Source organism: Ensifer sp. GW101-20A05 (genome assembly GCF_059424735.1).
In genome coordinates, this window is sequence record NZ_JBWKZT010000012.1 from 108,196 (window position 1) to 164,843 (window position 56,648).

Annotated in this window: 52 protein-coding genes (2 of these 52 only partly in view); 38 read left to right on the top strand and 14 right to left on the bottom strand. The window is 61.3% G+C overall.

The features are described from left to right. From AC070A_RS25355 to hflX, 3 genes are all read left to right on the top strand, one after another. Positions 1–717: the 3' portion of a D-amino-acid transaminase gene (locus tag AC070A_RS25355; protein ID WP_057255686.1), read on the top strand. The gene continues 147 nt to the left of window position 1, outside the view; only the last 717 of its 864 coding nucleotides appear in the window; its start codon lies off the left edge, out of view; the stop codon is at positions 715–717. A gap of 109 nt (positions 718–826) precedes the next feature. Further along, positions 827–1,069 carry an RNA chaperone Hfq gene (hfq, locus tag AC070A_RS25360; RefSeq protein WP_003535434.1) on the top strand — a complete coding sequence of 81 codons (243 nt, stop codon included), beginning with the start codon at positions 827–829 and terminating at the stop codon, positions 1,067–1,069. Between the two features lie 78 nt (positions 1,070–1,147). Further along, entirely contained in the window at positions 1,148–2,473 is a 1,326-nt protein-coding gene (hflX, locus tag AC070A_RS25365; RefSeq protein WP_057255688.1) for a GTPase HflX, read from the top strand. Between the two features lie 80 nt (positions 2,474–2,553). Here the strand turns inward: hflX and mazG are convergent, their stop codons facing one another. Then, positions 2,554–3,387: a nucleoside triphosphate pyrophosphohydrolase gene (gene mazG, locus AC070A_RS25370; RefSeq protein WP_113736716.1), complete on the bottom strand. Its 834-nt coding sequence runs from the start codon at positions 3,385–3,387 to the stop codon at positions 2,554–2,556. Positions 3,388–3,392: 5 nt separating this feature from the next. Then, positions 3,393–3,980, bottom strand: coding sequence for a deaminase (locus AC070A_RS25375; protein WP_492384530.1), 588 nt, complete (start codon positions 3,978–3,980; stop codon positions 3,393–3,395). Positions 3,981–4,211: 231 nt separating this feature from the next. Between AC070A_RS25375 and cysG the strand changes: the two genes are divergently transcribed. The 6 genes from cysG (at position 4,212) to scpC (ending at position 10,933) form a co-directional block, all read left to right on the top strand. Further along, positions 4,212–5,672 carry a siroheme synthase CysG gene (gene cysG, locus AC070A_RS25380; protein ID WP_057255694.1) on the top strand — a complete coding sequence of 487 codons (1,461 nt, stop codon included), beginning with the start codon at positions 4,212–4,214 and terminating at the stop codon, positions 5,670–5,672. 10 nt (positions 5,673–5,682) lie between these two features. After that, positions 5,683–5,997 (top strand): DUF2849 domain-containing protein, encoded by a 315-nt coding sequence (locus tag AC070A_RS25385; protein WP_057255696.1) that lies wholly within the window; start codon positions 5,683–5,685, stop codon positions 5,995–5,997. Positions 5,998–6,011: 14 nt separating this feature from the next. Next, on the top strand, positions 6,012–7,682 hold the full coding sequence (locus tag AC070A_RS25390) for a nitrite/sulfite reductase (RefSeq protein ID WP_058320589.1): 1,671 nt from the start codon (positions 6,012–6,014) through the stop codon (positions 7,680–7,682). Between the two features lie 16 nt (positions 7,683–7,698). Then, entirely contained in the window at positions 7,699–8,199 is a 501-nt protein-coding gene (locus tag AC070A_RS25395) for a DUF934 domain-containing protein (protein ID WP_113736718.1), read from the top strand. 144 nt (positions 8,200–8,343) lie between these two features. Then, the gene (locus tag AC070A_RS25400; RefSeq protein ID WP_113736719.1) at positions 8,344–9,156 is read left to right on the top strand and encodes a ferredoxin--NADP reductase; all 813 of its coding nucleotides are present in this window, start codon (positions 8,344–8,346) and stop codon (positions 9,154–9,156) included. Between the two features lie 256 nt (positions 9,157–9,412). Then, complete coding sequence (scpC, locus tag AC070A_RS25405; RefSeq protein ID WP_113736720.1) at positions 9,413–10,933, top strand: succinyl-CoA:acetate CoA-transferase ScpC; 1,521 nt, start codon at positions 9,413–9,415, stop codon at positions 10,931–10,933. A gap of 77 nt (positions 10,934–11,010) precedes the next feature. On the opposite strand, the gene AC070A_RS25410 is transcribed toward scpC, so the two are convergent. After that, on the bottom strand, positions 11,011–11,628 hold the full coding sequence (locus AC070A_RS25410) for a GntR family transcriptional regulator (protein WP_113513027.1): 618 nt from the start codon (positions 11,626–11,628) through the stop codon (positions 11,011–11,013). Between the two features lie 272 nt (positions 11,629–11,900). Here AC070A_RS25410 and AC070A_RS25415 point away from each other — a divergent pair, with 272 nt between their 5' ends. The 5 genes from AC070A_RS25415 to AC070A_RS25435 are packed head-to-tail and all read left to right on the top strand — an operon-like array spanning position 11,901 to position 20,426. Next, positions 11,901–13,160, top strand: a complete 1,260-nt coding sequence (locus AC070A_RS25415) for a ferredoxin reductase family protein (protein ID WP_113736721.1) — start codon at positions 11,901–11,903, stop codon at positions 13,158–13,160. A gap of 46 nt (positions 13,161–13,206) precedes the next feature. Beyond that, entirely contained in the window at positions 13,207–16,437 is a 3,231-nt protein-coding gene (locus AC070A_RS25420) for a c-type cytochrome (RefSeq protein ID WP_113736722.1), read from the top strand. 10 nt (positions 16,438–16,447) lie between these two features. Then, on the top strand, positions 16,448–17,350 hold the full coding sequence (locus AC070A_RS25425; RefSeq protein ID WP_113736723.1) for an OmpA family protein: 903 nt from the start codon (positions 16,448–16,450) through the stop codon (positions 17,348–17,350). A 2-nt stretch (positions 17,351–17,352) separates the two neighbouring features. Then, positions 17,353–18,897, top strand: a complete 1,545-nt coding sequence (locus tag AC070A_RS25430; protein ID WP_113736724.1) for a caspase family protein — start codon at positions 17,353–17,355, stop codon at positions 18,895–18,897. After that, the gene (locus AC070A_RS25435; protein WP_113736725.1) at positions 18,894–20,426 is read left to right on the top strand and encodes a caspase family protein; all 1,533 of its coding nucleotides are present in this window, start codon (positions 18,894–18,896) and stop codon (positions 20,424–20,426) included. Before AC070A_RS25430 ends, AC070A_RS25435 begins: the two co-directional genes overlap by 4 nt. A gap of 70 nt (positions 20,427–20,496) precedes the next feature. Here AC070A_RS25435 and AC070A_RS25440 read toward each other — a convergent pair whose 3' ends face one another. The 4 genes from AC070A_RS25440 to AC070A_RS25455 form a co-directional block, all read right to left on the bottom strand. Beyond that, a complete protein-coding gene (locus AC070A_RS25440) occupies positions 20,497–21,273 on the bottom strand; it encodes an amino acid ABC transporter ATP-binding protein (RefSeq protein WP_057255718.1) in 777 nt (258 codons plus the stop codon). Positions 21,274–21,290: 17 nt separating this feature from the next. Further along, a complete protein-coding gene (locus AC070A_RS25445) occupies positions 21,291–22,448 on the bottom strand; it encodes an amino acid ABC transporter permease (protein WP_057255720.1) in 1,158 nt (385 codons plus the stop codon). A gap of 4 nt (positions 22,449–22,452) precedes the next feature. Beyond that, complete coding sequence (locus AC070A_RS25450) at positions 22,453–23,646, bottom strand: amino acid ABC transporter permease (RefSeq protein ID WP_057255722.1); 1,194 nt, start codon at positions 23,644–23,646, stop codon at positions 22,453–22,455. Between the two features lie 90 nt (positions 23,647–23,736). Beyond that, positions 23,737–24,762 (bottom strand): amino acid ABC transporter substrate-binding protein, encoded by a 1,026-nt coding sequence (locus AC070A_RS25455; protein WP_058320595.1) that lies wholly within the window; start codon positions 24,760–24,762, stop codon positions 23,737–23,739. A 339-nt stretch (positions 24,763–25,101) separates the two neighbouring features. On the opposite strand from AC070A_RS25455, the gene AC070A_RS25460 reads away from it, so the two are divergent. Next, the gene (locus AC070A_RS25460; protein WP_093232402.1) at positions 25,102–26,292 is read left to right on the top strand and encodes a cystathionine beta-lyase; all 1,191 of its coding nucleotides are present in this window, start codon (positions 25,102–25,104) and stop codon (positions 26,290–26,292) included. Between the two features lie 83 nt (positions 26,293–26,375). Here the strand turns inward: AC070A_RS25460 and AC070A_RS25465 are convergent, their stop codons facing one another. Together AC070A_RS25465 and AC070A_RS25470 are read right to left on the bottom strand one after the other, a co-directional pair. Further along, positions 26,376–27,539 (bottom strand): FAD-dependent monooxygenase, encoded by a 1,164-nt coding sequence (locus AC070A_RS25465; RefSeq protein WP_113736726.1) that lies wholly within the window; start codon positions 27,537–27,539, stop codon positions 26,376–26,378. A 9-nt stretch (positions 27,540–27,548) separates the two neighbouring features. Next, positions 27,549–27,794 (bottom strand): zinc-finger domain-containing protein, encoded by a 246-nt coding sequence (locus AC070A_RS25470; protein ID WP_113736727.1) that lies wholly within the window; start codon positions 27,792–27,794, stop codon positions 27,549–27,551. 170 nt (positions 27,795–27,964) lie between these two features. On the opposite strand from AC070A_RS25470, the gene AC070A_RS25475 reads away from it, so the two are divergent. The 8 genes from AC070A_RS25475 (at position 27,965) to AC070A_RS25510 (ending at position 35,062) form a co-directional block, all read left to right on the top strand. After that, positions 27,965–28,750 carry an alpha/beta fold hydrolase gene (locus AC070A_RS25475; RefSeq protein ID WP_113736728.1) on the top strand — a complete coding sequence of 262 codons (786 nt, stop codon included), beginning with the start codon at positions 27,965–27,967 and terminating at the stop codon, positions 28,748–28,750. Positions 28,751–28,897: 147 nt separating this feature from the next. After that, a complete protein-coding gene (gene cysE, locus AC070A_RS25480; RefSeq protein WP_058320598.1) occupies positions 28,898–29,725 on the top strand; it encodes a serine O-acetyltransferase in 828 nt (275 codons plus the stop codon). A 100-nt stretch (positions 29,726–29,825) separates the two neighbouring features. Then, on the top strand, positions 29,826–30,029 hold the full coding sequence (locus AC070A_RS25485; RefSeq protein ID WP_034796738.1) for a DUF3126 family protein: 204 nt from the start codon (positions 29,826–29,828) through the stop codon (positions 30,027–30,029). Positions 30,030–30,309: 280 nt separating this feature from the next. Continuing rightward, positions 30,310–30,666 carry a phasin family protein gene (locus tag AC070A_RS25490; RefSeq protein WP_057255742.1) on the top strand — a complete coding sequence of 119 codons (357 nt, stop codon included), beginning with the start codon at positions 30,310–30,312 and terminating at the stop codon, positions 30,664–30,666. Between the two features lie 242 nt (positions 30,667–30,908). Beyond that, positions 30,909–31,262 (top strand): ATP-dependent Clp protease adapter ClpS, encoded by a 354-nt coding sequence (gene clpS, locus AC070A_RS25495; protein ID WP_043622145.1) that lies wholly within the window; start codon positions 30,909–30,911, stop codon positions 31,260–31,262. Positions 31,263–31,271: 9 nt separating this feature from the next. Beyond that, positions 31,272–33,788 carry an ATP-dependent Clp protease ATP-binding subunit ClpA gene (gene clpA, locus AC070A_RS25500; RefSeq protein ID WP_110878336.1) on the top strand — a complete coding sequence of 839 codons (2,517 nt, stop codon included), beginning with the start codon at positions 31,272–31,274 and terminating at the stop codon, positions 33,786–33,788. A gap of 195 nt (positions 33,789–33,983) precedes the next feature. Then, a complete protein-coding gene (locus AC070A_RS25505) occupies positions 33,984–34,721 on the top strand; it encodes an AzlC family ABC transporter permease (RefSeq protein ID WP_112995902.1) in 738 nt (245 codons plus the stop codon). Continuing rightward, positions 34,718–35,062, top strand: coding sequence for an AzlD domain-containing protein (locus AC070A_RS25510; protein ID WP_057255746.1), 345 nt, complete (start codon positions 34,718–34,720; stop codon positions 35,060–35,062). Before AC070A_RS25505 ends, AC070A_RS25510 begins: the two co-directional genes overlap by 4 nt. Positions 35,063–35,139: 77 nt before the next feature. On the opposite strand, the gene AC070A_RS25515 is transcribed toward AC070A_RS25510, so the two are convergent. From AC070A_RS25515 to AC070A_RS25530, 4 genes are read right to left on the bottom strand one after another with little or no spacing between them, the layout of a single operon-like run. Continuing rightward, positions 35,140–35,556 carry an HIT family protein gene (locus tag AC070A_RS25515; RefSeq protein ID WP_057255748.1) on the bottom strand — a complete coding sequence of 139 codons (417 nt, stop codon included), beginning with the start codon at positions 35,554–35,556 and terminating at the stop codon, positions 35,140–35,142. A gap of 47 nt (positions 35,557–35,603) precedes the next feature. Next, positions 35,604–36,791, bottom strand: a complete 1,188-nt coding sequence (locus AC070A_RS25520; protein ID WP_113736729.1) for a GNAT family N-acetyltransferase — start codon at positions 36,789–36,791, stop codon at positions 35,604–35,606. 4 nt (positions 36,792–36,795) lie between these two features. Then, positions 36,796–37,521 carry a glycerophosphodiester phosphodiesterase gene (locus AC070A_RS25525; protein WP_113736737.1) on the bottom strand — a complete coding sequence of 242 codons (726 nt, stop codon included), beginning with the start codon at positions 37,519–37,521 and terminating at the stop codon, positions 36,796–36,798. Between the two features lie 14 nt (positions 37,522–37,535). Then, positions 37,536–38,003 carry a RidA family protein gene (locus tag AC070A_RS25530; protein ID WP_113736738.1) on the bottom strand — a complete coding sequence of 156 codons (468 nt, stop codon included), beginning with the start codon at positions 38,001–38,003 and terminating at the stop codon, positions 37,536–37,538. A 145-nt stretch (positions 38,004–38,148) separates the two neighbouring features. On the opposite strand from AC070A_RS25530, the gene AC070A_RS25535 reads away from it, so the two are divergent. From AC070A_RS25535 to lpxB, 14 genes are all read left to right on the top strand, one after another. Next, the gene (locus AC070A_RS25535; protein WP_057255753.1) at positions 38,149–38,976 is read left to right on the top strand and encodes a cell envelope integrity EipB family protein; all 828 of its coding nucleotides are present in this window, start codon (positions 38,149–38,151) and stop codon (positions 38,974–38,976) included. 183 nt (positions 38,977–39,159) lie between these two features. Further along, positions 39,160–39,927: a 30S ribosomal protein S2 gene (rpsB, locus tag AC070A_RS25540; RefSeq protein ID WP_057255755.1), complete on the top strand. Its 768-nt coding sequence runs from the start codon at positions 39,160–39,162 to the stop codon at positions 39,925–39,927. Positions 39,928–40,179: 252 nt separating this feature from the next. Then, positions 40,180–41,103, top strand: coding sequence for a translation elongation factor Ts (tsf, locus tag AC070A_RS25545; RefSeq protein WP_057255757.1), 924 nt, complete (start codon positions 40,180–40,182; stop codon positions 41,101–41,103). A gap of 192 nt (positions 41,104–41,295) precedes the next feature. Beyond that, the gene (pyrH, locus tag AC070A_RS25550; protein WP_057256069.1) at positions 41,296–42,018 is read left to right on the top strand and encodes a UMP kinase; all 723 of its coding nucleotides are present in this window, start codon (positions 41,296–41,298) and stop codon (positions 42,016–42,018) included. A 55-nt stretch (positions 42,019–42,073) separates the two neighbouring features. Continuing rightward, a complete protein-coding gene (gene frr, locus AC070A_RS25555; protein ID WP_057255760.1) occupies positions 42,074–42,634 on the top strand; it encodes a ribosome recycling factor in 561 nt (186 codons plus the stop codon). A 37-nt stretch (positions 42,635–42,671) separates the two neighbouring features. Continuing rightward, on the top strand, positions 42,672–43,415 hold the full coding sequence (locus tag AC070A_RS25560; protein ID WP_057255761.1) for an isoprenyl transferase: 744 nt from the start codon (positions 42,672–42,674) through the stop codon (positions 43,413–43,415). Continuing rightward, positions 43,415–44,248: a phosphatidate cytidylyltransferase gene (locus AC070A_RS25565; RefSeq protein ID WP_058326633.1), complete on the top strand. Its 834-nt coding sequence runs from the start codon at positions 43,415–43,417 to the stop codon at positions 44,246–44,248. Before AC070A_RS25560 ends, AC070A_RS25565 begins: the two co-directional genes overlap by 1 nt. 29 nt (positions 44,249–44,277) lie before the next feature. Continuing rightward, positions 44,278–45,411, top strand: a complete 1,134-nt coding sequence (rseP, locus tag AC070A_RS25570; protein ID WP_110878339.1) for an RIP metalloprotease RseP — start codon at positions 44,278–44,280, stop codon at positions 45,409–45,411. A gap of 249 nt (positions 45,412–45,660) precedes the next feature. Next, a complete protein-coding gene (bamA, locus tag AC070A_RS25575; RefSeq protein WP_058326632.1) occupies positions 45,661–47,994 on the top strand; it encodes an outer membrane protein assembly factor BamA in 2,334 nt (777 codons plus the stop codon). 47 nt (positions 47,995–48,041) lie between these two features. After that, positions 48,042–49,109, top strand: a complete 1,068-nt coding sequence (lpxD, locus tag AC070A_RS25580) for a UDP-3-O-(3-hydroxymyristoyl)glucosamine N-acyltransferase (protein ID WP_057255769.1) — start codon at positions 48,042–48,044, stop codon at positions 49,107–49,109. Next, positions 49,102–49,566, top strand: coding sequence for a 3-hydroxyacyl-ACP dehydratase FabZ (gene fabZ / locus AC070A_RS25585; protein ID WP_057255771.1), 465 nt, complete (start codon positions 49,102–49,104; stop codon positions 49,564–49,566). The genes lpxD and fabZ overlap by 8 nt, the downstream gene beginning before the upstream one ends. 2 nt (positions 49,567–49,568) lie before the next feature. Next, complete coding sequence (gene lpxA, locus AC070A_RS25590; protein ID WP_093232411.1) at positions 49,569–50,378, top strand: acyl-ACP--UDP-N-acetylglucosamine O-acyltransferase; 810 nt, start codon at positions 49,569–49,571, stop codon at positions 50,376–50,378. Between the two features lie 5 nt (positions 50,379–50,383). Next, complete coding sequence (locus tag AC070A_RS25595; protein WP_057255775.1) at positions 50,384–51,271, top strand: LpxI family protein; 888 nt, start codon at positions 50,384–50,386, stop codon at positions 51,269–51,271. Continuing rightward, positions 51,268–52,443 carry a lipid-A-disaccharide synthase gene (gene lpxB, locus AC070A_RS25600; protein WP_113736731.1) on the top strand — a complete coding sequence of 392 codons (1,176 nt, stop codon included), beginning with the start codon at positions 51,268–51,270 and terminating at the stop codon, positions 52,441–52,443. Before AC070A_RS25595 ends, lpxB begins: the two co-directional genes overlap by 4 nt. Positions 52,444–52,654: 211 nt before the next feature. Here the strand turns inward: lpxB and gltA are convergent, their stop codons facing one another. Continuing rightward, positions 52,655–53,944: a citrate synthase gene (gene gltA / locus AC070A_RS25605; protein WP_057255779.1), complete on the bottom strand. Its 1,290-nt coding sequence runs from the start codon at positions 53,942–53,944 to the stop codon at positions 52,655–52,657. 315 nt (positions 53,945–54,259) lie between these two features. On the opposite strand from gltA, the gene AC070A_RS25610 reads away from it, so the two are divergent. Further along, a protein-coding gene (locus AC070A_RS25610; RefSeq protein ID WP_375374139.1) for a ComEC/Rec2 family competence protein crosses the window boundary here: on the top strand, positions 54,260–56,648 show its 5' portion. The gene runs 92 nt beyond the window's last position; 2,389 of the gene's 2,481 nt are visible here — the first part of the coding sequence; its start codon is at positions 54,260–54,262; its stop codon lies off the right edge, out of view.

The window sequence follows — 56,648 nt, forward strand, 5'->3', positions numbered from 1 at the left end:
CTCGATCGCCTCGACCGTTCGCTTCGTGAACTGCGCATCGACCGGCCGATGAGCCGGGCGGCGCTCGTGCATGTGATTCGAGAGGTGGTTCGGCGCAACCGGGTCCGGAATGGTCTGTTCTATATCCAGGTCACGCGCGGCGTGGCGCGCCGTGACCATGTGTTTCCGGCCAAGGAGACGATGCCGACGATCGTGGTGACGGCGAAGCGCATCGATGCCGAGGCCATCGCCAAAAAAGCGACGCATGGGATCGCCGCGATCACCGTACCGGAAAACCGCTGGGACCGGGTGGACATCAAGTCCGTCGGGCTCCTTCCCAACGTGCTCGCCCGCCAGAAGGCGAAGGAGGAGGGTGCCCAGGAGGCAATTTTCGTCGATGCCGATGGCACGGTGAAGGAGGGCGCCGCGACCAATGTCTGGATCGTCGATGGCGACGGAACCCTGCGCACGCGTCCGGCCGAGCACGGAATCCTGAAGGGTATCACCCGCACCACCCTGATGGATGTGGCGGGGCCACTTGGGCTCAAGGTCGAGGAGAGAGCGTTCTCGGTCGAGGAAATGCTCGCGGCGCGCGAGGTCTTCATTACCGCTGCCACCAGCATCTGCTTTCCGGTGATTTCGGTGGACGGCAGGCCGATCGGCAATGGGCATCCGGGAAGCATAGCACAGAATATTCGTGAAGCCTTTTTCGGCGTTGCGGAAAAGACATTGATTTGATACCAAACTTAAAGAGGTGTCGGGGAAGGTACTTGTGGCGTCTCTGATTGCAGATATCGACAAAAATGCACCGGCGCGAAACGCCGGCAAATAAGAAAGAAGCGGCGCGATGGCGGAACGTTCTCAAAACTTGCAGGATCTCTTTCTCAACACGGTCCGCAAGCAAAAGATTTCATTGACAATTTTTCTTATCAACGGTGTCAAGCTCACCGGCGTCGTGACGTCTTTTGATAATTTCTGCGTCCTGTTGCGTCGCGATGGCCACTCGCAACTGGTCTACAAGCACGCAATCTCGACCATCATGCCCGGCCAGCCGCTGCAGATGTTCGAGAACGAAGAAGCTGCATCCTGACGGGACGTTAGGCACATTACCAAGCGGGATTCAAAGTCGTCGTCGATCATTCCGGAGCTCGAGAAGCTCCGCGACGACATGCGCGCGGTTGTCATCGTTCCGGTCTTGAAGAAGACCGGAAGGCAGTCCGCAGACATCCTCTCGACGACAACGACGCGTACCGACGAAAGTCGCCTTGAAGAGGCGACCGGTCTGGCGATGGCGATCGATCTGGAAGTCGTGCATGGCGCCATCGTTCCGGTGTCGCAGCCCAAGCCAGGCACGCTGCTCGGCAGCGGCAAGATCGAGGAAATCGGTCACATCCTCGTCGAGCTCGATGCTGGCCTGGTGATCGTCGACCATCCCTTGACGCCGGTGCAGCAACGCAACCTCGAAAAGGAATGGAACGCCAAGGTCATCGACCGGACCGGCCTCATTCTGGAGATTTTCGGTCGCCGCGCCTCCACCAAGGAAGGCACGCTGCAGGTCGATCTCGCCCATCTCAATTACCAGAAAGGCCGCCTGGTTCGAAGCTGGACCCACCTTGAGCGTCAGCGCGGTGGTGGCGGCTTCATGGGCGGTCCGGGTGAAACCCAGATCGAGGCGGACCGGCGCTTGCTGCAGGACCGCATCGTCAAGCTCGAGCGCGAGCTGGAGCAGGTCCGCCGCACCCGGCAGTTGCACCGTTCCAAGCGCAAGAAGGTGCCGCATCCGATCGTCGCTCTCGTCGGCTATACCAACGCCGGCAAGTCCACGCTTTTCAATCGCATGACCGGGGCGGGCGTTCTGGCCGAGGACATGCTGTTTGCGACGCTCGATCCGACACTTCGGCGCTTGAAGCTGCCGCATGGCCGCATGGTCATCCTCTCCGACACGGTCGGGTTCATTTCCGATCTGCCGACGCACTTGGTCGCCGCCTTCCGTGCGACGCTTGAAGAGGTGCTGGAAGCGGACCTGATCCTGCATGTGCGCGATCTCTCCGACCCGGACAACCAGGCGCAGGCAAGTGATGTACTTCGCATTCTCGCCGATCTCGGCATCGACGAGAAGGAAGCCTCCGAACGGCTCATCGAGGTCTGGAACAAGATCGACCGGCTCGATACCGAATCGCGTGAGGCGCTGCAGAGCAAGGCGGCAACCTCGGGCAATACGGTCGCCGTTTCCGCCATCACCGGTGAGGGCGTCGATGAGCTGCTAGGCGAAATTGGTCGCCGCCTGTCAGGCGTGCTGACCGAATGCACCGTCGTGCTCGGCATCGATCAGCTGCAGCTTCTGCCCTGGGTCTATCAGCACGCCATCGTCGATGGCCGTGAGGACCTGGAGGACGGGCGTGTGAGCCTTGAACTCAGGCTGACCGAAAACGAGGCCGCCGATCTGGAACGCCGCCTCGGAAACGGGCCAAAGCCGGTTGAGGAAGACTGGTAAGCCTGCGCTTCCGATTCGCTCACTGTTGACCTCAGCTTTCGCGCGAGGGAACGCATAGGATATATGCGTTCCCGATTGCCTTAGCCGAGTTGCCGCTCGATCGCCTTCGCCGCCTGCCAAAGCTCTTCCATCCGCTCGAGCGTCGCGCCATCCAGCGTCTCGCCGGCGTCGCCGAGTTCGCGCTCGATATGGGCGAAGCGGCGGCGGAACTTGGTGTTGGTTCCGCGAAGGGCCATTTCCGGATCGGTCCCGACATGACGGCCGATATTAACCACCGCAAAAATCAGGTCGCCCAGTTCATCGCTGACCTTGGCGCGGTCCTTTTCGCGCAGCGCCTGGCGCAATTCGCCGATCTCTTCCTCGATCTTATCGAGAATAGGCTCGGGCTCCGACCAATCGAAACCGACCTTGGCAGCCCGTTCCTGCAGCTTTAGGGCCTCGACCAGTGCCGGAAACGAGCGCTGGACCGAGCCGAGATGGCTGGCGGCGGCGTCTGGAGCAAGGCCCCGCTTGGCGCGCTTTTCCTGCCGCTCAGCCTTTTCGGCCTGCTTGATCTCGTCCCACTGCAACTTGACCGCCTCGGGCGTGTCGGCATCGGAACGCGCAAAGACATGCGGATGGCGGCGGATCATCTTGCGGGTGACCGCTTCGACGACATCGCCGAAGGCGAAGTCACCAGCTTCCTCCGCCATCCGGGCATGGAACACCACCTGCAGCAGCAGATCGCCGAGTTCGTCGCAGAGGTCGTGCATGTCGCCGCGCTCGATGGCATCGGCAACCTCATAGGCTTCTTCGATCGTGTAGGGTTTGATCGTCTCGAAAGTCTGGACGATGTCCCAGGGGCAACCGGTTTCCGGCTGCCGGAGTGCTGCCATAATATCGAGCAGGCGTTTTATATCGCGTGAAGGTTCCATGGATCTCAGTTCAGCGGAATGGCGTTGTCGTCCTTGCCCGACTGGTAGTTGTCGGAAAGGCTCTGGTAGCGGGCGCGGATGCGCAAATCTTGTTCGGCGAGCCGCGCCTTGGTCACAGGGTCGGCATCCCTGACGAGCGCGGCGATCGAGGCCGAATGCCAGAAGGCGTTGTCCTGCGCATAGCCGCCCGGCTCCAGCCGAAAGACTTCCTTCAGGATCTTGAGGTCATGCGGGATCGCGAAGCTGTCACGCGAATCCTCGTGGCTGAAGAAGTAATAGAAATTGTCGAAGCCGGCCCAGGTGATGGCCGAAAGGCACATGGAGCAGGGCTCGTGCGTCGAAAGAAAGATGAGGTCGCGGGTATCAGGCGTGTCCGCCATCTCGTAGAAACGCTTCAGCGTGTGAACCTCGCCATGCCAGAGCGGATTTTCCGTCTCGTTGTTGGTTTCGGCCAGCACCAGCGACAGATCGGACTTGCGCAGGATTGCGGCGCCAAACACCTTGTTTCCGGCGGCCACACCCTTTTCGGTGAGCGGCAGGATATCCTGCTCGATGACGGTCAAAAGCCGTTCGGCGAGGTCCGATTGGGTCATGTCTTGCATCTCCGCCAGGTCAGTGCCCGCATTTAACGGAGGATGCCCCCGCGGCGCAATGGCTGCGGACGGGCCGGCGCTTTAGCAGGCCCGGAGATATTTGCTCAAAATGATGCGCCGCCGAGCAAAACAATACGTGCCCGGAAAGGCAATGAAATTTCTGTTCCTTCAAATGTGGTGCCCTATGCGGGATATTCGGCGCAGCCTGTAGAAGGAACCGTTTGCCAGACCATGACGCAGCAGCTCGCCGTTTTCCCCGCATTCTTTCGCGTCGCGCAGAAGCGCGTGGCGGTGTTCGGCAATGGCGACGAGGCCTTCGCGAAGGTGCGGCTGCTGTTGAACACGGAAGCGTCTCTCGTCGTCTTTGCCGATGAGCCTGAAGCGGATTTTGCACAGTATCTGCGCGACCGCGGCGTTGAACATGTTCGGGCTGCCTTCGCAGCCGAGCAGCTTGACGGCGCCATCCTCGTCTTCGCTGCAACCGGCGACGCCGCGGAGGATCGCCGTATTGTCACTGCCGCGCGCGATCGCAAGATCCCGGCCAACGCCGTCGACCAGCCCGACTATTGCGATTTCTTCACCCCCGCGCTCGTCAACCGCGCGCCGGTCGCCGTTGCCATCGGTACGGAAGGTGCGGGCCCGGTGCTCGCGCAGATGATCCGCGCCCAGATCGATCAGCTTCTTTCGCCGTCGCTCGGAGTCGTCGCCTCGCTCGCGGCAAGCTACCGCGAGGCGGTTGATCGCCTGGTGCCGCGTGGCGTGGCGCGTCGGCTCTTCTGGCGCCGGTTCTTCCAGGGGCCGGTTGCCGATAAGGTCGCCGGCGGTGATCTGGCCGCTGCCCGCCGTGAGGTTTCACGTCTGCTCGATGCGCCCGAGAAGGCGCCGGGCCACGTGTGGCTCGTTGGCGCCGGTCCGGGTGCCGAAGACCTGTTGACCCTGCGCGCCCAGCGCGTGTTGATGGAAGCCGATGCGATCGTCTATGACGCGCTGGTACCGCAGGCGATCGTCGATATGGGCCGCCGTGACGCCGAGCGTCTCTCTGTTGGCAAGCGCAAGGGCTGCCACACTAAGTCTCAAGGTGAGATCAACCAGTTGCTCGTGACGCTCGCGGCCGAAGGCAAGCGCGTGGTTCGGCTGAAATCCGGGGATCCCCTGGTCTATGGCCGCGCTGGTGAGGAAATGGCTGCCCTCCGCGAAGCCGGTATCAGCTACGAGATCGTCCCGGGCATCACCTCCGCCTTCGCCGCTGCCGCTGATTTCGAACTGCCGCTGACGCTTCGGGGTGTCGCATCGTCGCTGGTCTTCACGACAGGTCACGATCTGACTGGCGAGGTCCTACCCGATTGGGCGCGGCTTGCCGTTTCTGGCGCGACGATCGCTGTCTATATGGGTCGCACGGTCGCGGCCTCCGTCGCCGAGCGTCTGATGCAGGCGGGTCTGCCTGCGGAAACCACGGTCGCGGTGATCGAGAATGCCAGCCGCGCGGATCGTCGCCTGCTGCATGGCACGCTCAAGGACCTTCCGGACCTGGAAAACCGGACTGAGCTTTCGGGTCCCGTCATGGTCATCATCGGCGACGCCGTCGCAGGCGCCAACTTCGAGCGGTCCGAGCCGCTGGTCGTCGGCAAGGCACGCGATGCCAAGAGAATCGTTGAAGTCGCCCTGGGGCGTAACGAACAGATTTTGAACTGAGGAAGAGGTCATGGTGAGCAAGGTTTTGACGGCAAACAGGCTTTCGGACGGCATTTCCGTCTGGCTGGATGCTGCGGGCAACTGGGTCGAATCGCTTCAGGATGCCTTCATCGCCCGCCATGCTGAGGCCGTGACGGCGCTCGAAGCCACCGGCAAACAGGCTTTCGACGACAACAAAGTCGTCGATGCCAATGTGGTCGACGTCGAAGAGGTCAACGGCACGCTTCGCCCGCTGCGCATGCGCGAGCGCATTCGTGCCGAAGGCCCGTCGATCCCCTATGCTGCCGGCTACAACGGGCTGGCCGGCCCGAAACACGCTGCCTGAGGAACCGATACCCGATGTACCGTTACGATGAATTCGACCACGCTTTCGTTTCCTCCCGCGTCGAACAGTTCCGCGATCAGGTCGAGCGCCGGCTGAGCGGCGAGCTCGCCGAGGACGCCTTCAAGCCGCTGCGCCTGATGAACGGCGTTTACCTGCAGCTTCATGCCTATATGCTGCGCGTCGCCATTCCCTATGGCACCTTGTCGAGCCGCCAGATGCGCATGCTTGCCCATATCGCGCGCAAGTATGACCGCGGCTACGGCCACTTCACCACGCGCCAGAACATCCAGTACAATTGGCCGCGCCTGTCGGACACGCCGGATATCCTGCAGGAACTGGCAAGCGTCGAGATGCATGCGCTGCAGACGTCAGGCAATTGCATTCGCAACGTCACAGCCGATCACTTCGCCGGTGCGGCTGCCGATGAAGTAGCGGATCCAAGGCCTTATGCCGAGATCCTCAGACAATGGTCGAGCGTGCATCCGGAGTTTTCGTTCCTGCCGCGCAAGTTCAAGATCGCCGTGACCGGCGCTGAGCGCGACCGCGCCGCGATCCAGGTCCACGACATCGGGCTGCACCTGAAGAAGGACGAGAACGGCCGCATCGGCTTTGCCGTCTATGTCGGCGGTGGCCAGGGCCGCACGCCGATGATCGCCAAGAAGATCCGCGACTTCCTGCCGGAAGAGGATTTGTTGTCCTACACCACGGCGATCATGCGCGTGTACAACCTGCATGGCCGTCGCGACAACAAGTACAAGGCGCGCATCAAGATCCTCGTGCACGAAACCGGTGCCGAGGAGCTGTCGCGTCAGGTCGAAGTCGAATTCGCGGCGTTGAAGGACACCGAGCTGAAGCTGCCGGAAACCGACATTCAGGCAATCTCCACCTACTTCGCGCCGCCCGCCCTCGAAAACCGCGCCGAGGGCTGGGAAAGCCTTGCACGCTGGAAGAAAACCGATACGGACTTTGCCCGCTGGGTGCAGCAGAACGTGCAGCCGCACAAGCACCCGGACTACGGCATGGTGACGATCTCGCTGAAGCCGATCGGCGGCATTCCGGGTGACGCCAGCGACGCGCAGATGGATGCCGTTGCCGATATCGCCGAGGAATATGCCTTCGACGAAATCCGCGTCAGCCATGAGCAGAACCTCATCCTGCCGCATGTGGCACTGGCCGATCTTGAACCGGTCTACCGTGCGCTCGTTGCCGCCGGTCTCGCCACCGCCAATGCCGGCCTGATCACGGACATCATCGCCTGTCCCGGGCTGGACTATTGCGCGCTCGCCAATGCGCGCTCCATTCCGGTGGCCCAGGAAATTTCGACCCGCTTCGGTTCGCCCGAGCGCCAGGCCGAGATCGGCGAGCTGAAGATCAAGATCTCCGGCTGCATCAACGCCTGCGGTCATCACCATGTCGGCCATATCGGCCTGCTCGGCGTCGAGAAAAAGGGTGCGGAACTTTATCAGATCACGCTCGGCGGCTCCGGCGACGAGAACACGTCCATCGGCGAGATCATCGGCCGCGGCTTTGAGCCGGAGAAGGTGACCGACGCGGTGGAGACGATCGTCGACACCTATCTGGGACTGCGCCGCGACAGGCAAGAGACCTTCCTCGAAGCCTATCGCCGCGTCGGCCCGCAACCCTTCAAGGACGCGCTCTACGGCAGTGCGCAGGAAGCTGCCTGAGGCGCAAGGAACGAACATGACGAAAATCTGGAAGGAAACCGGCTTCGTGGGCGATGATCCCTGGATCATCGAGACCGAGGAAACAAAGGCAGGCTCGAACGAGAAGGCGATCGTCGGCCTCGACGCATTCCTCGCCAGGGTGGAGACGAGCGACGAAACCGGCCTCGGCGTGGTGATAGCACCGGCGGACGACGTGACGAAGCTCGCGCCGCATCTCGATCGCATCGCCCTGGTGGCGGTGGCGTTCCCGGCCTTCAACGACGGCCGCGCCTTCAGCCATGCGTCGCTGCTGCGTTCGCGGCTCGGCTTCGGCGGTGAGGTGAGAGCGGTTGGCGACGTGTTGATCGACCAGATTCCGCTGATGCTGCGCTGTGGTGTCGACAGCTTTGCGGTCAGCAATGCGACGGCTCTTAAGCGCCTAGCAGAGGGACGCCTGCCGGGCATCGCCGTGCACTACCAGCCGACGGCAAAGCCTTCCGCCGACGCGAAATCCTATAGCTGGCGGCGGGTTTCTTAAGTCTCGATCAGCCGCGACAGTGTGAAGCACGCGGAAATCCCCGAAAGCGACTATATTTGGAAGGGATTTCCTTCCCATTGCGCGTGGCTTGGAATATCCGATCATTGTTGATAAACAGGGTCATCATTACAGGACTTTAGCCAGATGAATGCTCCGGCAAAAACGGAAGATTTCGCGATCCAGGCACCGGCAGGCGTTTACGTCGAGACGGTGACGAGCGTTGAGCACTATACGGATCGGCTCTTCCGCTTCCGCATGACCCGCCCTGCCGAATTCCGCTTCCGCTCGGGCGAATTCGCGATGATCGGCCTGATGGTCGGCGACAAGCCGGTCTATCGCGCCTATTCGATCGCCAGCCCTGCCTGGGACGAAGAGCTGGAGTTCTTCTCGATCAAGGTGCCGGATGGCCCGCTGACCTCGCATCTGCAGGGAATCAAGCCCGGCGATAAGGTGCTGATGCGCAAGAAGCCGACCGGCACGCTGGTGCTCGATGCGCTGGTTCCCGGCCGAAGGCTCTACATGTTCTCGACCGGAACCGGTATTGCGCCCTTCGCAAGCCTGATCCGTGATCCGGAAACCTATGAGAAGTTCGAGGAAGTGATCCTCACCCATACCTGCCGCGACGTCGCCGAGCTGAAATACGGCTTCGACCTCGTGGAGGAGATCCGCAACCACGAGTTCCTGAACGAGATCGTCGGCGACAAGCTACGCCACTATGCGACAGTCACGCGCGAGGACTATCCGTTCAAGGGCCGCGTCACCGACCTGATGGTCAACGGCAAGTTCTTCTCCGATCTCGGCCTGCCGCCGCTTGATCCGGCGATCGATCGCGGCATGATTTGCGGCTCGACGGCGATGCTGAAGGACACCAAGGAAATCCTCGAAGCTGCGCGCTTGACCGAAGGCGCCAACAACAAGCCGGCCGAATTCGTGATCGAGCGGGCCTTCGTCGGCTGATCCTTTTTTGTGCAGTCTTATCGTTTGAAGGGCGCGCCTTGGGTGCGCCCTTCGTCGTTTGTGGCGATGCGTGGTGGAGCTATGCATTTGCGGTAGCTCGGCCCTGTCCATTCTGCGTGTCGCGCAGCTTCGCCAAGGGCTATCGTGCCTCCGTAAAACTTCATAACGTGTGCGTGCAGCCATGCAGATTTAGCGCACCGAAACCAAGCCCGCGCCGTCCTGATGTGAGCCCCGCGGGCTCTGCAGGGAGTGCCCGATGAGCCGCGATACTCGAACAAGCCTTGAGACCAGGATTCGCTGCAGGCCACTGCGTGATCGCATCGCCACGCCGGAAGCGGCGGCCGCGCTCATCAAGGATGGCATGACAATCGGCATGAGCGGCTTCACCAAGGCGGGCGATGCCAAGGCGGTTCCGCTCGCGATGGCCGAACGTGCGGCGCGCGAGAAGTTTCGCATCACGCTGATGACCGGCGCTTCGCTCGGTCACGACATCGACAGGACGTTGACGGAAGCCGGTGTCCTTGCCCGGCGCCTGCCGTTTCAGTCCGATCCCGTTCTTAGGGCCGCGATCAACCGTGGCGAGGTGATGTTCATCGACCAGCATCTCTCGGAAACCGTCGAGCAGTTGCGCTCCGGACAGATCAGCCCGATCGACTATGCGGTGGTTGAGGCGGTGGCAATTACCGAGGATGGCGGCATCGTGCCGTCGACATCGGTCGGCAACTCCGCAAGCTTCGCGATCCTGGCGAAGAAGGTGATCGTAGAGCTCAATCTCAGCCATAGCCCCGAGCTCGAAGGCCTGCACGACATCTACATTCCGGCGAAGCGCCCGAGCCGCACGCCGATCCCGGTCGTTGCTTGCGACAGCCGCGCAGGTTCACCCTACATCCCGGTCGATCCCGAAAAGATCGTCGCTATCGTTGTCACGGAGAAAGAGGACAGCGCTGCGCGCATCTCGCCGCCGGACGCCGAAACCACCGCGATTGCCGGCCACCTGATCGGCTTCCTGCAGGAAGAGGTGCGCAGAGGCCGCCTCGACATGACGCTCAATCCGTTGCAGGCCGGCATCGGCGTCATCGCCAATTCAGTGCTGAGCGGTCTCGTCGACAGTCCCTTCCATGATCTGCGCATGTACAGCGAGGTGCTTCAGGACAGCACGTTCGAGCTCTTCGAGGCAGGCAAGCTGAGTTTCGCCTCGGCATCGTCGATGACGTTGAGCAGCGCTTGGGCCGATCGGGTGTTCCGCAACATCGGCGCCTACAAGGACAAGCTGGTCCTCCGGCCGCAGGAGGTGAGCAACCATCCGGAGATCATTCGCCGCCTGGGTGTCATCGGCATCAACACGGCGCTCGAATTCGATATCTACGGCAACGTCAATTCGACCCATGTCGGCGGCACCGACATGATGAACGGCATTGGCGGCTCTGGCGATTTCGCCCGCAACGCCTTCCTGTCCATCTTCGTCGCCAAGTCGGTTGCCAAGGGCGGCGCCATCTCGTCCGTCGTGCCGATGGTGTCCCATGTCGACCACACGGAGCATGACGTCGATATTCTTGTGACCGAGCACGGACTTGCCGATCTGCGCGGGCTGGCGCCACGGGAGCGTGCGCCCGTCGTTATCAGCAACTGTTGCCACCCGGCCTACCGCGAATTGCTCCTAGACTACTTCGAACGTGCGGTCGCGACCCGCGGTGGCCAGACGCCTCACATCCTTGAGGAGGCTTTCGCTTGGCATGTACGACGCCTGAAGACTGGAAGCATGATGCCAACCGCGTGATTTGAAGGATTTGAAGCGAAGAAATCACTGTGAAAGCAAGTATTTGCGATGATTTCTTCGAGTTCATTCAAGCATCTTCAGGCGTCTGAGAGATAGTTCATCAACTCCGTCATGGCTGCAGACGCACCTGGAGCGTCAGCCCTCTCGATCGCATCGATCACGATGACATGGCGGCGGACGGATCCCACCATCTTCTCGGGAGAGGATGACGCAAACCAGATCCGGCGCGCATGCGTCTGCAAAGGCGCCAGCGCCGCAGTCAGGAAGCGGTTGGGACAGGCCTCCTCCATCAGTTCGTCAAAGACCTTGTCGGCCACGAGGAACCCCTCCATGTCGCCTGCGTCGAGGCGGGCGGCCATCTCCGCGCCGCAAGCCTTCATCGCACTTCTGTCATCGGCGCTCGCGTGTGTCGCTACCAGAGCGGCCGCAAGCGGCTCCAGCTTCTGCCGGGCCTGCATGACATGGACCTGGTCGTCGGGGCGGATCGTGGTGATCTGCAGGCCGACGCGTGGTCGGACATCCATCAGGCCCTGCCAGGCAAGCTTCTGGATCGCCTCGCGAACCGGCGTTCGGCCAAGCCCCGCGAGCTCGATCAATTGTCTCTCGGTGACCAGCGCGCCGGGCTCGAGCTTCAGTGTAACGATGAGGCGTTCGAGCGCGAGGTAGGCGAGGTGAGCATGGGATTGCAGTGACATGCCGTTCCTTTGCTTCTGATATATCAGGAGCTTGCACAATTTTTCAGAAGGAGGCAAGCAAGGCGATCGTCGCATCTCTGTATCGCCTCTCAAGCTGATGCGAGCCTTGAGAAGCATAATTAAGCGATCGCTCAAAAATCACGAATTTCAAAGGCATGAATAAAGGAGGCTCATAGGCCGTTTCCAAGGGTATTGATGTTGACGAATGGTAAGGGGCTTGTCAGTCTTCCCCTTGGCAACAACCGTCTGACGTCGGCGTTGAGGGGCGCAAGATGCAAGTGGGCGCGTTTCTGGTCTGGTCGCTGATGGTGCTCGCAGGGCTGCTGGCCGTACCGGCGGTCAGCCACACCAATGCATTGACGACATTCTCGCTGATGGCGTCGTCCGCTGCCTTCGTCGGCATGGCGATCGCCCAGTTCATGGCGACCCGCCCGCCTTTCGTCGAAGCCTTGTTCGGTGGGCTCGATCGCGTCTACCACTTCCACCGGAGGATCGGCATCTCGGTGCTGTGCCTTATCCTCATCCATTATTTCCTGAAACCGGACTTCAAGGGCCTAGCACTGACGAGCGGTTTGAACCAGCTGGCTGCTTCTGCCGGAAAATACGCGTTCTATGGTTTCGTCATCCTGCTTGTTCTCAGCATTGTCAAAATCATCCCGAGGACGAAGATCGAGATTCCCTACCATCTCTGGCGCTACACGCACCGTCTGATCGGCCTGCTCTTCGTTCTCGTCGCCTTCCATCAGATGTTCATCAAACATCCCTATGACGGCACGGCACTTCTGGCGGTTTATCTCAATGCCTTCGCCGCGCTCGGCATCCTGAGCTATGCCTACACCCAGCTTCTGCCGTGGCTCAGAACCCGCGGCTACGAAGTTTTCGAGGTGGCGAAGCATGACGGAGCGACGATGATCACGGCGCGACCGGTCGGACGGCCCATGCGAGCGAAGCCGGGCCAGTTCGGATTCCTGCGTGTCATGAAGCCGGGCCTGCGCGAGCCGCATCCGTTTACGATCGCCGGCATCGAGGCTGACGGTATCGTCCGCTTCGCGATCAAGCCGCTCGGCGACTACACGCAGGCGCTCCGCGATGGTGTCGCGGTCGGTGATCGGCTGAAGCTCGAAGGCGGCTATGGCCGCTTCAACCATCGCCGCGGCGGCAAGAAGCAGATCTGGCTCGCCGGCGGCATCGGGGTCACGCCGTTTCTGGCAATGGCCCGGCACCTGACGGGCGATGAAGGCCAGGAGATTCACATGGTCTACTGCGTGCGCGATAGGCGCGAGGCGATCGGCCTGGAGACCTTCGAGGCGCAAGCCCAGAAACTCGGAAACTTCAGTTTTATCCTGCACGACTCTTCTACGGATGGACGCCTGGACGCTGCCAAGCTGGCGACCGGAAGCGCGATCGATCCGGCGGAGGCCGACCTTTGGTTCTGCGGTCCGCCGCCACTGAGGGAAGCAATCGTCAAGGGCTTGAAAGATCTTGGCAAGAGGCCGCGTCGGGTCGAATTCGAGCAATTTCAGTTTCGATAGACAGCAGATTTCAGTAGCGATTCTATTGTTTTAGGGAGAGGCTTTCATGCGCGGTCTGCAGGCAAAAGGAGAGAGTGCTTCGCCAAGAGCCGGCCTCGGCCGGGGACCACTGGCATTCTCGTTGGCGGCGTTGGCCGCCGCCGTCTTGCTCTGTCCCGCCCTTGCCGAAGCGCGCGACGCCTTCGCCGACGACGCGTTTTCGACCTACAAGGCCAATGTCGACAATGGCAAATACGTGTTCAATGCCGCGGGCTGCGGCGCCTGCCATGGTTCCGGCGACAATACTGAATTGCTTTCCGGCGGCATGGAGATGAACACGGCGATCGGCACATTCTATGCGCCGAACATTTCGCCCCACGCCAACGGCATCGGCGGCTGGACCAACGCCCAGTTTCTGAACGCGGTGCTGGTCGGTCTCGACCGGGAGAGCAACAATCTCTATCCGGTCATGCCCTATACATCCTATGGCGGGATGAAGCCGGAGGATGCGCTCGATATCAAGGCCTATATCGAGACACTGCCGCGGTCTGACGCCGCCTCGAAGGAACACGAGATCGCCTTCCCCTTCAGTCGTCAGACGACGATCACGCTGTGGAAGCGCAGTCACTTCACGGTGCCGGACTATCAGCCGCGGGAGGAGACGCAAGCCGAGCGCGGCCGCTATCTTGTCGAGAACGTCGGCGGCTGCGGTGATTGTCACACCCCGCGCACCACCACCTACGGGCTCGATCTGGAGCGCGCCTACCAGGGTGAAAAGGATCTGACGGGTGCGGTCGCCCCGGACATCAGCAAGGCGAAGATGGCGGGGCTTGCTTCGCCCGATGTGTTCACCAGAGGCCTGATCGACGAAGGCAAGAAACTCTCGGGCGCGCCGGTCAGCGATCCCGTGATGCGGCGCATCGCCAAGGGCCTGAGCGTTCTGACGGAGGAAGACCGCCGGGCGATTTACGCCTTCCTCTCCGACCGCGAGGTGAAGGCGCCGGCGCCGGTGGCGCAATCTGTAACTGCCGTCTGCAAAGAAAACACGGCGGCGGAAGCGCTCGGTGGCGACAATGCGGCACTGGCACAGCAGGCGGACGCCTTCATCGGCAAATACTGCCGCAACTGCCACGGACCGGGCGAAAGCTCGCAGGGGAGCTACCCCGCCGGCGACCTCGCTTCGATCGGCGCGGATGCCAATTTCGTGGCGCCGGGCGACGCATCGAAGTCACGCCTCTATACGACCGTCGTTAGCGGCCGCATGCCGCTCGGCAAGCGGCCCTCGGCCGAAGAGATCAATGTGCTGGAGGACTGGCTCAATTCTCTGAGTGAGAAGAGCTTGCCGCAAACGGCTGCGGCCAAGCCCGACCGTTCACGTCCGATACTATCCTATGACCAGTTCGTCGAGGCGGCGCTGAAGGACATCGACAAGGTCAACGAACTCGACCGTCCCTTCATGCGCTACTTCTCCTACCGCGACCAGTATAATGGCATGATGGGTTGCGAGGACGACCAAACCTTCATGAAGCGCATGGATGTGCTCGCCGGCGGCTTCAAGAAGCTGCTGAATTCGCTCTCCTATGGGCCGAAATTGGTTCTGCCGACCGAAGTCGATGGCACCAACGGATTGCTCGTGCGTGTCGATCTGCGCGAGCTGCAATGGGAAACCGCGGACTACGACTTCCTGATCAAGCGCTATTTCTACGGTGTCGACCCTGAGAGCGATGCTTCGCTGGCCGCACTTTCCAAGGAGACGGCGACGCAATTGCCGATCATGAGGATCGACTGGTTCATGAGCAATGGCGCCCGGCCGGAGATCTACAATCGGCTGATGCGGCTACCGACCGAGATCAGCGAACTCGAAAAGCGCTTCAAGATCGATGTGGCCGACAACATTCGCCGGCGCAACGTCCTGCGCGCCGGTTTCGCCGACGGCTCATCCGGAGTGTCGGACCACAATCGCATGCTGGAACGGCACGACATGCCGTTCGGCGGCTACTACTGGAAGTCCTATGACTTCGGCGGCGACCTGGGCAAGCAGGTATTGAAGCGTTTCCCGCACGGGCCGAAGGAACTCGCTCCGCTCGACGCAGGTTTGGTGCCGTTCGAGCATGATGGCGGCGAGATGATCTTCTCGCTCCCGAACGGACTGCAGGGCTATTACCTTTCGAATGCGGCGGGCAAGCAACTCGATGTCGGACCGACGACGATCGTATCGTTCCGCAAGCGGCCCATCGGCAAGGGCGTCGAGATCATCAATGCGCGATCCTGCGTCGATTGCCACGCCGACGGCATTCTGTCGAAGCGCGATCAGTTGCGTGAACATATCGAGACATCGACGCTGTTCAGCAAGGGCCAGCAGGACGTGCTGCTCGCCATGTATGTGAAGCAGGAGGAATTGGACGAGGCGTATCGCAAGGACCGCGAGCGTTTCGTCAATGCGCTGAAGGCGCTGGGTGTTACCGAGCCGACGCCGGATGGCGGTCTCCAGAGCAAGCACGCGCCGGGCGATGCAGAGATCATCACCTACTTCGCGGACAAATACGAAGACGAGCTCGACTTTGACGGTTTGGCGGCCGAGTTCGACATGACGCCGAAGCAATTCTCCGATGCGATCAAGCGCGTGACGAATACGGATGTTTTGCGCCTGGGGCTCGATTGGGTGACGACGCTTGAAGCAGGCGGAACGATCCCGCGCAATGAGGTCGAACAGCAATATGCCTTGCTACTGGAGCCGTTGCTGCAGCGTCGCCCCCTGGATACGGCAGCGATCGTCGTTGCCGGTTCCGAGCAAGCGGTGGACGCCAAGCCGCAGTCGATCGTGGCGGCCGTGCCTGCCTATCGCAAGGAGGATGCGGCGGCTGGCAACAAGCTCGCGCTCGCGCTCAACGTGAAGTCGACGACGGCGAAAGTCGGCGATCAGCTTTCTTTCGAGCTTAGCGCCAACCAAGCCTGCGAGCTGCAGATCCTCTATGTCGAGGAGAATGGCAATGTCGAGGTCATCCCGGATGTGATGATCGGCAACATCACCCTGCAGCCGGGCGAACGGCGCCTTATCCCGCAGCCGGGGACGGGCACGCTTACCTTCGATACGCCAGCACCATCCGAGTCGATGTTGGCTTTCTGCCGTGTCGGCGGACTTGGCGATCAGAGGCTCACCGTGGAGAAGGCGCGCGACTACGTGGCGAAGTCGAGGTTGCCACCGACAAGGGGGCTGGCAATCAACCTGGCCAAACAGGCCCAGGGCGATGCTGGGGCCAGCAGCGTTCAGATGGTGACCTTCGAGATCAAGAACTGACGAGCGAACAATGGCAAAGGTGATCCGGTCTCTTATTCTCGCGTCGGCAATGGTGCTGCCAGTCGCCTTGCCCGCGATGGCCTGCGATGGTCTTCGCCAGGCGTCCGAAGCGCTGAACCGCGGCGACGAGGCGGCCGCGCGTGCTGCCGCTGCTCCGGAGAGTGTGGCGGGATGTTCGTCAACGGAGATCGCGCTGACGCGTCGCGTCGTGGCGCTGGTGACCTTCAACCGTGTCGCGGCTGCCGTGGGGCAGGGCGCCAAGCTCGAAAGCTTCGAAGGCGACCTGACGACAGCGAGCAGAGACGCCGGCGGCCCGTGGCAGATCCTTGATGCGCTCGGCGACATTAGCCGGGAGCACCGCGACTATGAGGCGGCGGCGACCTATTATCAGCAGGCGCTGGAAGATTCGGCGAACGAGGAACTGACGCCCGATTGGATGGCGCCGGACAAGGACTACATCCTGCGGCTGGACAGGTTGGGCTCGGAAATGCGGCTTGCGGCAACCAAGCCCGTCAAGCTCGCCGCGCGCGGCGCCTGCAAGTTCTCCTATCGCGGCGTCTCGATCAAGAAGAAGGCCACCCCGGTGCGCTACGTCTTCGGCACCGCCGAATTCACGCCGGAGGGGCTGCAGTCGGCAAAGGATCTTTTCGAATGCCTGAAGTCGGCGAAACCGTCGACAATCACGCTGATTGGCCATACCGATCCGGTTGGCACGACCGAGGCGAACAAGGCATTGTCGATCGCCCGCGCCGAGGCCCTGGCGCATTACCTTGTGGATGCCGGATATCCGGGTACCTGGATAGCCGTCGGCAAGGGCGAGGAAGAGCCGTTCAAGACGGATGACCCGAGCGCCTACGACGAGGCGATGCTGCACCAACTCGACCGGCGGGTGGAAGTGGACGTGGGGAACTAGTTGTGTTGCACAGAATCCTGCTTTCGACGGTCCTGTTCGTCCTGCCCGTGCCCCCCGTCCTCGCGGCCACGTCGGCGCTGGTCGTCGGGGTGGATGCCTATCCGCATGAAGTGAGCCTCGACGGCGCAGTGAAGGACGCACGCGATGTCACGCAGGCGCTAAAGGCGGCCAATGTCGACACGATACGGCAGTTCATCAATGAGCAGGCGACGAAGGACGCCATCCGCTCCGCCTGGACCGAACTGGTCGCCGGCGCAGCCCGCGGCGATACGATCGTCTTCACCTATGCCGGGCACGGCGCGCAGATGCCGGAACTGATTGCGGGCAGCGAAGAAGACGGTCTGGACGAGTTCCTGGAACTACCCGGCTTCGACAGGAGCCGCGCGGAAGAAACCAGCAAGGAGATCATTGTCGACAACGAGCTGAACGCCTGGTTCGCGGAAGCGGAGGCCAAAGGTATTCAGGTTCTGTTCCTTTCCGACAGTTGCTTTTCCGGCGGCATGAACCGTTCCATTTCCGGTAAAACGCGGCTTGCACCGATCGTGCGTGCGAAGGTGCCGCCGCCGTCCGAAGAGGCGCTCAGGGGCGCGAAGGTGAAGGAAGCGGATCTGTCTCGCGTGACGATCCTGGCCGCGTCGCTCGAAAGCCAGCCGACGCCGGAAGTGGTGATCGGCGGCGAGCCGCGCGGGGCCCTGAGCTGGAGCTTTGCCCGCGCCATCGAGGGGGCTGCGGATCGCGACGGCGATGGCCGGATCTCGCGCATCGAGCTTGAGGATTATGTCTTCTCCAACGTCAAGCTTCAGTCGGAAGCGCTGCAGGTGCCGAACTTCACGCCGCAAGTGCCGCGCTCCGACAAGGAGATTGTCCTGTCCCTGCCGCGAAGCGCGACCATCGGCGCGGGCGCGACAGGCGACGCCGGAACGAAATTGAAGTCGCCGCGTGAAATGGGCTGGACGGGGAAACTGGCGCTCAGCGTCACCGGTACGGCGCCGCCGCTCAACAATCTCGGCGGCAATGGTGTGCCCTACCGCTGGGATGCTGCCACCGGGGTGTTCTACACGCCGAACGGCGATGTCGCCGGCGAACATATCGCGCCGGACATGCTCCAGGGCGCCGTCGACAAGTTTATCCTGGTCGATTTCCTGAAGGTCCTGGCGACGCAGAGCCCCGGCAGCGTTTCGCTCACGCCGTTGAAGGACATCTACGCGGCAGGTGACAGGCTGAATTTCAAGGCGGCGCAGGGCGACTACGCCAACATGCTGGTTTTCAATCTGGCGAATACCGGCGAAGCACAGCTTCTCGACGCGCAGATTGCGGGCAGTGGCAGCCACGCGTTTCAGCTTCAGGGCCTGGAGGTGGTGAAACCCTTCGGCGCGGATCACTTGGTCGCCATCTCGACCAATGCGCCGATCGACGCCATTGCGGCGGCCTTCTCCAACTCGAAGCTCGATGCCGCAGCGCTTCTGCGCCTCCTTGAAACACGGTTGGAGGACAGCGAAAGCACCATCGCCATCCAACCGCTTTACACGAGGGACCGGGGCCAATGAGCGCGCGTGGCAAGTCGTGGTGTACCGCGGCGCTTTCTGTGGTGGCATGGCTCGCCTTGCTTGCCGCTCCGGCCGTGGCCGGCGACCGGGTCTTGTTCATCGGTGTCGGCAGCTACCCGAACCTGTCGCCAATATTCGCGCTCAAAGGTCCGAAGAACGATCTCGTGGCAATGCAGGGCCTGCTGACGGGAAAACTTGGTTTCGATCCGTCCTCGATCCGCATTTTGAAGGACGAGCAGGCGACGCGAGCAGAAATACTCTCGGCCATGAACACGTGGCTTGTCGATGCAACAGGGTTTGGCGATCGCGTCTACATCTATTTTTCCGGCCACGGCCTTCAGGTGACGGATGCAGATGGCGACGAGCAGGATGGACTGGACGAGGCGCTGGCGCCCGTCGATATCGTCTCCGGTGAAACGGACTGGCAAGGCGCGATCCTCGACGATGAGATCGACCGGATCCTGGAGCGGCTGCAGGGGCGGGCGGTGACGATGGTGATCGACGCCTGCCATTCAGGCACGATCTCTCGTACGCTTTCCGACGACGTCTCGTCGGGCATCGAGGGCGCTCGTTTCCTGCCGCGCCCGCATGCCAAGCCGGTTGAGCAGGCCTTGACCCGCGGTCTCAGGATCGATCTTGCCGTTGTCGATAAGCCGAAGCTGGTGGAATCGGGCGTGACCGCCTGGAGCGCGGCTGCTCCATACCAGGTGGCCTGGGACGATGTGCGGCTTCCCGTCGAGGATCGGCACGGCGTGTTCACCGCGGCTTTCGTCGCTGGCCAGACCGGCAATGCGGCGGACGCCAACGGCAACGGCTTGACGAGCAACGCCGAACTGCTCGAATTCGCAAAGGCGCAGTCGACCGCTTACTGCTCCTCGCAGGAAAAATGCGGCAATCTCGACCCGCAATTGGAAAGCAAGGCGCAGACGCTTGGCGATAGTGCAATCGCCCCTGAAAAGCTCGGTGCGGGTGGCAACGGGCAGGGGACTTACCAGCAATCAAGCGCTCCAAGTGCGACGCCGACGACCTATCAGGACTCCGATGCGGTCAACGCGGTCGGTGACATCATCGGCAAGACCGAGACCGGCGAAGTGAAACTCGCCATAGATCGACCCACGACCATGAAGGCCGGCGACGTTTTCAAGGTGACAGTCACCAGCCAAACCGGCGGCGACCTGCTGCTCTTCGACGTGAACAGCCAGGGCAAGGCCACACAGATCTTCCCGAACGAGTTCGCACAAAAGATCACGCCACTTGCGCCAGACGTGCCGCTGACATTACCGGACGACTATTATGGCTTCGATTTCGAAGCGTCTGGCGAGGGCGAGAGTGCCTTCGTTGCACTCGTGGTCAGCGATGCCATCGATCTGGCTGACGTCGCTCCGAAAGCGCGCGGGTTGAAGATCGAGCTGGACGCGCGGGAAACCTTAAGCGAAGTCGTTGCACGATTGCAGAAGACCTGGACTGGCGACCTCGACCGCCGCGGTATTCACTGGTCCGTCGGCACTTTGCGCTATCGCGTTGAATAGGACCGAGCAATCCGAATAGAAAAAGCCCGCCTCGATGAGACGGGCTTCCTTGTGAAGGCGTCTGCCGATCCTAGTGCAGGATCTGGCTGAGGAAGAGCTTGGTGCGCTCGTGCTGCGGATTGTCGAAGAACTCGGCCGGCGAGTTCTGCTCGACGATCTGGCCCTGGTCCATGAAAATCACGCGGTTGGCGACCTGGCGGGCAAAGCCCATTTCGTGGGTCACGCAGAGCATGGTCATGCCTTCCTCGGCGAGGCCGACCATCGTGTCGAGCACTTCCTTGATCATTTCCGGGTCGAGCGCCGAAGTCGGCTCGTCGAACAGCATTATCTTCGGATTCATGCACAGCGAGCGGGCGATCGCCACGCGCTGCTGCTGACCGCCGGAGAGCTGGCCCGGATATTTGTTCGCCTGTTCGGGAATCTTGACGCGCTTCAGGAAGTGCATCGCGATTTCTTCCGCCTGCTTCTTCGGCATCTTGCGCACCCAGATCGGCGCAAGCGTGCAGTTTTCGAGGATCGTCAGGTGCGGGAAGAGGTTGAAGTGCTGGAACACCATGCCGACTTCGCGGCGCACTTCGTCGATCTTCTTGAGGTCGTTGGTCAGCTCGATGCCGTCAACGACGATCTTGCCCTTCTGGTGCTCTTCGAGGCGATTGATGCAGCGGATCATCGTCGACTTGCCGGAGCCCGACGGGCCGGCAATGACGATGCGCTCGCCTTTCATAACCTTCAGGTTGATGTCACGAAGGACGTGGAAGTCCCCGTACCACTTGTTCATTCCAGTGATTTCAACCGCGACATCCGTTGCGGAAACAGTCATTTTGGAAGCAGTGGCTGCGTTTGCCATGCGATCCTCCCCTCATTTTATCGTTTATGGGCCGTGTCGAGAACGCGTTCCATGAAGCCTGAATAGCGCGACATACTGAAGCAGAAAAGCCAGAATATGAAGCCAGCGAAAATAAGGCCCGAGATCGGCGTGACCGAAGAGGCCCAGTTGGCGTCGGTGAAGTTGAAGCGAACGATGCCGAGCAGGTCGAACATGCCGATAATCGACACCAGCGACGTATCCTTGAAGAGACCGATGAAGGTGTTGACGATGCCGGGAATCACAAGCTTCAGCGCCTGCGGCAGCACGATGAGGTTCATCTTCTGCCAGAAGCTGAGGCCGAGCGAATCTGCGCCTTCATACTGCCCCTTCGGAATGGCCTGCAGACCGCCGCGCACCACTTCGGCCATGTAGGCCGAGGCAAAGAACGACACGCCGATCAGTGCGCGCAGGAATTTGTCGAAGGTGACGCCCTGCGGCAGGAACAGGGGCAGCATGACGCTCGCCATGAACAGCACGGTGATCAGCGGAATGCCGCGCACCAGCTCGATGAAAGCGGTGCAGAGCATCTTGATCACGGGCATGTGTGATCGCCGGCCAAGTGCTAGCAGGATGCCGAGCGGCAATGACACGGCGATGCCGACGAAAGAGAGAATGAGCGTCACCATCAGGCCGCCCCAAAGCGGCGTCTCGACGAAAGTCAGCCCAAACCAACCGCCCGGAAGCAGGATCAAGGAGATGAGCGGCAGAACGGCGAAAAGCAGGATGGCGTTGATGCCCTTGTAAGGGACCTTCGGTATCGCCATCGGCACGAGGAAAAGGATGAAGAGGATGCCGACCAGCGTCGGTCTCCAGCGTTCATCGAGCGGATAGCGGCCGTAGACGAACTGGTCGAGCTTCGCGTTGACGAAGGCCCAGCACGCGCCGCTCCAGCCTTCCGGCTGGCTACCGCCCTGTGCAACCGTGGCGCAGACGCCACGGCCTCCACCGGTCCAGGCGGCGTCAAGGAACAGCCATTGGATTGCCGGCGGCAGGAACCACGCGAGCGCAAGTGCGCCGATGATGGTAAGCACCGTATCCTTCGGCGTGGCGAAAAGGTTCTCGCGCAGCCAGTGGACGACGCCGCCTTCTGCGATCGGCGGTGCGGAAGCCTCGATCATCGAGGCGCGGACGAAATTTGCCTGGGGTGTGGTCATGGTCTTATCTCTCCACCAGGGCCATTCGGGCATTGAACCAGTTCATGAATAGCGACGTCGCGAGGCTCAGCGACAGGTAGACGACGATCCAGATCGTAACGATCTCGATCGACTGCCCCGTCTGGTTGAGGATCGTGCCGCCGACGGCCACGAGATCGGCGTAGCCGATGGCGACGGCGAGCGAGGAGTTCTTGGTCAGGTTCAGATACTGGCTGGTGAGCGGCGGAATGATGATCCTCAGCGCCTGGGGAACAACCACGAGGCGCGTCGTCAGACCCGGGCGAATGCCGAGCGCGTGCGCGGCCTCCGTCTGCCCCTTGGAAACACCGCGAATACCGGCGCGCACGATCTCGGCGATGAAGGCCGCGGTATAGAACGAGAGCGCCAGGAACAGCGACAAGAATTCCGGCCCGATGACCGAGCCGCCGGTGAGGTTGAACTTGCCGGCAACGGGAACGTCGAAGGTGATCGGCGATCCCGTGGCGAGGAACGTCAAGAGTGGCAAGCCGATGATCAGGCCGAGAGCCGTCCAAAGAACCGGGAAGCGCTGTCCGGTGGCTTCCTGCTTCTTGCGCGCATACCGCGCCACGAAGAAGCTGGCGACGATCGCGATGAAGAAGGCAAGAACCGTGTACATCGAGCCGTCTTCAAAGATCGGTTTGGGAAAGGCGAGACCGCGGTTGTTGAGGAACATGTTGAGCGGCAGTGCCGCAGATTCACGTGGCTGCGGCAGGATCGCCAGAACGCCGCTGTACCAGAAGAAGATGACGAGCAGCGGCGGGATGTTGCGGAAGATCTCGACATAGGCGAGCGACAGCTTGGCAATTAGCCAGTTGTGCGACAGCCGTCCGATGCCGACCGCAAAGCCGATGATGGTGGCGGTGAAAATACCGCAGACAGCGACCAGCAGCGTGTTGAGCAGACCAACGACAAGCGCGCGCTGATAGGTCGAATCGCTGGTAAAGGCGATCAAAGACTGTCCGACGTCGAAACCGGCGCGCCCATTCAGGAAGCCGTAACCGGAAGCAATATTCGCTCGTTTGAGGTTCTCGATCGTATTGTCGGCGATCCAATAGACGAAGGCCGCGAGAACGACGAGGGTGAGTACCTGATAGAAGATCCCGCGCACTTGCGGGTCGTAGATGATCGACCCCGACGGTTTGCTTTTTTCAGGCGTAGTTGTGACGCCAATCGCCATGCAATGCCTCTTTCCCCTTTGTCACCCTTTGGGTGTTTTTATCGTTGGATGGGGAAGCGGTGACCCGCTTCCCCAGTCTTGGATAATCGCTTAGCGGACCGGCGGGGCGTACTGGATGCCGCCCTTGTTCCACAGGGCGTTGAGGCCGCGCTCGATCTTGAGCGGGCTGCCAGCGCCGATGTTACGGTCAAAGACTTCGCCGTAGTTGCCGACGGCCTTGATGATGTTCACGGCCCATTCGTTGGTCAGGCCAAGGTCGGTGCCGATCTTGCTGTCAGCTTCGACGCCGAGGAAGCGCTGAACGTCCGGGTTGGCGGACTTCTTCATTTCTTCGACGTTGGCCTGGGTGATGCCGAAATCTTCGGCCTGGATCAGCGCATAGTGAACCCAGCTGACGATATCGAACCACTGGTCGTCACCCTGGCGCACGGCCGGGCCGAGGGGTTCCTTCGAGATGATTTCCGGCAGGATCATGTGATCGTCCGGCTTGGAAAGCGTCAGGCGCAGCGAATAAAGGCCCGACTGGTCGGTCGTGTAGACGTCGCAACGACCGGCGTCATAGGCGGCGTTCACTTCTTCGAGCTTTTCGAAGACGACCGGATTGTACTGCAGGTTGTTCGACTTGAAGTAGTCGGCAAGATTGAGCTCGGTGGTGGTGCCCGTCTGCACGCAGACGGCTGCGCCCGAAAGCTCGAGGGCCGATTTTACGTTCAGGCTCTTGCGAACCATGAAGCCCTGGCCGTCATAGTAGTTGACCGGGCGGAAGTTGAAGCCGAGCGCGGTGTCGCGGTTGATCGTCCAGGTGGTGTTACGCGCAAGGACATCGACCTCGCCGGACTGCAGCGCCGGGAAGCGTTCCTTGGCCGAAGTGGGTGTGTACTTTACCTTGCTGGCATCCGCGAAGATCGCGGCGGCGATTGCCTTGCAGTAGTCGACGTCGAAACCGCTCCAATTGCCCGAGGCATCCGGGGCAGCAAAGCCGGCGAGACCGGTGTTCACGCCGCACTGGACAAAGCCCTTGGCCTTCACGTCATCAAGGGTAGCGCCCGAAGCCGCCTGTGTGCCAATCCCCATGACAGCGGCGCCAACGAGAGCTGTCAGAATTCTTTTTGCCATTTTTAGAACCTTTTTCTGTTGTCGTTAGTTCCCGTCTGCACCAGCGCCTCTCCTGGCGCGTGCAGCCTCCGCCACCCTCCTGGCGCGAGTACAGGCTATCTCATGCTCAAATTCCATGAGGGTCAAGAGAGGCCGCCGATTTTCTGGTTTTGCATGTGAAAAACCCGAAACAAGCCAGAAAGTTAGGCAGTTTTTGGGGGCAATGGGCGGGCCCTGGGCGAAAAATCGCCAAATGCCGGCCGATGACGGCCAAAACGACGCTCCATGATTTTTGCCACTTGACCGCGGTTGTGGCTCATTCGAAGAGTTTCTCTTTCGAAATCAGAAGCGGAACATGCAATGGCAGACAGCGGCAATGTGAATGGCAAGGCGGGCATCAACACCCGTCTCGCTCATAGCGGCAACAATCCCTCCGACTATTTCGGCTTCGTCAACCCACCGGTGGTGCATGCCTCCACGGTGCTGTTTCCGAATGCGAAGTCGATGGAAATGCGCGCGCAGAAGTACACCTACGGGACGCGTGGAACGCCGACCACGGATGCGCTTTGCGACGCGATCAACGAACTTGAAGGTTCCGCCGGGACGATTCTTGTACCCTCCGGTCTGGCTGCCGTAACGGTGCCGTTCCTTACCTATCTCTCGGCGGGCGATCACGCGCTGATCGTCGATTCGGTCTATTTCCCAACGCGCCACTTCTGCGACACGATGCTGAAGCGTCTTGGCGTCACCGTCGAATACTACGATCCGATGATTGGTGCCGGAATCGAAAACCTGATCCGCCCGAACACGCGCCTGGTGCATACCGAAGCGCCGGGTTCGAATACGTTCGAAATGCAGGATATCCGTGCCATCGCCGACGTTGCTCATCGCCACGGCTGCGTCGTCACCATGGACAACACCTGGGCGACGCCGGTTTACTTCAGGCCGCTCGATCACGGCGTCGATGTGTCGATCCATGCGTCCACCAAGTATCCGTCCGGTCATTCGGATGTTCTCCTGGGTACGGTGTCGGCGAACGCCGCCCACTGGCCGGCCTTGACCGAGGCGATGGTGACCCTCGGTGTCTGCGTTTCGCCCGACGACAGCTACCAGATCCTGCGTGGCCTGAGGACGATGGGCATTCGCCTCGAGCGGCACCAGGAGAGCGCACTTGCCCTGGCCCAGTGGCTGGAAGGGCGGGATGAGGTCGCCCGTGTCCTGCATCCGGCACTGCCAAGCTTCCCGGGACACGAACTCTGGAAACGCGATTTCGCCGGCGCAAGCGGCATCTTCTCCTTCGTCCTAAAAGCGGAAAGCGCCGATCGGTTCAAGGCCAAGGCGCACGCCTTCCTCGACGCGCTGAAACTGTTCGGGCTCGGTTATTCCTGGGGCGGCTTCGAGAGCTTGGCACTCCATGTCAGCCTGTCGGACCGCAAGGTGGCGCTGGCGCCGACAGAAGGTCCGGTGATCCGCCTGCAGATCGGGCTTGAGGACGTGCCGGATATCCGTCGCGACATCGAAGCCGGATTGGCCGCGGCCAACGCCGTTTGATGGCCTGAGGCGCCTCGTTCATTCGCGGCGCCTCGTCACCACCGACTATGGAATCTGCGTGTTGCCCAGTCGCCTGTCCGCAGTCAGCGCTGGGCGCTGTAGCCGTAGAGCCAATCAAGGTCGGCAGCGAGCGCATCCGGTCCCTTGAGTTTCAGGACGATGTCGCGGCCGAGGCGCAGCGGCCCACGGGCGTGGTAGGCAAAATGATTGAACGCCGCGCGGCGCCGGACCCGCGCGATGCGTGGTCGACGCCTCGCTTCGAATGCAGCCAGCGCCTTCGGGATATCGATGCCGGTGGCCAGGCAGTCGGAAAGCTCGAAGGCGTCCTCAATCGCCATGGCCGCGCCCTGCGCGGCGAAGGGCGTCATCGCATGGGCCGCATCGCCGATCAGTACGGTCTTTCGCCCGTCTTGCCAGGCCCCGTCGTCGACTGTGCACAATGGCCAGTAGGTGGGGGCGGCAGCCTTCTCGAGCAGCGAGCGGATGCCCGCGTTCCAGCCGGAGAAAGCATTCAGGCAGTCCTGGCGGCGCTTGTCCGAATCCTTGCCGACCCAGACGGCGTCGGTCTCCTTTCCCTCGATGATCGCGACGAGATTGAAACCGTCGACTTCCCGCAACGGGTAGGCGACGAGATGGGCGCGAGGGCCGAGGAACGCCGTGACCTGGTTCGGCTTGAGAAGGCCGGCGGCCGTGTCGCGGGCGAGCGTCATGCGCCAGGCGACGTTGCCTGAAAACCGTACACGACCGGCCCCGGGGACGCCGTTGCGCAACCGCGACCAGATGCCGTCGGCGCCGACGATGATGTCCGGGCGGCGCCCCGTCAGTGTTATGATGGTCTGCTCATCAGGGTTGTCGATATGGCAGCCGAGTTGCAGGCGGCAGCGCGGTTCTGCCTCCACGGCGGCAAGCAGGACTTTCTGCAGGCTCGCGCGGTGCATGACGGCATACGGCGCGTGCCAGCGGCGACGCGCGAAAGCGCCGGCCGATACGCTGGCAAGAGGGTTTAAGGATACGCCGTCAACCAGGCCGATGCGCTCGGGCTCGGTCCAGTAGGCTTCGAGTTCCGCAAGCAGGCCGAGCTCTATGAGGATGCGTGAGGCGTTCGGCGACAATTGCAGGCCGGCGCCGACCTCGGTCAGCGCCGTTGCCCGTTCGATGATGTCGACTTCGAAGCCTCGGCGGGCGAGGCACAAGGCGGCCGTGAGTCCGCCGATACCGGCGCCGATGATCGCGACAGGGCGCGACATCGTGGCTTATCAGGCGGCTTTGTGGGCGAAGAGGCAGCCGGGCGGGTTGGTTTCCGTCGCCTTCAGCTTCGGATTGTAGCGATAGAGCGTGGAGCAGTAGGAGCAGACCTTCTCGTTGTCGTCGCCCATATCGATGAAGATGTGCGGGTGATCGTACGGAATGGACGCGCCGATGCACATGAATTCCTTGACGCCGATTTCGATTGCCTGATGTCCGCCGTCGTTCTGGAAGTGCGGGATGCTGTGGCCGGCCATGTCATGCTCCGATGAATGCAAGTCTCTAAAGTTGGCGGCACCATAGTGAGCTTTGCTGCAAAAGTGTAGCGGCAAACACGCCGCAGCTGTGGTTTTTGCCGGGGCGGGGTTTCACTCGCCAGAGCGACGATCTAGGTTGCGCCGGATCGATACCTCCCAGGATGATAAAGATGGATCTCAATCCGCCGCCGTTTTCCCGCTTTACCCATGAAGGCCTGGAGATCGCCTTCTTCGACGAAGGTGATCCAGCCGGCGCGCCCATTCTCCTCATTCATGGTTTTGCATCGAGCGCCAACGTCAACTGGGTTTTCCCGGGGTGGCTGAAGACGCTGGGCGACGCCGGCTACCGTGTGATCGCGCTCGACAACCGCGGGCATGGCAAGAGCAGTAAACCCTACGATCCAGCGCTTTATCATCCGCAGCAGATGGCGGGCGACGCCGTAGCGCTTTTGGGTCATCTCGGCATCGCCGAAGCGCATGTGATGGGCTACTCGATGGGCGCACGCATCTCGGCCTTCATGGCACTCGCCCATCCCCACCGCGTCCGCTCGCTGGTCTTTGGCGGGCTCGGCATCGGCATGGTGACGGGGGTAGGGGATTGGGACCCGATTGCCGATGCCTTGTCGGCGCCGTGTCTAGATGTCGTGACCCATGCACGCGGCCGCATGTTCCGCGCCTTTGCCGACCAGACCAAAAGCGACAGGCAGGCGCTTGCGGCCTGCATCTCGACGTCTCGCGACCTGCTGACGGCCGAGGACATGGGGCGCATCGACGTGCCGACCCTGATCGGTGTCGGGACCAAGGACGACATTGCCGGCTCACCGCAGGAGCTGGCGGAGTTGATGCCCAACGCGCGTGCGCTTGATATTCCGGGCAGGGATCATATGCTCGCCGTGGGTGACCGGGTTTTCAAGAAGGCCGTGCTCGAGTTCCTCGAGGAAGTGGGACGCGCCTAGACTGCCGACCGCGACGGAACGGGGGAAGCACCGCACGCTTGCCCGCTTCTGAGCTGCTCGACCGAGGGTGGAACTGAGGCCGGGCCATTTAAGTCATGCCGGATTTCCCCTATAGTGACTGTAGGACGGACAGGAAGGAGAGCGACGATGGTCGCCAAGACCGAACTTCGCCAGACGGAAGCTTTGAAGGTGATGGACCCGATCTGGAACAGCCTGCGTGAGGAAGCCCGCGTGGCAGCCGAGCAGGACCCGATGCTTGCGGCCTTCCTCTATTCGACGGTGGTCAATCAGCACTCGCTCGAAGAAAGCGTGATCTATCGCATCTGCGAAAGGCTCGATCATCCCGATCTTCAGGCAAACCTCTTGCGACAGACCTTCTCGGAGATGATGGAGGATTGGCCGGAATGGGGCACCATTCTGCGTGTCGACATCCAGGCCGTCTATGACCGCGATCCCGCCTGCACCCGTTTCATCGAGCCGGTACTCTATTTCAAGGGCTTCCATGCTATCCAGACGCACCGCCTGGCCCATTGGCTGCTGAAGCGCGGCCGCAAGGATTTCGCGTTCTATCTGCAGAGCCGCGCGTCGAGCGTCTTCCAGACGGACATCAATCCCGCTGCCCGCATCGGGCGCGGCATCTTCCTTGATCACGCCACCGGTCTTGTCGTCGGCGAGACGGCGGTGATCGGAGACAATGTCTCCATCCTGCACGGCGTGACGCTCGGTGGCACGGGCAAGGAGGGCAGCGACCGTCATCCGAAGATCGCTGATGGCGTCCTGATCGGCGCCGGCGCCAAGATCCTTGGCAATATCCATATCGGCCATTGCTCGCGCATCGCCGCCGGCTCGGTCGTGTTGAAGCCGGTGCCGCCGAAAACGACGGTCGCAGGCGTGCCGGCGAAGGTGGTGGGCGAGGCCGGTTGCTCCGAGCCATCGCGTCAGATGGACCAGATCCTGAGCAGCTTCGATATCTGAACATACGGGAACCGGTGCGTAAGCCTCTTTCGAGGGGTTTACACCCGGCGATGCAGCGTGCGAGAAGCGCCGCACAGATAAACGGCTACGGAGACGTGTTTTGAAGCCCGAAGAAATCCGCAAGCTTGAAGCCTATTTCAAGCGCACCTTCAATCAGCAGATGGTCGTCAAGGCGCGCCCGAAGAAGGACGAGTCCGCTGAAGTCTATCTCGGTGACGAGTTCCTCGGTGTCGTTTTCCGCGATGAGGAAGATGGCGAGCTTTCCTACAATTTCTCCATGGCAATCCTCGACATCGACCTCTAAGTCTGACGAGGACGTCCGAAAACAATAAACCCCGAAAATCCCCTGAGATTTTCGGGGTTTATTGTTTTAATGGGGATTTATGCATCGCGCTGAGCAATTGCTCGCGTCGCTCATCTTGGTTCTTCACCGCGATCGTAAGAATTTTTTTTCGCGGGAGCGCATTTCTTCATCAAGTTGTTGCATCCGTTGTATTTTATTGCGTCGCACACTCGTCTTGACTTTTTGTGCAGTGCACATAAACTGAAGCCTCCAGATCAGGCCGTCACTAAGGAGACACCCGATGTTCAACTTCGACGATGCAAACAAGAAGAGCAAAGAAGCCATTGACGTGGCTGTAAAGAGCTATTCCGCTTGGACCAAGGGTCTCCAGGCTATCGCGACTGAAGCTGCGGACTACTCCAAGAAGTCCTTTGAAGATGGCGTTGCGCACGTCGAGAAGCTGTCGAGCACCAAGAGTGTCGAAGCTGTTTTCGAACTGCAGACCAATTTCATCAAGGCGAGCTACGAAGGCTTCGTCGCCGAGGCAACGAAGATCGGCGAAATGTACGCTGATCTCGCCAAGGACGCTTACAAGCCCTACGAAGCGCCGGTTGCCAAGGCAACGGCAGCAGTCAAGGCCGCCGCTGCCGCCGCCTGATCGCCAGGCAAAGAACCACATTCCAAAAAAAGGCCGGTCGCAGCGCTTGCGACCGGCCTTTTTGTTTCTCGCATTAGCTGTGCGCAGCCCGAAGAAAGTTGATCAATCTTACGCGCGGTCGTGCGATTATGATTGCAGTGCGTTGGTTCGGTCTTAAAATCTGAAAACGAACCATTAGATAAAGGGCAAGCACGCTGCGGCCAAGTTCAGTGGGGTCGCTGCTGTACAAGGAACTGACAAGAATGATCGCCATGCCGGTCCGGATGCAGCAAGGTAGCGATGACGAGGGAAACGGCAACAACCGCAGCACGTCCGTCATCACGCGTACCAAGCCGAAGACCAAAAAGCCGAGTTTGTATCGTGTTCTGCTTTTGAATGACGATTACACGCCGATGGAATTTGTCATCCATATCCTGGAGCGCTTCTTTCAGAAGAACCCGGAAGAGGCGACCCGCATCATGCTTCATGTCCACAATCATGGCGTGGGAGAGTGCGGCGTCTTCACCTATGAGGTCGCCGAAACCAAGGTGACGCAGGTGATGGATTTTGCCCGGCAGCATCAGCATCCGTTGCAATGCGTCATGGAAAAGAAATGAGGAACTAACGTGCCAACATTTTCGCCCAGTCTCGAAAAGGCGCTACACCAGGCACTGACTTTTGCCAACGAGCGCCACCATGAATACGCCACGCTCGAGCATCTGCTTCTGGCATTGATCGATGATGCCGACGCGGCGGCCGTGATGGGCGCCTGCAACGTCAATCTCGAGACGCTGCGCAAGACCGTGACGGATTATGTCGACAACGAGCTTTCCAATCTCGTGACCGGCTACGACGAAGATTCCAAGCCGACGGCGGGTTTCCAGCGTGTCATCCAGCGCGCGGTCATCCATGTCCAATCGTCCGGCCGTGAAGAAGTCACCGGCGCCAACGTGCTGGTTGCCATCTTCGCCGAGCGCGAAAGCCATGCCGCCTATTTCCTGCAGGAGCAGGAGATGACGCGTTACGACGCCGTCAACTTCATTTCACACGGCATCGGCAAGCGGCCCGGCACCTCCGAATCCCGGCCGGTGCGCGGCGCCGACGATCACGAATCCGAGCAGAAGCCTTCGCGCGACACCGAGGAAACTGGCGCCAAGAAGCAGCAGGACGCGCTTACGGCCTATTGCGTCAACCTCAATGAAAAGGCGAAGTCCGGCAAGATCGACCCGTTGATCGGGCGTCACGCCGAGGTGAACCGCACCATCCAGGTGCTGTGCCGCCGCTCGAAGAACAATCCGCTCTATGTCGGCGACCCCGGCGTCGGCAAGACGGCGATCGCCGAAGGCCTTGCCAAGCGCATCATTGAAAAGAAGGTACCGGAAGCGCTACAGGATGCGACGATCTTCTCGCTGGATATGGGCACCTTGCTCGCCGGCACGCGCTATCGCGGCGATTTCGAAGAGCGCCTGAAGCAGGTCGTCAAGGAGCTTGAGGACTATCCGGGTGCCGTGCTCTTCATTGACGAGATCCACACCGTCATCGGCGCTGGGGCCACCTCCGGTGGCGCCATGGATGCGTCCAATCTCCTGAAGCCGGCGCTCTCCTCCGGCGCGATCCGCTGCATCGGTTCGACCACCTACAAGGAATACCGCCAGTTCTTCGAGAAGGACCGGGCGCTGGTTCGCCGCTTCCAGAAGATCGACGTGAACGAGCCGACGATCGCCGACGCGATCGAGATCATGAAGGGTCTGAAGCCTTACTTCGAGGAATATCACCACCTGAAATACTCGAACGAGGCGATCAAGGCCGCGGTTGAACTTTCCGCCCGTTACATCAACGACCGCAAGCTGCCTGACAAGGCGATCGACGTGATCGACGAATCCGGTGCTGCGCAGATGCTGCTGCCGGCAAGCAAGCGCCGCAAGCTGATCACCGAAAAGGAGATCGAGGCGACGATCGCGACGATGGCGCGCATCCCGCCCAAGACCGTTTCGAAGGATGATGAGGCCGTTCTCGCCAACCTCGAAAAGGAACTGCGCTCGGTCGTCTATGGCCAGGACCTGGCGATCGAAGCGCTCGCGTCTTCGATCAAGCTGGCGCGTGCCGGCCTGCGGGAACCGAACAAGCCGATCGGCTGCTATGTCTTCTCCGGCCCGACCGGCGTCGGCAAGACGGAAGTCGCCAAGCAGCTTGCGACGTCGCTCGGCGTCGAGCTTCTGCGCTTCGACATGTCGGAATACATGGAGCGGCACACGGTTTCGCGTCTGCTCGGTGCACCTCCCGGCTATGTCGGCTTCGACCAGGGCGGCCTGCTGACCGATGGCGTCGACCAGCATCCGCATTGCGTGCTGCTGCTCGACGAGATCGAGAAGGCGCATCCGGACCTGTTCAACATCCTGTTGCAGGTCATGGATCATGGCTCGCTGACGGATCACAACGGCAAGAAGATCGACTTCCGCAACGTCATCCTGATCATGACCACCAATGCCGGCGCATCGGAAATGGCCCGGGCCGCCATCGGCTTCGGTTCTTCCAAGCGTACGGGTGAAGACGAAGAGGCGCTGAACCGCCTGTTCACGCCGGAATTCCGCAACCGTCTGGACGCGGTCATTCCCTTCGCTTCGCTGCCGACCCCGGTCATCCACCAGGTCGTACAGAAGTTCGTCATGCAGCTGGAAACGCAGCTCGCCGAGCGCAACGTCACCTTCGACCTCGCGCCGGAGGCAATCGCCTGGCTCGCCGAGAAGGGCTATGACGAGAAGATGGGTGCCCGGCCGCTCGCCCGCGTCATCCAGGAAAACATCAAGAAGCCGCTCGCCGATGAGATCCTCTTCGGCAAGCTGAAGAAGGGCGGCGTCGTCAAGGTGACGATCGGTACCAAGGCCGATGGCACCAAGGGCTTGCTGCTCGATGCGGTTCCGGAAACGACGCCGATCAAGCCGAAGGCCGAGGTTTCCCGCCCGGCGATGAAGGCGGCAAAGCAGAAGAAGGCCGAGGACAAGGAAGAAGTGGGTGCCGAGCCCGCACCGAAGTCCAAGCCGAAGAAGGCAGCCGCCAAGGCATCGTCCGATGGCGAAGCCGGGGCCGGCGACGCGGCTCCGAGAAAGGGCCGCACGGTGCCGAAGGTGCCACGCAAGAAATAGGCCCTCGCAAGAAATGTTCGACGGTGCCGGATGCAAACCATCCGGCACCGTTTTCTTGAGAGCGGGATGAGGAAAAGTGTGCGCGGTTTTTCGCCCGCATCCCGCTCCAATAACTTATATTCGATCACAATGATCTTGGGTCGATTCGACCCAAGATCATTGTGATCGAAAATCAAAGACAATCCGGAATTGCCAATGGATAGGGAAGAAGACGAGCAATCATCGCTCGCCTGGTTCGGGAGAGGTATGCGCGGCATCTTCAGCCTGCCGGCCTTCATCCTGATGCTGTCCTTCGTCGGCTTCTGTTCGCTGACGGCGCAAGCTGGAATCCCAGTGCAGCAGGTCGTCTTCATGGTCGGCATGGTCTGGGCGCTCCCGGCCAAGGTCATTCTTGTCAGTTCGATGATGAGCGGCGCGAACTTGGCGGCCGCTTTCCTCGCGGTTTCGCTGTCTTCCGTCCGGCTGATGCCGATGGTTGCGGCGCTCGTCCCGGAACTGCGCACATCGCGAACGCCGACCTGGCTGCTGCTCTTCCTTTCGCACTTCGTCGCGATCACCGCCTGGGTGTTCGCAATGGAGAAGGTGCCGCAGGTGCCGCGTGAACGGCGGGTCGCCTTCTTTGCCGGCTTCGGCATCACGCTCGTTGCGGCGAACATGCTGCTGGTTGCCGTCGTCTACCATTTCGTCGCGGACTTCCCGCCGATCGTTGCGGGCTGCCTGTTCTTCCTGACACCTGTCTATTTCCTCGCGTCGATCTGGCATTCGGCACGCCACCCCGTCGTCTACGTGGCGCTGCTCTTCGGACTTGTCGGCGGGCCGCTGTTCTATTGGCTGTTTCCGGAATTCGACATCCTGCTCGCCGGTCTAGTCGGCGGCACGCTCGCCTGGCTGGTCGAGCGCCTCTGGCGCCAGCGCAAGGAGGTGGGCGTATGACGTGGCAGGATGGTTGGTGGGCCTATGCCTTCATCGCGATTGCCGGCTGGCTCGCGACCGACATCTGGCGCTGGCTCGGCGTCGTTGCCGGCAACAAGCTGCGGGACGATTCCGAGGCACTGAACTGGGTGAGGGCGGTCGCGACCGCTCTGGTCGCCGCGGTCATCGCGAAGCTCATCCTTTATCCGACAGGCGTGCTCGAACAATCCCCGCTCTGGCTGCGCGTGGGGGCCGTCGGACTTGGGGCGGTCGCTTTCTTTCTGTTCGGACGAAAGCCGGCGATCGGAATAGCGACAGCCATCGCGGCGCTCGCATTGGGGCTCTGGTGGCTGGGTTTTTAGGCGAAGCCTGAGCCGAGAGCCGACGGGGCGCCGGCTCAATCCGTTCATGGAGTGTCGGTTATCGAGTGCAGGCGAGACTACAGCGCTTGCCGAACCTTTTCGGCATTGGCCGCGAGCACGGCGCCGTCTTCGATCGTACCGGAATGCGGCTTCAGCGGCACGCCGGCCCGTCGCGGAATGACATGGAAGTGCAGGTGGAAGACCGATTGGCCGGCCGGTGTCTCGTTGAACTGCATGACCGTCACGCCATCGGCCTCGAAGGCCTCTTTCGCCGCGACCGCCAGTTTCTGCACGGTAGCGATGAGCGCCGGCAGCGTCGCTGCATCGGCATCGAGCAAGTTGCGCGAGGGTGCCTTCGGTACGACGAGCAAGTGGCCTTCGGCCTGCGGCATCACATCCATGAACGCGATCGTCGCGTCATCCTCGTAGACGCGGTGCGAGGGAATTTCGCCGCGCAGGATCTTGGCGAAGATGTTGTTGTCGTCGTAGCTCATTGTTCTTCCTCGTGAATTGTCGCGGGCCGACCTTGGCCGAAAGCCGTTCAGTCGTCTTGCCGCTCACCTTTGCGGAAAGGCCCGTGTTCTGCAAGAATCTCGCCCGTTTCCTCCACGTCTCTACGCTCGCGCTGGAGATAATCAGCGACAGCGCGGGCGAGCCCTGAATGCATGAAGAAATGCGCGGAGTGGGTGGTGACGGGCATGTAGCCGCGCGCGAGCTTGTGTTCACCCTGGGCACCGGCCTCGACCCTCTTCAGTCCCTTGGCGATCGCGAAATCGATCGCCTGGTGATAGCAGACCTCGAAATGCAGGAACGGATGGTCCTCGATGCAGCCCCAGTGACGGCCGTAGAGCGCGTCGCCGCCGATGAAGTTGATCGCGCCGGCGATGTAGCGGCCGTTGCGGCGCGCCATCACCAGCAGGATATCGTCGGCCATGCGCTCGCCGATCAGCGAATAGAAGGCGCGCGTCAGATAGGGACGACCCCACTTGCGACCGCCGGTGTCCATGTAGAAGGCAAAGAACTGGTCCCAGATCGCTTCCGTCAGGTCGCTGCCGGTCAGCCAGTCGATCGAGATGCCGTTTTCGACCGCGGCCCTGCGTTCCTTCTTGAGCGCCTTACGCTTGCGCGAGGCCAAGGTCTCCAGGAAATCGGCGTGCGATCCGTAGCCTTCGTTGGTGAAATGGAACTGCTGGTCGGTGCGGTGCAGGAACGCGGCGCGCTCGAGCGCCGGCATTTCGGCTTCCGGCACGAAGGTGACATGCGCCGACGAGACATCGTGTCTGCGTGCGAGCTCCTTCATGCCTGCGGCAAGCGCATCCTGAACTGCGCCCTGGTTTTCACCCGGCGCCGTAAGCAGTCTCGGTCCGGTGGCCGGCGTGAAGGGAATGGAGCTTTGCAGTTTCGGATAATAGCGCCCGCCGGCCCGCTCGAAAGCGTCGGCCCAGCCATGGTCGAAGACATATTCGCCCTGGCTGTGGTTCTTCAAGTAGCAGACTAGACCGCCGCGCAGATGGCCGTCCGATCCTTCGAGAAGCAGGTGTTGGCCGAGCCAGCCTGTTTTCGCAGTTGCGGATCCGGATTCCTCAAGAGCCGAAAGATAGGCATGCGAGAGGAAGGGATTGTAGACGCCGCCGGGATGCACCTTCGATGCACCGGAAAGCACGTTCCAGCGTGCTGCCGGCACATCGGCGAAGGATTGGGCTATGCGGATGGTGACGGCGTCTGACATCAGATCAGGAAACCAGGGCCTCCCGCGGGTCGAAGCCCTCGAAGGTCATCTGATCCGCGTGAGCGAAGGTGTAGGTCTCTGCCTGGCGGTCGCGCACGGTCCAGGTGATGATCGTCTTACCGAGCGTCCGCTCCTTGGTGATGAACGAGTTCGGCAGGTGGCCGTAATGGTAGGAGATGAAGTCGAGGCCGAGCTGCATGGCTTCCTCGTGCACGAAGAACGTCTCGGGATTGGCGCCTTCCGCAGTGAGGCCGAGCGGGTAGGGCGCGTCGAGCGCCTTCAGGTCCTTGAGCAGCCAGTGATCGAAGCTCATCAGGGCGACGTGTCCCTTGTAGCCTTCGAGCGTCTCCAGCACAGCGGCGGCAAAGCCCTCGTCGTCGCCCTTGCGGCCCTTGAGTTCGATGACCAGCGGTACTTTGCCTGCGACCAGGCGCAGCATCTGCGTCAGCGTCGGCACCTGGTCCTTCGTTCCGCCGATCGCCATCAGGCCGAGCTCGCCGGCGGTGCGCGCGCGCACGTCGCCCTTGATGCCGCAGAGACGCTGGGTGTCGTCATCATGGAAGACGACCGGGATGCTGTCGGCGGTGTATTGCAGGTCGCACTCGATGGCGAAACCGGCATCGACGGCACGGGAGAAAGCCGAAAGCGTGTTCTCCCACACGTCTCTGTTCATGTCGTGATAGCCGCGATGGGCGATCGGTTGGGCCTTCAGCCAGGAAATATCAGCCATGGTCGGCATCCTAATCAGGCGATCTCGATGACGGCGTCGATCTCGACGGCGGCATTGAAGGGCAGGCAAGCCATGCCGACGGCGGCGCGGGCGTGTTTGCCCGCTTCACCGAGCACGGTGGCGAGCAGATTGGAGGCGCCGTTGATGACGAGGTGCTGCTCGACAAATTCCGGCGTCGAGGCGACGAAGCCGTTGATCTTCACCAGACGACGGATGCGTCCGAGGTCGCCGCCGAGCGCGGATTTTGCCTGTGCGAGGATGTTGATCGAGCAGAGTTCGGCGGCGCGTTGCGCGCGGGCGACGTCGACATCCTTGCCGACAATGCCTGTCACGGCGACCTTGCCGTCTTCCATCGGAAGCTGTCCGGAGATGTAGAGCATCGAGCCGCTGATCACGTACGGCACATAGTTCGCGACCGGGGTCGCAGCCTGGGGAAGGGTGACGCCGAGGTCCTTGAGGCGCGTTTCGATCTCTGCGGACATGGAAAGCTCCATTGTTGTCTTTTGTGTTAAAATCCTGCATTCAGGCCGGATCGCGGCGGGCGCCGGCATTTTCCTGCAAACACCGCCTCGCTTCTGCCGAACGCTTGTTTATAGCATTGCCGGCGAGTCCAATAGGAGGAAACGGATGTTTCATAAAGGCTTCGGTCTCGTCACTCTGGGCAGCGTTTGTTTCGCCGTCGTGACGGCGTCAGGTGCTACGGCGGCGAGTGCGAATGTCCTCGTGCCGCATCGCGCCGTCTATGATCTTGAGCTCAAGGATGCGTCGGATCGTTCGGGCATTGCCGGAATGTATGGTCGCATGGTCTATGAATTCAATGGTTCGTCTTGCGAGGGCTACACGGTCAGCTTCCGCTTCGTCACCCAGGTCGACACCGGCGAGGAAGTTCGCCTCACGGATCAGCAGACGACCACCTATGAGGATCTGAAGACGGGCAATTTCCGCTTCTTGACGCGCTCTTTCACCGACGAGAAGCTGGACAAGGAAGTGCGCGGAACGGCGCATGAGGAAAAGAGCGGTGTCAAGGTGGAGCTGACCGCGCCCGACAAGCGCGAAGTGGAACTTGCGGCCAGCCGTTTCCCGACCGCCCATATGATGGAAGTGATCTCGCGGGCGAAGAAGGGGGAAGGCTTGTTCGAGGCGCGCATCTTCGACGGCTCCGATTCGGGCGACAAGACGCTGATCACCTCGACCTTTGTCGGTAAATCGCGCAAGCCCACCGCTGATGAGCCGGATGCCGGCAAGGCTGGCAAGTTCGGCAGCGAAGCCTATTGGCCGGTGACGATCTCCTATTTCAACGACGACAAGAGCGGCGATGCGCTGCCAATCTACCGCATGTCGTTCAAGCTCTACGAAAACGGAATCACGCGGGACCTGACGATGGACTACGGCGATTTTGTCCTCAGCGGTAAGCTTGCCGATCTCGAAGTCTTCAAATCCGAGGACTGCAAATAGCCGATCGCGACGAAAATCGGCACTCGCGTCTTGATTTCTCGGGCAGTTGCGGTTAAGGGGCTGCCATTCCACACGTGAAGCAAGGGATGTTCCGGGAGAAATCCGGATCGTTCCGCCGGTGGGCTGTTCGAAAGACCATGCTCGACGCTTCGCGGAGGTTCAACCGGAAAAGGAGAAAAAGGCATGGCATTGCCTGATTTTAGCATGCGTCAGCTTCTGGAAGCTGGCGTTCACTTCGGTCACCAGACGCACCGCTGGAACCCGAAGATGAAGCCGTACATTTTCGGCGATCGTAACAACGTTCACATCATCGACCTCGCTCAGACCGTACCGATGCTGTCGCGCGCCCTGCAGATCGTCAGCGACACCGTTGCCAACGGCGGCCGCGTTCTGTTCGTCGGCACCAAGCGCCAGGCTTCGGAAATCATCGCTGACGCAGCCAAGCGTTCGGCCCAGTACTACGTCAACGCTCGCTGGCTCGGCGGCATGATGACGAACTGGAAGACGATTTCGAACTCGATCCAGCGCCTGCGCAAGCTCGACGAAATCCTTTCTTCGGAAGCTTCTGGCTTCACCAAGAAGGAACGCCTGAACCTCGAGCGCGAGCGCGAAAAGCTGAACCGTGCACTCGGCGGTATCCGCGATATGGGCGGCACCCCGGACCTGATGTTCATCATCGACACCAACAAGGAATCGATCGCGATCGACGAAGCCAAGCGCCTCGGCATCCCGGTTGTTGCCGTGATCGACTCGAACTGCGATCCGGACCAGATCGACTATCCGATCCCGGGCAACGACGACGCTTCGCGCGCCATCGCTCTCTACTGCGACCTGATCGCCCGCGCAGCCATCGACGGCATTGCGCGCCAGCAGGGCGCATCTGGCCGTGACCTCGGCGCCTCTGCCGAAGTTCCGGTCGAGCCGGCGCTCGACGAGGCCTCCGACGCCTGATCGGCCCCAGGCGGCAGCCAACCCTGCCGCCCCCAATGAAATGTCGGGACAAGGCCGTTTGTGATGAAAGTCTAAACGGCCTTGTTCTTTTCAGCCGGGGATGGCGCGATCCGTTCGGGTCGTTGGATCCGAGCAGCGGCCACGATGACGCGTTCATCATGGTGTCACATTGAAAAGCCATTCCCTGCCAAACCTCCTGGCATCGCGCCACGCGCGGGCAACGCCCGCCAAACAGACAAAGAGGCAAAAAAGATGACTGTGACTGCAGCAATGGTGAAGGAACTGCGCGAAAAGAGCGGCGCAGGCATGATGGATTGCAAGAAGGCACTTGCTGAAACCAACGGCGACATGGAAGCAGCGATTGACTGGCTGCGCGCCAAGGGTATCGCGAAGGCCGACAAGAAGTCGGGTCGTACGGCTGCCGAAGGCCTCGTCGGCATCGTCAGCGGCGGCGTCAAGGCCGTCGTCGTCGAAATCAACTCCGAAACCGACTTCGTTGCCCGCAACGAAGCCTTCCAGGAACTCGTCCGCGGCGTTGCCAACGTAGCGCTCACCACCGACGGCTCCGTCGATGCGATCGCGGCTGCAACCTACCCGGCGACCGGCAAGTCGGTCGACGAGACGATCAAGGACGCGATTGCCACGATCGGCGAAAACATGACGCTGCGTCGCGCAGCTCTGCTGCAGGTCGAAGATGGCGTTGTCGCCACCTACATCCACAACGCTGCTGGCGACGGCATCGGCAAGCTCGGCGTTCTCGTCGCGCTGAAGTCGATCGGCGACAAGGAAGTGCTGTTCTCGGTCGGCCGTCAGGTTGCCATGCACATCGCTGCGACCAACCCGCTGGCGATCCGCGCTGAAGAAGTCGACGCCGCTGTTGCTGAGCGCGAACGCAACGTCTTCATCGAACAGTCGCGCGCCTCGGGCAAGCCGGACAACATCATCGAGAAGATGGTTGAAGGCCGTATGCGCAAGTTCTTTGAAGAAGTCGCACTGCTGTCGCAGGCCTTCGTCATGAACCCGGAAATCACCGTCGGTCAGGCCGTCAAGGACGCTGAAAAGCTCGCTGGCGCACCGATCGAAGTGACCGGCATGGCTCGCCTGCTGCTCGGCGAAGGCGTCGAGAAGGAAGAGTCCGACTTCGCCGCAGAAGTTGCAGCCGTCGCCAAGGGCTGATTTCTTCACCCATCTTGGGAAAACCTCGGGGCATCGCGTGACAACGCGGTGCCCTTCGTGTATCGGGCTTCGTCAATGCGCCGGACCCGCCGGAAATCACTCCGCAGCGGTTGAAACCGGGTAGCGCAATATGTCCTTATGCGCTGTGCGCCGTCGTCGTGCGCACGCGCACCGATCTGATCAGGAGCGATGATGCCGGCCGAACCAATCTACAAACGTGTTCTCCTTAAAGCCTCCGGTGAAGCCCTGATGGGTAGCCAGGGCTTCGGTATCGACGTGGCGGTCGCCGACCGCATCGCCGCCGACATCGCCGAAGCACGCGCGATGGGCGTCGAAGTCGGTGTCGTCGTCGGCGGCGGCAACATCTTCCGCGGTGTCGCGGTGGCCTCCAAGGGCGGAGACCGGGTGACCGGCGACCACATGGGCATGCTGGCAACGGTCATCAACGCGCTGGCGCTCGCAACCTCGCTGCGCAAGCTCGACATCGACACGGTCGTGCTTTCGGCAATTGCGATGCCGGAAATCTGCGAAAGCTTCTCGCAGCGCGCAACGCTTCATCATCTCTCGCTTGGCCGCGTCGTGATCTTCGCCGGTGGCACCGGCAACCCCTTCTTTACGACGGACTCGGCCGCAGCGCTCCGCGCGGCGGAAATGGGTGCGCAGGCCATTTTCAAGGGCACGCAGGTCGATGGTATCTATTCTGCCGATCCGAAGAAGGATCCGACCGCGACCCGTTTCGACCGCCTGACCCACAGCGAGGTGCTTGAAAGGGGCCTGGCCGTCATGGATGTTGCCGCCGTTGCGCTTGCACGCGAAAATACCATTCCGATCGTTGTCTTTTCGATCCACGAAAAGGGTGGCTTCGCGGAAATCTTGACCGGCGGCGGTCGCGCGACCATCGTCACAGACAACTAAAGAGCTGCAAAGCGGCCCCCTGCGGCCGGCGAATGTTAGAACGGGAGTTTTGACCATGAGTGAAGGTGTTGAACTGAAGGAACTGAAGCGTCGCATGGATGGCGCCATTTCCGCATTCAAGAGCGATATCGCATCGCTTCGTACCGGCCGGGCGTCGGCGAACGTTCTCGATCCGGTGACCGTTGAAGCCTACGGCTCGCGCGTGCCCCTCAACCAGGTCGCCAACATCACCGTTCCGGAGCCGCGCATGCTGTCCGTTTCGGTCTGGGACAAGCAGATGGTTGGCGCCGTCGATCGTGGCATTCGCGAATCGAACCTCGGCCTGAACCCGATCATCGACGGCCAGAACCTGCGCATTCCGCTGCCCGAGCTCAACGAAGAGCGCCGCAAGTCGTTGGTCAAGGTGGCCCACGATTACGCTGAAAAAGCCAAGGTTGCCGTGCGCCACGTGCGCCGCGACGGCATGGATGACCTGAAAAAAGCCGAAAAGGATGGCGACATCGGTCAGGATATCAGCCGTTCTCAGTCCGAGCGCGTGCAAAAGATGACCGATGAAACGATTTCCGAGATCGACCGCTTGCTCGCCGAGAAGGAAAAGGAAATCATGCAGGTCTGATCTGCTCGTGATCTGAGTCTCCTTTCGCGGACGCCTTATGCAAAACCTCATCTCCACGACCGTTCCGGAACATGTTGCCATCATCATGGATGGCAACGGGCGTTGGGCGAATGCACGTGGGCTTCCGCGTACCATGGGGCATCGCAAAGGCGTCGAGACCGTTCGCGATGCCGTCAAGACGGCGGCCCAGGTGGGTATCCGCTATCTCACGCTTTTTGCATTTTCTTCGGAAAATTGGAGCCGGCCGGAGTCGGAGGTGAGCGACCTCATGGGGTTGCTCAAGACCTTCATCCGCCGGGATCTCGCCGATCTGCACCGCGAGAATGTCCGCATCCGTGTCATTGGCGACCGCTCGAACCTGCGTGGCGACATCCTGCCGCTATTGATAGAGGCCGAGGAAACGACGCGGGCGAACACGGGAGTTACCCTGGTCATCGCCTTCAACTACGGGGCGCGTGACGAGTTGACCCGGGCGATGCGTCGCCTCGCAGTGGACGTCGCCGAAGGGCGTTTGCGCCCCGAGGACATCAATCAGGAACGCATTGCAGCCTCGCTGGACACCGCCGACATACCCGATCCGGACCTGATCATCCGCACGAGCGGCGAAGAGCGACTGTCGAATTTCCTGCTCTGGCAGGGCGCCTATTCCGAACTGATCTTCGTTCCCGAACTGTGGCCGGATTTCACGCGTGAGATTTTCCTGTCGGCGCTGGAGAAGTATGCATGCCGGGAGCGCCGTTTCGGCGGACTGGTCGAGCCGACGCGGGCGGTTGGTTCCTGATGCAAACTGAACTCAAGCTTCGCATCGCTTCGGGAGTGGTGCTCGCAGCGGTCGCTCTCGCTGCGACTTGGTTTGGCGGACTCGCTTTCCAGCTACTTTCGGTCCTGATCGCGCTTCTCGTCTACTACGAATGGTCGACGATCACCGGCCTTGTCGAGCGTGATTTCCAGGGCAACGCCTTCGGTTGGCTCTCCATAGTCGTGATCGCAGGCCTCGTTGTCACCGGTTACATTGGCTACAGCCTTCCTTTCCTGGCGTTCGGCCTCGGAGCGGCATTGCTTTGGGTCCTTACTCAAAAGACAAGCTGGTGGCTGCCGGGCGGCATCGCCTATGCGGGCCTCACCGGCATATCGCTCGCAGCACTTCGTGGCGCCGACGATCTCGGCCTGATCGCAACGCTGTTCGTCTTCGCGGTGGTCTGGGCAACCGACATTTTCGCCTATTTCACCGGCCGTGCGATCGGGGGCCCCAAGCTTGCGCCGCGCATATCGCCCGGCAAGACCTGGTCCGGCGCCATCGGTGGCACGATTTGTGGCATTCTTGCTGGCGTCGCCGTCTTTATGGCTTATTTTTCGCTGCAAGATCTTCGGATCCCGATCATCGCCCTGGTGCTCTCGGTTGCCAGCCAGGTTGGGGATTTGTTCGAGTCCTTCATCAAGCGGCGCTTTGGCGTGAAGGATTCGAGCCGTCTCATTCCAGGGCACGGCGGAGTCATGGATCGGGTCGACGGTTTGATATTCGCCTGCGTGGCGGCGTTGATTCTGGTCATGGTTCAGTATTTCGTCAGCGATGGGCGCCAGATCGCCTTCGGTTCGGTCCTGCTTGGCCCTTGATGCCGACCGCAGGGACTTGAGGAACGTTCATGACATATCTGCTTGATGCCTTTCAGCTTCTGACCGGCTACATCATTCCCTTCCTTCTCGTGCTGACCCTTTTGGTCTTCGTGCACGAGATGGGGCACTATCTCGTAGGCCGCTGGTCGGGAATCCGTATCCTCGCCTTCTCGATCGGTTTCGGTCCCGAACTTTTCGGTTGGACCGATCGGCACGGAACACGTTGGAAACTGTCGGTGATCCCGCTTGGTGGCTATGTCAAGTTCTACGGTGACGAGGACGCGGCGAGCGTGCCGGACTACAAGCGTCTGGAGGCAATCGCGCCGGAAGAGCGCGGCAAGACCTTCCTCGGCGCCAGGCTCTGGAAGCGGGCAGCGACGGTTGCCGCAGGGCCGATCGCCAACTTCATCCTCGCGATTGCCATCTTCGCCGTTCTGTTCTCCGTCTACGGACGCCAGGTCGCAGATCCCGTGGTTGCACGTGTGAACGAAAATAGCGCAGCCGCACAGGCAGGCGTTGTTCCGGGCGACCGCCTGATCTCGATCGACGGCTCGCCGGTGACGACCTTCGACGACGTTCGTCGCTACGTCAGCGTGCGCCCCGAGCTGAAGATCACCATCCGAATCGAACGCAACGGCGCGACACTCGATTTGCCGATGGTGCCCCAGCGGACGGAGCTCACCGACCAGTTCGGCAACAAGATGGAGATCGGCGTCATCGGTATCCTGACCGATCAGGAAGCCGGCAACTTCCGCACCGTCACCTATGGCCCGATCGAGGCCGTAGGGCAGGGCGTCCTGCAAAGCTGGCACGTCATTACGGGCACCTTCGACTACCTCGGCAATGTGCTGACCGGGCGGATGAAGGCGGACCAGATCGGTGGCCCGATCCGCGTCGCCAAGGTTTCCGGGCAGATGGCGACGCTCGGCATTCCATTCTTGCTGAATATCGCCGCGATCCTGTCAGTTTCCATAGGATTGCTTAACCTCATGCCCGTACCGGTGCTTGATGGCGGCCATCTGATGTTCTATGCGGTTGAGGCGTTGCGCGGGAAGCCTGTCGGTCCCGCCGCGCAGGATGTCGCCTATCGGATCGGCTTTGCCATGGTGCTGATGCTCATGGTCTTTGCCACCTGGAACGACATATCGATGTTCTTCGGCTAGCGTTCGGTCGGGGAAACGGCGAGGGGAATTCGGCGGATACTGTGAACGATTGGTTTTCAACGGCTTGCGAAGAAAGGTTTTGTTTACGATAACTCGAGGCTGTAGTGGCCGTTAAGCCACGGTTCGAATTGAAGTAAACAGAAATTAACGAGCTGGCTTGCTTGTATGGGAAAAGCGGTTAAAACGGCAACCGTGACCGGAGTCGGCACGAAACTGCCGCGCGACGTTTGGAAAAGGTAAGATTTGAACATGAAAGCTGGTTCAAGGTTTTTGAACGCGGTGTCGGCGGCTGCGCTGTCAACAAGCATTGTTGTTTCTGGCGCTGGTGTTGGGTTGCTCGCAGGCACGTCCGTCGCAGAAGCTGCGGTCATCAATCGTGTCGAAGTACGCGGGGCAACGCGCGTCAGCGCTGAGACGGTCCGTGCGAACATCACGATCGTTCCCGGCAAGGCCTTCAGCAACGCGGATATCGACGCTTCCGTGAAGCGCCTGTACTCCACGGGCTACTTCTCCGACGTCAGCATCAATGTCGCCGGCGGTACGCTGGTCGTCAGCGTGAGCGAGAATCAGCTGGTCAATCAGGTCGTCTTCAACGGCAACCGCAAGATCAAGGACGACAAGCTGCAGGGCGTCGTGCGCACGCAGCCGCTCGGCCCGTACAGCGAAGCGACGGTCGAAACGGATATCCAGTCCATCAAGGACGCCTACGCTGCCATCGGTCGCAGCGACATCACGGTGACGACGCAGGTTGTTCCGGTTGCCGAGGGACGCGTCAACCTTGCCTTCGTGATCAATGAAGGTGAGCGCACCAAGATCTCCCAGATCAATTTCGTCGGCAACGAAGCCTATAGCGACGGTCGTCTTCAATCGATCATCGCGACGAAGGAATCGGGCATCTTCTCGTTCATCACACGCAAGGATGTCTACAATCCGGACAAGCTTCGCGCCGACGAAGAGCTGCTGCGCCAGTTTTATTTCAACCGCGGCTACGCGGACTTCCAGGTCGTTTCCTCGGACGCGGCGCTCAATGAAGCGACGAACGAGTACACGGTGACGATCACCGTCGAAGAAGGTCCGCGTTATGATTTCGGCGCCGTCAATGTCGAATCGACCGTCGAGGGCGTCAATGCCGAAGAGCTGAAGGGGCTTATCCTCAGCCGCGAGGGCTCGGTCTACAAGGCCAAGGACGTTCAGGCGACGATGAGCGAGATTTCGCAGCGTGTCGCTTCGGCCGGATATCCTTTTGCGCGCGTCACGCCGCGCGGCAACCGCGACCTCGCCAATCACACGATCGCCGTCGACTACCTCGTCGATCAGGGCGAGCGTGCTTACGTCGAGCGCATCGAGATCCGCGGCAACACCCGTACACGTGACTACGTTATCCGTCGCGAATTCGACATGGGTGAAGGCGACGCCTTCAACCAGGAAATGGTTGCCCGCGCCAAGCGTCGGCTGGAGGCACTCGGCTACTTCTCGACCGTCAACATCTCGACCGCGCCGGGCAGCGCTGCCGACCGCGTCGTCGTGATTGTCGACGTGCAGGATCAGTCGACCGGTTCGTTCGGTATCGGTGCTGGTTACTCTGCGGGTAGCGGCGGCGGCTTCCTCGTCGAAGCGTCGATCGAAGAAAAGAACTTCCTTGGTCGTGGTCAGTACATCCGCGTCGCCGCCGGTCGCGGTGACGAGAGCCGGACCTACAACGTTTCGTTCACCGAGCCGTACTTCCTTGGCTATCGTCTGGCTGCCGGCTTTGACGTCTTCAAGAACGAGAACGACTTCGACGACGAGGACTACAGCTACGAAGATCAGGGCTTCAGCCTGCGCGTAACGGCGCCGATCACCGAAAATCTGTCGACCACGCTGCGCTACAACTTCACGCAGTTCGACTATAGCGGTAACGTCGCGAAGCTGTCGTCGCCCTACGTTCGTGCAGTTGAGGGTGGAAACTGGGTCCGTTCGTCGGTATCGCAGTCGATCACCTACAACACACTCGACGATCCCCAGCTGCCGCATGACGGCATCCTGGCGACCTTCACGCACGAGTTTGCAGGTCTTGGTGGCGACTCCGACTTCTACAAGATGACTGGTAAGGCCAAGTGGTACTACACGGTCAACGACGAGGCGGATATCATCGCGTCGCTTGCTGGTAGCGCCGGTCATGTCTTCGAAACCGGCAGCGATCTGCAGGTCTTCGACCAATTCCAGCTCGGCTCCAACGATATTCGTGGCTTCGAGCGCAACGGTATCGGTCCGCGCGATCAGGCGACGGGCGATGCGCTCGGCGGCACGACCTACTTTACGGCTTCGGCCGAAGCGTCGTTCCCGCTTCCGGGCATCCCGCGTGACAGCGGCTTCCGCGGTGCGGTCTTCGCCGATGCCGGTACGCTCTACAGCAACAAGGTCGCGACCCTTCCCTCTGAAACGGTGCAGGGCAACGACGCGTCGCTGCGTGCATCGGTCGGTATCGGCCTGATCTGGGCTTCGCCGTTCGGTCCGCTGCGTGTTGACTATGCTTGGCCGGTTGCCAAGGAAGACTTCGACCGGGTACAGAACCTGAAGTTCGGTATTTCCTCGTCGTTCTGATAAAAAGCAGTCCAGAACTGCCGGAAAAAGATCGTTCTGGAGTGTCCATGGAACAGAACTGGTTTTTTCCGCCCCATAAAGGGATTCGTCTGGGTGACCTGGCGAATCAAATTGGGGCGGAGTTGAGCAATGGTGCGGTCGCCGACTGCACCATTCATTCTGTAGCGCCAGTCTATCGGGCCAAGCCCGGCGACGTCTGCTACATGTTGTCTCGCAAGAGCCGAGCCGAGCTTGATACCTGTCAGGCATCCGCGATCATCTGCGACAAGACGATCTTCAGCCTTGTGCCTGCCCATATCCCAGTCCTGCTGGCGGCTCGCCCGCATACGGCCTTCGCCCTTGCCGGCACCTTGCTGCACGAGGCGGCGATGCGTCCTGCGCGCAACACCAGCCTCAAGGGCGTGGCACCGGGTGCTTTCGTGGATCCGACCGCGCGTCTGGAAGACGATGTCGAGGTCGAGCCGACGGCGGTCGTCGGGGCTGGCGCCGAAATCGGCCGCGGCACCCGCATCGCTGCCGGCGCCGTCATCGGGCCGGGCGTGCGCATCGGCCGTGACTGTACGATTGCCTCTGGCGCAAGCGTGCTCTGTGCTCTCGTCGGCAACAGCGTGATCATCCATCCCGGCGCCCGTATCGGGCAGGATGGTTTTGGTTATGCGCCCGGGCCGAAAGGCGGAATGATCAAGATCGTTCAGGTCGGGCGCGTGATCATTCAGGATCATGTCGAGATCGGCGCCAACACGACGATCGACCGCGGCACGATGGATGACACGGTGATCGGCGAGGGGACGAAGATCGACAATCTCGTCCAGGTCGGCCACAACGTGCGCATTGGCCGTTATTGTGGCATCGTCGCCCAAGTGGGCATTGCAGGCAGCACAAAGATCGGCGACGGCGTGATGATCGGCGGTGGCAGTGGCGTCAACGGCCACATCACGGTCGGTGATGGCGTACAGATCGCCGCGATGAGCGGCGTGGCGAGCGATGTTCCCGCCGGCGAACGTTATGGCGGTATTCCGGCGCGCCCGATGCGCGATTTCCTGCGCGATGTCGCGGAGATGGCGATGCGGGCAAGCGACAGACAGAAAAAGAAGAAGGGCGGCGCGAATGAGTGAGGCAGCAACGGTTCTCGGTACGGCGGACATTCAGGAAATTCTGAAACTGCTCCCGCATCGCTACCCATTTCTGCTCGTCGATCGGATCATCGAGATCGACGGCGACAATTCGGCGATCGGCATCAAGAACGTCTCGGCGAACGAACCGCATTTCACCGGTCACTTCCCCGAACAGCCGATCATGCCTGGCGTTTTGCTTGTCGAGGGCATGGCCCAGACGGCCGGTGCGATCTGTGCCCGCAAGGTGGGTAGCGGAACGAACCTCGTCTATTTCATGACCATCGACAATGCGCGCTTCCGCAAGCCGGTCGTTCCCGGCGATCGCGTCGAATTCCATGTCGTGAAGCAGAAGCAACGCGGCAATATCTGGAAATTTCACTGTGACGCAAAAGTTGACGGGCAACTGGTCGCAGAAGCTGATATCGGCGCGATGATCGTCAGCAAGGAAGACGCCTGAACATGATTGCAGCAACAGCGAAGATCCACCCGTCCTCGATTATCGAAGACGGCGCTGCGATCGGCGAGAACGTCAAGATCGGCCCTTTTTGCCACGTGGGGCCGAAAGTCGTTCTTGGCGACGATGTCGAGCTTCACAGTCATGTCGTGGTCACCGGCCGTACGACGATCGGCACGGGAACCAAAATTTTCCCGCAGGCGGTGATCGGCGCCGATTCGCAGAGCGTTCATCATAGCGCCGTCGATACGGAACTGTTGATCGGTGCAAATTGCACGATCCGCGAAGGCGTGACGATGAATACGGGCACCGTCGAACATGGCGGACAGACGGTCATTGGCGACAACAATCTCTTCCTGGCCTATTCGCACGTGGCGCATGATTGCCGCCTCGGCAACCATATCATCCTGTCGAACAACGTGATGCTGGCGGGCCATGTCACGGTCGAAGACCGCGCCATTCTTGGCGGCGGCTGCGCCGTGCATCAGTTCACCCGTGTCGGCCGACAGGCGTTTGTCGGGGGCCTCTCCGCCGTCAGCTACGACGTCATTCCCTACGGTATGCTCAACGGCAATCCGGGCATACTGAGCGGGCTGAACGTCGTAGGTATGACGAGGGCCGGGATCGACCGCGCGACGATCCACGTCGTTCGCCGCGCCTACAAGCAGATCTTTGAAGGCCCGGAGTCGATCCGCGCCAATGCTGCGGCCATTCGCGAAGAATATGCCGACTGCGCACCGGTCGTCGAAATCCTCGATTTCATCGCGGCCGAGAGCGACCGGGCACTATCGTCGCCGTCTCGCGGCAAGGCGTGAGCGTGATGTCGGCTGCTGCGAGCCACGCAGCGACCGGCGGTCGGCTCGCAATCATCGCCGGCGGTGGCGCGCTACCGCACCACGTAGCCGAAGCTGTGCGCGCGCGCGGCGAAGATCCATTCATCATCGCATTGTCGCGAGAGGCGGAAGAAGCCGATTGGGTCGGCTTCGATCATTCCGTGCTGGGGATCGGCGACTTCGCCAATATCAGCCGAACCTTCAAGGAAGAGGGGATTGATCGGGTCGTCCTGTCGGGTTGGGTTCGCCGCCGGCCGGAATGGCGTGACATTCGCCCGACGCTGAGAACGCTGGCAAAGATCCCGGCCGTCTTGAAGACGCTGGTGTCCGGTGGAGACGACGCCGTCCTGCGCATGGCGATGGCACTGATCGAAGCAAGCGGCGCCCATGTCATCGGCGTTCATGAAGTGGTGCCCAATCTCCTGGCAGAACCGGGGCCGATCGGGGCGGTTACACCTGATGCCGACGATCGCCGTGACATCGAGGCGGGCATCGCTGCCGCCAACGCGCTCGGCGCGCTCGATGTGGGGCAGGGTGCTGTGGCCGTCGGTGGGCGCGTCGTGGCGCTGGAGGGCGCTGAGGGTACCGATTCTATGCTGGAGCGTGTCGTCGCCTTGAAGGCCGAGGGCCGTGTCTCTTCGCGCCGGCGAGGGGTCCTCGTCAAGCTTTGCAAGCCCGGGCAAGATTTGCGCGCCGACCTCCCGTCGATCGGACCGTCGACCGTTGCACTTGCAGAAAAGGCCGGTCTCGCCGGCATCGCGGTCGAAGCAGGCAGGGCTCTGGTCCTGGAGCGCGGCAACGTGATTGATGTCGCCAATCGCGCTGGTCTGTTTGTCGCCGGTGTCGAACGATCGGCCAAGGGAGCCGAGCGATGAGCGCATCCAGCTACAAGCTTGCAGTCATTGCAGGCGAGGTTTCCGGCGATCTCCTGGGCGCCGATCTCGTCCGGGCGCTTCGAACGCAAAGCAGCAGCACGATAGAGCTCGTCGGTGTCGGCGGCGAGGCGCTGGAGGCGGAGGGCCTTCGATCGCTCTTCGACTATTCCGAACTATCGATCATGGGCTTCACCCAGGTCCTGGCACGATTGCCGAAGCTCATTATGCGCATTCGCCAGACGGCAAAGGCGATCATCGCCGCGCGTCCCGACGCGTTGCTGATCATCGACAGCCCGGACTTTACCCACCGCGTGGCACGGAAGGTCCGAGCGGCGCTGCCGGATGTGCCTGTCATCAACTATGTCTGCCCGAGCGTCTGGGCCTGGAAGCCGGAACGCGCGCCGCGCATGCGTGGCTATGTTGATCACGTCTTGGCCGTGTTGCCGTTCGAACCGCAGGCGATGGAGAAGCTGCAGGGCCCGCCGACGACCTATGTCGGCCACCGCCTCGCAAGCGATGCGAATGTGCTCGCGGTTCGGGCAAACCGCCAGCAGCGCCTTGTCGGCGCCATCGATGGGCGGGTCGCGACGTGCCTCCTTCTGCCGGGCTCCCGTTCGAGTGAGGTCGGCCGTCTGTTGCCGACCTTCGGCCGGGTGGTTGAGGAGCTTGCCGGCCGACATCCCGGCATTCGCTTCCTGTTGCCGACCGTTTCGCGGCAGGAAAAGCTGGTGCGCGAAATCACGGCATCCTGGCCCATCCAGCCGGAGATCACCGTAGGGACGGCGGAAAAGTGGGCCGCTTTCGATCGGGCCGATGCGGCGATCGCTGCCTCGGGAACGGTTCTCCTGGAACTGGCGCTTGCCGGCGTTCCCGTCGTTTCAACCTACGATCCCGATTTCCTGGTGAAGCTCTGGCACAAGCGCATCCGCATCTGGAGCGGCGCGCTGCCGAATTTGATCGCAGACTTCCCCATCGTGCCGGAATACTTCAGCGAGTCCATCCGCCCTGGTGCCTTGACGCGTTGGATGGAGCGGCTTTCCGGTGCAACGGCGCAACGCGCCTCGATGCTGGATGGCTATGCACTGGTGCAACAGCGCATGGCGACAACTCATCCGCCTGGTGAGAAGGCAGCCGAGATTGTTCTTGGCTATCTCAAGAGGAATAACAGGTGAGCTTCAAGTTCATTGAGCGAGCGCGATGCTCTCTCGATGCGTCGACGTCGTCGAAAATGTGCGCAAGGATCCCGCCGGCGGAGCCGGTTTGGGACCGGCATTGCTTGCGGCCAGCCCGATGGTGGACGGGGTTCGAACCGATGTTCCCGGACCTACAAAATAAAAGCCCGGTCAGCGATGACCGGGCTTCGTTTTTCTTGGCTGATACCGATCAGCGCTTGGAGACCGGCACGTAGTCGCGCTGCGGGGCGCCGACATAGAGCTGGCGCGGACGACCGATGCGCTGTTCCGGATCTTCGATCATCTCGTTCCACTGCGCGATCCAGCCGACGGTGCGGGCGAGCGCGAAGAGCACGGTGAACATGGTGGTGGGGAAGCCCAGCGCCTTCAGCGTGATGCCGGAGTAGAAGTCGATGTTCGGGTAGAGCTTCTTCTCGATGAAGTACTCGTCGGTCAGCGCGATGCGCTCGAGTTCCATCGCGACTTCGAGCAGCGGATCGTCCTTGTGGCCGAGTTCCGCCAGCACTTCATGCGTGGTCTTCTGCATGATCTTGGCGCGCGGATCGTAGTTCTTGTAGACGCGGTGGCCGAAGCCCATGAGGCGGAACGGATCGTTCTTGTCCTTGGCGCGCGCAATGAACTCCGGAATGCGGTCGGCCGTGCCGATTTCAGCGAGCATGTTGAGCGCCGCTTCGTTGGCGCCCCCGTGGGCCGGGCCCCAGAGGCAGGCGATACCGGCAGCAATGCAGGCGAACGGGTTTGCGCCCGACGAGCCGGCCAGACGGACCGTCGAGGTCGACGCGTTCTGCTCGTGGTCGGCGTGCAGGATGAAGATACGGTCCATGGCGCGCGACAGAACCGGGTTGACGACATATTCCTCGCACGGAACGGCGAAGCACATGCGCAGGAAGTTCGAGGCGTAGTCCAGGTCGTTCTTCGGGTAAACGAAGGGCTGGCCGATGTGGTACTTGTAGGCCATTGCCGCGATCGTCGGCATCTTGGCGATCATGCGCAGCGAGGCAACCATGCGCTGATGCGGATCGGTGATGTCGGTCGAGTCGTGGTAGAAGGCCGAAAGTGCGCCGACGCAGCCGCACATGACGGCCATCGGATGCGCGTCGCGGCGGAAGCCGGTAAAGAAGCGCGACATCTGCTCATGCACCATGGTGTGGTGCGTGACCCGATAATCGAAGTCGGCCTTCTGTGCCTTCGTCGGCAGTTCGCCGTAGAGCAGCAGGTAGCAGACCTCGAGGAAGTCGCCATGTTCTGCAAGCTGCTCGATCGGGTAGCCGCGGTGCAGGAGCACGCCTTCGTCGCCGTCGATATAGGTGATCTTGGATTCGCACGACGCCGTTGACGTGAAGCCCGGGTCGTAGGTGAACATTTTCGTCTGCTTGTAGAGCGAGCCGATGTCCACGACGTCAGGGCCGATGGACCCCGATCGCACCGGAAGATCCGCAGACTTTCCATCGAGTGTTACAACCGCGGTTTTTTCAGTCATCGGACCCTCCGTCTTATGGCAACGTGACATAGAGACATGCCACGACAATGAACGTTGCGAATTTGCTATATGATTTATTTTCGACTGCCAAGCTGTACGAAAGGCAAATTGTGCGATGCGAAAATGTGCATATGGCGACGCAACAATGGCATGTTACGGCAATAAGTCCAAGGAGATCAATAATCTCGTCGGATGATGGTGCGGTACCATTCTATATAGGTTTGCCGCTTTTTTCAGCAGATAGCGCATCGGTTGCGGTTATGTGCCTTTGGTTGCATGATCGGCCGGGTATTCGGGGGAAAGAGCGCTGGCGCGATGAGCGATACTGAAAGGCGGCAGGCGTCGCAGGACGCTGAGCGCGGCAGCTTCATGTTGCCCGGTTCCGATGCCGCCACTGCCGTTACAGTCTTTGCTCCCAATGCGCCGCGCGGCTTGCTTTCGACACAGGTGCGCCGCGGCATGTCGACGCTCTCGGCGCGTCTCGGTCCGCGCGCGGTCAAGGCGTCGGTCGCCTCCGCAATCGAGGAAGAACGCGCATTCGGTCACGGTTTTGTGTTGATACCGGTGCTGCTGGTCTCAGGCGTCCTCACCTGGCTGTCGCTCCCTTTTGACGTCGGAATTGTCAAACTTGCACTGCTGCTTTGCGTTTTCGGCATGGCGGCGGTGGCATGCGTCGGAAAATTTGCACGGCTGCGGGTGCCGCTGATTGGGGCGACACTGTTTGTGGCGGGAATGGTGCTGGTCGCGGCCGAGACGGCGCGGATCGATACGATCGTCCTCGACGCACCGGTGACGACGAACGTGCGGGGTGTGGTGTTTTCGCGTGAGCAGGACGACCGGGGCCAGTGGCGCTACGGGGTCGAGATCCACGAGACGACCAGGCCGCGCCTGCGCCGTCAACCGACGAAAGTCACGCTGGTGGCGCGGGGCCGGGAAGATCCGCTGCCGATAGGTGCGACCATCGAGGGCAGGGCGCGGCTGTCTCCGCCCTCCGGTCCGGCATTGCGGGGTTTGAACGACTTCGCGTTTGACAGCTACTTCCGGGGTATCGGTGCAGTCGGGTTTTTCTACGGTTCGCCCACGGGCGGAAAAGCGCCTGCGACCGGAGAATCGGAAGCGGCCTCTTCCTTTGGTTCATCCCTGGCGACCAGCATCGCCGCGATGCGGGAGGCCGTCGGAGAGCGCATCCGTGCATCGATCGGCGGCGACACGGGAGCGCTTGCGGCAGCGCTGGTGACCGCGGAAGAGCGGGCAATCAGCCGTGAGACGGTCGAGGTGTTGCGGCAAGCCGGGCTTGCGCATGTGCTGGCGATCTCCGGCCTCAACATGGCGCTTGCCGCCGGGACCTTTCTGATTGGCGCCCGCACCGTTCTCAGCATGATCCCTGGCCTAGCGCATCGTGTGCCGATCAAGAAGGTTGCGGCTACCGGCGCACTGCTGATGGTTTGCCTCTACATTCTCATCTCCGGGGGAGCGGTGTCGGCATTGCGCGCCTGGATCATGATTTCCATCATGCTCGTGGCGGTGTTTTTCGATCGTATGTCGATCAGCCTGCGCAACGTTGCCCTCGCGGCGATCGTCATCGTCGCCACAACGCCGTCTGCGGTTGCTGGGCCGGGTTTCCAGATGTCGTTCGCTGCGACCCTTGCGCTCGTTGCCGGCTATGCGCGCTGGCGCGAGCGACGGGAGACGGAGGTACCGACGGCGGCGAGGCAGGGCAAGGGAAGGGGCCCGGTCACCGGCGTGATCGCCGGTGTTGTCATCACCTCTCTCATCGGCGGTTTGGCGACATCGGTCTATTCGATCGCCTATTTTCACCGGTTGCCGGCCTATGGCCTGCTTGCCAATGTTCTCACGATGCCGGTGATCAGCATTGTGATCATGCCGTTCGGCCTGTTCGCCATGCTTCTGATGCCACTGGGACTTGAACACTATCCATTGATGGCGATGGCATGGGGCCTCGACCGGATGCTCGACATCGCCCGCTTCGTAACCTCTCTCGACGGTGAGATCGTCACGGGTCGCATCGGGCATTTCGGCTTTGCGCTGATTGCCGCAGGCGGTGTTCTCGTCTGTGTGTTGCGGAGCTGGCTGGCCCTGTCGGGAGCGGTATTGATCAGCGTCGGTCTCGTCAGCCTCGCAGTCGAGCACGATCGTCTGCCCGATGTCGTGATTGCCGAGGATGGTCGCCTCGTCGGCCTCGTTGCGAACGGCGCGATAGCAACCAACAGGATGCGCCCGTCGGATTTCGTGTTTTCGCAATGGCAACGGGCCCTCGCGGTGGAAAACCACCTCAAGCCAGCGATGCTTCCGCCGCCGGCAGCTGCCGATCCTTACCCGGCTACGGAGCCGGCCGGGAAGGGCGCTCCGCCGCTCGACCAGGAAAAACAGGCCGCGATCCGCGCGGATCTGTCGTCGGCGATCGAGGCGAATGCTGCGGGTGTCTTCATCTGCCGGGAAAAGCAATGGTGTGCGGCGCGCAACGGCTACGGCTGGACGATCCTTGCCATCGAGAACCCGCGGCTCTTTCCGGCCTTGTGCGACCAGGCGGATCTTGTAGTGACTGCGGCGCGGGTCGATGGCGCGGCGTGCCCGACCAACCGCGCCCGTATTGTGAATGCGCAGACGCTGCGTCGCACGGGCGCAATCGAAATTCGAGCGCAGTCGGATACGGAGCACGCGCCGCCCGCAATGCAGTTTCGAA

What these genes read in the sequence shown, in the direction of transcription:
- hfq (WP_003535434.1), top strand. Translation starts at nt 827, where the DNA reads ATGGCGGAACGTTCTCAAAACTTGCAGGATCTCTTTCTCAACACGGTC.
- hflX (WP_057255688.1), top strand. Translation starts at nt 1,148, where the DNA reads ATGCGCGCGGTTGTCATCGTTCCGGTCTTGAAGAAGACCGGAAGGCAG.
- mazG (WP_113736716.1), bottom strand. Translation starts at nt 3,387, where the DNA reads ATGGAACCTTCACGCGATATAAAACGCCTGCTCGATATTATGGCAGCA.
- AC070A_RS25375 (WP_492384530.1), bottom strand. Translation starts at nt 3,980, where the DNA reads ATGACCCAATCGGACCTCGCCGAACGGCTTTTGACCGTCATCGAGCAG.
- cysG (WP_057255694.1), top strand. Translation starts at nt 4,212, where the DNA reads ATGACGCAGCAGCTCGCCGTTTTCCCCGCATTCTTTCGCGTCGCGCAG.
- AC070A_RS25385 (WP_057255696.1), top strand. Translation starts at nt 5,683, where the DNA reads ATGGTGAGCAAGGTTTTGACGGCAAACAGGCTTTCGGACGGCATTTCC.
- AC070A_RS25390 (WP_058320589.1), top strand. Translation starts at nt 6,012, where the DNA reads ATGTACCGTTACGATGAATTCGACCACGCTTTCGTTTCCTCCCGCGTC.
- AC070A_RS25395 (WP_113736718.1), top strand. Translation starts at nt 7,699, where the DNA reads ATGACGAAAATCTGGAAGGAAACCGGCTTCGTGGGCGATGATCCCTGG.
- AC070A_RS25400 (WP_113736719.1), top strand. Translation starts at nt 8,344, where the DNA reads ATGAATGCTCCGGCAAAAACGGAAGATTTCGCGATCCAGGCACCGGCA.
- scpC (WP_113736720.1), top strand. Translation starts at nt 9,413, where the DNA reads ATGAGCCGCGATACTCGAACAAGCCTTGAGACCAGGATTCGCTGCAGG.
- AC070A_RS25410 (WP_113513027.1), bottom strand. Translation starts at nt 11,628, where the DNA reads ATGTCACTGCAATCCCATGCTCACCTCGCCTACCTCGCGCTCGAACGC.
- AC070A_RS25415 (WP_113736721.1), top strand. Translation starts at nt 11,901, where the DNA reads ATGCAAGTGGGCGCGTTTCTGGTCTGGTCGCTGATGGTGCTCGCAGGG.
- AC070A_RS25420 (WP_113736722.1), top strand. Translation starts at nt 13,207, where the DNA reads ATGCGCGGTCTGCAGGCAAAAGGAGAGAGTGCTTCGCCAAGAGCCGGC.
- AC070A_RS25425 (WP_113736723.1), top strand. Translation starts at nt 16,448, where the DNA reads ATGGCAAAGGTGATCCGGTCTCTTATTCTCGCGTCGGCAATGGTGCTG.
- AC070A_RS25435 (WP_113736725.1), top strand. Translation starts at nt 18,894, where the DNA reads ATGAGCGCGCGTGGCAAGTCGTGGTGTACCGCGGCGCTTTCTGTGGTG.
- AC070A_RS25440 (WP_057255718.1), bottom strand. Translation starts at nt 21,273, where the DNA reads ATGGCAAACGCAGCCACTGCTTCCAAAATGACTGTTTCCGCAACGGAT.
- AC070A_RS25445 (WP_057255720.1), bottom strand. Translation starts at nt 22,448, where the DNA reads ATGACCACACCCCAGGCAAATTTCGTCCGCGCCTCGATGATCGAGGCT.
- AC070A_RS25450 (WP_057255722.1), bottom strand. Translation starts at nt 23,646, where the DNA reads ATGGCGATTGGCGTCACAACTACGCCTGAAAAAAGCAAACCGTCGGGG.
- AC070A_RS25455 (WP_058320595.1), bottom strand. Translation starts at nt 24,762, where the DNA reads ATGGCAAAAAGAATTCTGACAGCTCTCGTTGGCGCCGCTGTCATGGGG.
- AC070A_RS25460 (WP_093232402.1), top strand. Translation starts at nt 25,102, where the DNA reads ATGGCAGACAGCGGCAATGTGAATGGCAAGGCGGGCATCAACACCCGT.
- AC070A_RS25465 (WP_113736726.1), bottom strand. Translation starts at nt 27,539, where the DNA reads ATGTCGCGCCCTGTCGCGATCATCGGCGCCGGTATCGGCGGACTCACG.
- AC070A_RS25470 (WP_113736727.1), bottom strand. Translation starts at nt 27,794, where the DNA reads ATGGCCGGCCACAGCATCCCGCACTTCCAGAACGACGGCGGACATCAG.
- AC070A_RS25475 (WP_113736728.1), top strand. Translation starts at nt 27,965, where the DNA reads ATGGATCTCAATCCGCCGCCGTTTTCCCGCTTTACCCATGAAGGCCTG.
- cysE (WP_058320598.1), top strand. Translation starts at nt 28,898, where the DNA reads ATGGTCGCCAAGACCGAACTTCGCCAGACGGAAGCTTTGAAGGTGATG.
- AC070A_RS25490 (WP_057255742.1), top strand. Translation starts at nt 30,310, where the DNA reads ATGTTCAACTTCGACGATGCAAACAAGAAGAGCAAAGAAGCCATTGAC.
- clpS (WP_043622145.1), top strand. Translation starts at nt 30,909, where the DNA reads ATGATCGCCATGCCGGTCCGGATGCAGCAAGGTAGCGATGACGAGGGA.
- AC070A_RS25505 (WP_112995902.1), top strand. Translation starts at nt 33,984, where the DNA reads ATGGATAGGGAAGAAGACGAGCAATCATCGCTCGCCTGGTTCGGGAGA.
- AC070A_RS25510 (WP_057255746.1), top strand. Translation starts at nt 34,718, where the DNA reads ATGACGTGGCAGGATGGTTGGTGGGCCTATGCCTTCATCGCGATTGCC.
- AC070A_RS25515 (WP_057255748.1), bottom strand. Translation starts at nt 35,556, where the DNA reads ATGAGCTACGACGACAACAACATCTTCGCCAAGATCCTGCGCGGCGAA.
- AC070A_RS25520 (WP_113736729.1), bottom strand. Translation starts at nt 36,791, where the DNA reads ATGTCAGACGCCGTCACCATCCGCATAGCCCAATCCTTCGCCGATGTG.
- AC070A_RS25525 (WP_113736737.1), bottom strand. Translation starts at nt 37,521, where the DNA reads ATGGCTGATATTTCCTGGCTGAAGGCCCAACCGATCGCCCATCGCGGC.
- AC070A_RS25530 (WP_113736738.1), bottom strand. Translation starts at nt 38,003, where the DNA reads ATGTCCGCAGAGATCGAAACGCGCCTCAAGGACCTCGGCGTCACCCTT.
- AC070A_RS25535 (WP_057255753.1), top strand. Translation starts at nt 38,149, where the DNA reads ATGTTTCATAAAGGCTTCGGTCTCGTCACTCTGGGCAGCGTTTGTTTC.
- rpsB (WP_057255755.1), top strand. Translation starts at nt 39,160, where the DNA reads ATGGCATTGCCTGATTTTAGCATGCGTCAGCTTCTGGAAGCTGGCGTT.
- tsf (WP_057255757.1), top strand. Translation starts at nt 40,180, where the DNA reads ATGACTGTGACTGCAGCAATGGTGAAGGAACTGCGCGAAAAGAGCGGC.
- pyrH (WP_057256069.1), top strand. Translation starts at nt 41,296, where the DNA reads ATGCCGGCCGAACCAATCTACAAACGTGTTCTCCTTAAAGCCTCCGGT.
- frr (WP_057255760.1), top strand. Translation starts at nt 42,074, where the DNA reads ATGAGTGAAGGTGTTGAACTGAAGGAACTGAAGCGTCGCATGGATGGC.
- AC070A_RS25560 (WP_057255761.1), top strand. Translation starts at nt 42,672, where the DNA reads ATGCAAAACCTCATCTCCACGACCGTTCCGGAACATGTTGCCATCATC.
- AC070A_RS25565 (WP_058326633.1), top strand. Translation starts at nt 43,415, where the DNA reads ATGCAAACTGAACTCAAGCTTCGCATCGCTTCGGGAGTGGTGCTCGCA.
- rseP (WP_110878339.1), top strand. Translation starts at nt 44,278, where the DNA reads ATGACATATCTGCTTGATGCCTTTCAGCTTCTGACCGGCTACATCATT.
- bamA (WP_058326632.1), top strand. Translation starts at nt 45,661, where the DNA reads ATGAAAGCTGGTTCAAGGTTTTTGAACGCGGTGTCGGCGGCTGCGCTG.
- lpxD (WP_057255769.1), top strand. Translation starts at nt 48,042, where the DNA reads ATGGAACAGAACTGGTTTTTTCCGCCCCATAAAGGGATTCGTCTGGGT.
- fabZ (WP_057255771.1), top strand. Translation starts at nt 49,102, where the DNA reads ATGAGTGAGGCAGCAACGGTTCTCGGTACGGCGGACATTCAGGAAATT.
- lpxA (WP_093232411.1), top strand. Translation starts at nt 49,569, where the DNA reads ATGATTGCAGCAACAGCGAAGATCCACCCGTCCTCGATTATCGAAGAC.
- AC070A_RS25595 (WP_057255775.1), top strand. Translation starts at nt 50,384, where the DNA reads ATGTCGGCTGCTGCGAGCCACGCAGCGACCGGCGGTCGGCTCGCAATC.
- lpxB (WP_113736731.1), top strand. Translation starts at nt 51,268, where the DNA reads ATGAGCGCATCCAGCTACAAGCTTGCAGTCATTGCAGGCGAGGTTTCC.
- gltA (WP_057255779.1), bottom strand. Translation starts at nt 53,944, where the DNA reads ATGACTGAAAAAACCGCGGTTGTAACACTCGATGGAAAGTCTGCGGAT.